Raw genomic sequence first — 57,671 nt, forward strand, 5'->3', positions numbered from 1 at the left:
TGAATAGGCTCTATACCGACTTCCAGACAGAATTCAATCAGGCCGATCAGCAAATCCGGATCACCAACTAAAGCCACTCGTTTGCCATGCAGATAAGGGTGGCTATCGAGCAAAGCATCTACTACCCGGCCACGTTCTTCCACAAGCTCAGGCGGAATGGGCAATCCCGTTAATTCACTAATAGACTCTATTAACCGATCTGTCGCATGAATGCCCAGCGGAGTCGACATCGCAACGGTCTGTTGTTTCCATGTGCTGCTGATGTAATCCAATGTTTTTTTGACAGAATATTTCTGAAGTGAAAGAGTGCCCAACGCATTAGCTGCCTTCGGCACATCCGCCAGCTTCGTTCCCCCATAATAATAGGAATATTCACCTGTAGCCGGGGAATCAAAATTGCCGCTGTGGTCACCAAGGAAGGTGTAGCCTGTATCAAACGCGGCAAGGATTTTTCGAATTTCCGCAAAATTCCCCGTATAAGGCTCAAACCCTAAAATGACATTCAGCTTCTCTCCAGTTCCCTCTCCACTGCCAGGGGTAGCTTCAATCCCAGAGCGGATGAACAAGGTACTAAGGATGGACTTTAACATGGAATCGTAGCCTGTAATATGTGATCCCGAAAAACTTGGCGTGTTGGCGTAGGGCACTGGAATTTCGTTCGAAATTGCACCCTTCTGGCGGGCATTTGATATAAAAGCCTGCAGATCATCCCCTATAACCTCAGCCATACATGTAGTAGAAACAGCTATCATCTCTGGCTTATAGAGCGCCACACTATTTTCAAGACCATCAATAAGATTGTTCATCCCTCCGAACACCGCACCATCTTCTGTCATAGAGGAAGAAACCGCGGGGGTCGGCTCTTTGAAATGACGGCTTAAATGACTACGAAAATACGCAGTGCAGCCTTGAGAGCCATGTATAAACGGCAGAGTTTTCTCGAATCCCAGCGCAGCCATCAAGGCTCCTAGAGGCTGGCATGCTTTATGAGGATTAACTACCAGTGAGGTGCGGGCAAAATTCTTATCCTTATATTCAGACGACTTCGAGTAGGCTAATGCTTCTGCTGTCTCTTGCTCACTGCAGGGTGCCTCGAATGCTTTTTTTCCTTCGCGTTGCTTCACATAGGGTTCAGTTTGAAATAATGTATTGTAATCTGGAATCTCCAGTTTATCCTTCATACGCCCGCCTCCTTTTTAGGGAGTGATCCTGTTTTCCCTGAATTAATCAAGCTCCACACTGGGCTGTTAATGGTCATGTCCATGTCCTTAGCAAAAATCTTAAACCCATCATAGCCATGGTAAGGACCACTATAATCCCAGGAGTGCATTTGCCGGAAAGGAATACCCATCTTGTGATACACATATTTCTCCTTCACACCCGAGCCCATCAGATCAATATCAAGTCTTTGCGCAAGCTCTTCCAGCTCGTAAGCGGTTGGATCATCGTAGATAATAGTGCCTTCCGGAAGTTCAGGAAATGTCTTCTCGTAATCATCCTTGTGAGCGAACTCATAACCTGTGCCCACTACCTCCATCCCCAGATCCTCGTAAGCCCCCAGTGTATGGCGGGCACGTAATCCGCCTACCAGCAGCATGACCTTTTTACCTTCCAGCCGGGGTTTGAATTTAGAGATAATCGCCTCCATTTGTGGCGTGTATTTAGCGATGACCTTCTCGCAGTTTTCCTGAATATACTCATCAAACCTTGCGGCGATGGCTCGAAGGCTTTCAGCGGTTTTGGTCGGCCCGAAAAAGTTGTATTCCAGCCAAGGAATCCCATATGCTTTCTCCATCGTCGTTACCATATAGTTCATGGAGCGATGACAGTGAATCAAATTGAGCTTCGCCTTATGCGCGATCGCCAATTCATTGATGGTTCCATCCCCAGACCACTGCGCAATAACACGCAGACCCATTTCCTCCAGTAAAATGCGTGAAGCCCAAGCGTCTCCACCGATGTTATAATCTCCGATAATATTAATATCGTAAGGACCACATTCCGCAAGCTCCTTCTTTCCCATCAGAAAATCACGGATCGCATCGTTAGCAATATGATGACCCAAGGATTGGCTAACCCCACGGAACCCTTCACAACGAACGGGAATGATCGGGAGACCTAGCTCGATAGACATTTTTTTGGACACCGCTTCAATATCGTCTCCGATTAGCCCCACAGGACACTCTGATTGGATCGAAATTCCTTTAGCCAGTGGGAACATTTCTTTAATTTCACGGCAAATGACTTCAAGCTTCTTGTCACCGCCAAATACAATATCTGTCTCCTGAAAATCACTCGTCACTTGCATAGCCGTAAAATTATCAATCCCCAGTGTTCCGTTGGCATAATTCCGTCTTGTTCCCCAGCTATATTGCCCACAACCTACAGGACCATGGCTGATATGCACCATATCCTTGATCGGGCCCCAGACCACACCCTTCGAACCGGCATAAGCACATCCTCTTTGGGTCATAACCCCCGGACGGGACTTCATATTCGATTTGATGGCGCATTTGCCACAGTTTATTAACTCTTCATTATTGATTTCAAAATGCTTCTGACGATCCTTTCGTGCCTTTTCCGGATAAGCCTCAAGAATCTCTTCGAGCATCTTTTGGTTATCTTCGATATTAAGCCCCATTCTGAACCCTCCTCATCCCATAGAATGATCCGGTGAACAGCCTTCTCTCCACTCCTGTTCACCGGACGAACCTAATTATTGGCCAGATGCCTTCAGCTTTTTCAGCGCCGTCTCTTCATCCTCAATCACACCAAATTCCATGAGTAAATCCTCCAGCTCTTCCATAGAAATCGGAGTCGGGATTGTCATCATATTGTTATTCAGGATCTTTTCTGCCAAAATCTCATATTCTCTCGCTTGCTGATGATGAGGATTATATTGGGCTACAGTCATTCTTCGCAGCTCTGCATGCTGAACCACATTATTCCGCGGGACAAAATGGATCATTTGTGTATTCAAACGGCGTGCCAGCTCCATAATGAGCTCATCCTCACGGTCCGTATTACGACTGTTGCAGATCAGACCGCCCAATCTTACGCCACCGCTGTTGGCATACTTTAGAATTCCGCGCGCAATATTATTGGCCGCATACATAGCCATCATTTCCCCGGAGCATACGATATAAATTTCCTGTGCTTTATTCTCACGGATCGGCATTGCAAATCCACCACATACCACATCACCAAGTACGTCATAGGATACAAAATCCAATCCTTCATAAGCCCCTTGCTGCTCCAAAAAATTAATAGCTGTAATAATCCCGCGGCCGGCACAACCCACACCCGGTTCAGGTCCACCACACTCCACATTAAGAATGTCGCCATATCCCAACTGAACTACATCCTCGAGCTCCAAATCCTCAACCGTTCCTCTTTCTGCTGCCAATTGGAGCACTGAATTCTGAGCTTTCGTGTTCAAAATCAGCCGTGTGGAGTCCGCTTTAGGATCACAGCCTACGATCATTGTTTTTTGACCAAATTTAGTGGCGAGCTGCGCCAAAGTGTTCTGCGAAGTTGTGGATTTACCGATACCGCCCTTACCGTAAAAAGCTATTTGTCTCATCATTCATCATCCCTTCGAAATCGATATATTTTCAAAATAAGAGCTGATCTTCACACTTTCGAGAATCGCATCCTGTATTTCACCTTTACGCACCAGAGGCAATACTCCGGCTTTATTTAAGCTGGCGCGAGGGACATCGCCAATACCAGAGCAGAGCAATATTTGACAGTCCTGTAATATAGAAATAATTTCTTGTAGCGTGGTATTCTTATCCCCATTACAATCCGCTTTACCGTGGCAATAGGCCTGAATCTTTCGGACACCTAGCAGCTTCACGCTTACTCCATCTGTTTCATAAACCATGAACTCTGTCACGTGGCCAAAATGTTGATTGACCTTATCCCCACCACGCGTAGCAACAGCGACTTTGGTGGTGTGCTGCCCTTGCTGGAAAGAGTTTTGCCTTAGCTCTTTGGCTTTGACACGCTGACGGATTTTGGCATCAAGTTCACGTTGAAAAAGCGCTCTAGCTTGCTCATTTATAACTGGATTTGCATCCATCTTTTCTAATATAAAATCCTGATTACGATCCTGACCCAGCAGCCCAATGGCATCAGCACGGCATTGCCGACAATGGCGCATGACCTTCATCCCTTCGCGCCCAAGCACTTCCTGCAGGTTGTGCAGTTCTTTAGGACGCGGCGCCTTGCGCCCATCCCGTTCATACTGACTTCCCGGTGCGATAATTAAAGGCGTCACATTATGCAGAGTTGCCCCAAGCGCTTTAACTGTTCGCGATACTTCAGGGAGATGATGATCATTGACCCCTGGAATCATAACGGAATTAACTTTAACAAGAACGCCTTGCTGTGCCAGCAGCTCCAAACCTTGAAGCTGGCGGCTGATCAGCAGCTCCGCTGCTTCTTGTCCTTCGTACCGGATCCCTTCGTCAACAACCCATGGATAAATTTCACGGCCCACATTGGGATCAATGGCATTGATGGTGATCGTGACATGACGGATACCTAGCGCTAGTATGGCATCTACATGCCTGTAAAGGGTCAATCCATTAGTACTCAGGCAAAGAGTAACATCAGGGACCTGCCGCTTGACTCGTTCGAACGTGTCAAAGGTTCGTTCTGGATTCGCCAGCGGATCACCCGGACCTGCAATCCCAACTACCGACAATTGCATCAGCTGTGCGGCTACACCTTTCACTTTTCTTTCAGCTTGCTCTGGAGTTAGCACTTCACTAACTACACCAGGCCTGCTTTCATTCACACAATCGAATTTTCGGTTGCAGTAATTACATTGGATGTTACAGGCGGGAGCAACCGGGATGTGCATCCTAGCAAAAAAACGATGAGCTTCCTCGCTGTAGCAGGGATGGCGGCTGAGCTCCTCCTCTGCTTCAATGGATAACCTCGATGACGTCTGCGGCATTTCCCCACCTCCTAAAAGTTTTATGCAGCATGAACTTCTAGTACTTCTTCGCAGTAAAACTCACTTTAATAGAACAGATAATGTAACTTTAGTTAACACAAATCTTGCTTGATTGCTTTGATTAGTTTCATCATATTTTCATCAACCAACCTCGTCAATTGAGTTTTTCCTTTTTAAGTCCTGTTTTTCCTTATGTTTGCAGTTTCGTCATATTAAATGTTAGTTTATATGACCTATATGTATCATGTTTCCGTTTCCATTTTTATTCAATCTCTGTTGATTCCCGTCATCATGTCATGTTTCTGGCCATTTTAATGATTCTTAAAAGATAGAATCCATTTATTTCTGCAACTTTTATTGACAATGACTTTCATCTCGTATATGATCTCTTTAGGCAAGAACACATTGAATAATCTTAAAAATTTAATATATCCCGTAAAGGGGAGTAGCTGTTAAATAAAGTCGTCAATACGAGAATATGAGGATATTCTCCGGCTTTATTGGCAATTCACATTGTTAGCGAGACCTTTACCAATCAGGTTAGACCTTTATTCCAAAGGCTAATCTGTTTGGTAAAGGTCTTTTTTATATAAATTTGGTTAAAATGGTAGGGTAGATATCTTTTGGTAGATATTTGCATTCAAAAAGGGAGGACAACAGTAATGGATTGGGGATTATTATTAGAGTACGGTTGGGTATTGCTTGTTCTGGTAGCACTAGAGGGACTACTCGCCGCAGATAACGCATTGGTATTGGCAATTATGGTTAAGCACCTTCCTGATGAGGAAAGAAAAAAAGCGTTGTTTTACGGATTAGCGGGGGCGTTCGTGTTCCGATTCGGTTCGCTATTTGTCATCTCCTATCTGGTCGATATCTGGCAAGTACAAGCCATCGGCGCGATTTATTTATTATTTATCGCGGGTAATCATATTTTCCGAAAACTGTTGTTTAAGAAGCCCGTCACAGATGAAGCTGCTGAAAGCGGCACTGACGGTGCGGTCAATAAAAAGAAATCCAGCTTTTGGTTTACTGTTCTGAAGGTAGAAGTCGCTGACATCGCCTTCGCGGTCGATTCCATCCTAGCCGCAGTTGCACTCGCGGTTGCTCTTCCTGCAAGTGGTCTTCCAAAAATCGGGGGTCTCGATGGCGGACAATTCCTCGTCATCTTTGCCGGTGGATTTATCGGTCTGGTCATTATGCGTTTCGCAGCTTCCTTCTTCGTTAAGCTGCTGCATTCCCGTCCAGGGCTTGAAATTGCAGCCTTCTTTATCGTAGGTTGGGTGGGTGTTAAGCTCTCAGTCATTACATTGGCGCACCCTTCACTTGGTGTTCTGTCCGAAGATTTCGCCCATAGTACCTGGTGGAAAGCCACCTTCTACGTTGTGCTCGTACTCATCGCTGTAATCGGCTGGTTTATGAGTAGCCACAAGGTTGAAGAGAATGTTGGCGAGAATCCGGTTAGAGAAGTAGACAAACAACTCGGTAAATAATCGTTAAAATACAGCCACAAACAATACCCCGAAAGATGCACCTTCTGAACAGGTGTCCGTCTTTCGGGGTATTGTTATTTATCCTCGTTTTTGCTCTCGATATTCCTGCGGCGTACAGCCAACGGTTTTTTTGAAGAATCGAAAAAAATAGTGCTGATCACTAAACCCGAGCTGGCCGGAGATCTCGTGCATTTTTAGAGCAGTTCCAAGCAGCAGCTCCTTACTCAGCTCCACTTTTTTCTCCAGAATATAATCAGAAATCCCCTTCCCTGTCGTTCTTTTATACCAGCGTGACAGATAGGACGGATTAAGTGAGACTTCCTGCGCAATCCGGGTTAAGGACAAATCATCGGCCAAATGGGATTTAATATATTGGTGGATCATGGACAGGATATTCGATTCATCATGTTTATAGGTTGCGCTTCTGTTCGAGATAATCCATTCAAAAAACGTGTGATAAAAAGAGATGACATCCGACCAGTGTGTGTTGATATTAAAATATAACATACGTGATAAATTCATACCGCTATGGGCTTTTTCCGTTAAACCTAACTCTTGTAAAGTCTGCAGCAGGGTATTACTGATCCCCGACATTAATCTTAATCTCAAAAAAGGATCCTCCGGCCCACCTTCCCCCGAGATCTCCACCCATTTGCGAAAAGATGTGCCCCAATCGAGATCACCCTCAAGCAGCCGTTGTTTTAAATAGTCGAGCAGCAGTTCCGCTGTTGCATTTCGGTTATGCATAGAACCTGGACTTGGGCTCACTTCCTTGGTATTTATCCTCAGCAGCTTTTCCATCCCAAGTCCGGGGCTATCAAAAATGGCTAATCGTAAACGGTTCAAGGCATAGTTCAGCTCATGCCAATGCACTTCCTGATCACTGGCGATGATAGACACAGATAGTTGCAGACATTTGCCACAGGCTTGCTGAACGGATTCCATTGTTCCGTGGACGAAGCGGAGCGTTTTTAACCAAAGCTCTTCTTCCCTGATTGAGGGCACACTTTCACTTTTAGGCTGAACAAAACAAGCTATCGTTCCCGGATCCAGATCCACAGCCTTAACTTCAACCTTGTCGCTGAGCAGCTCCTCCGCAATATTGGCTACCGCATAACGAATTAAACTCCGGTCTGAAGCCGTTTCATAATTCCGCCAAGCCTCCATCCGCAGAATAATAGGCAGGACGGGTCCATCCGCTTTGAACGGGAGCTGAATGGCGTCAAATTCAACCTGTAAGCTCTGCCGGTCTATCCGTTCGGTGCGTCTTAGAATATCGTGTAATAACTGCTGCTGTAACTGGGGCAGAGCACGCGGGAGCTTATCGCGAAGCCACTGGCTTTTATAGAAATAATCCTCTTCTGAAGATATTTTCTCCAAAGTCAGCTCCACAGTGGCACGAATTTTATCCATCCCCTCTGTCTTCAATAAATAGTCGACTACACAAGGATTTCGGATCGCCTGATGGGCAAAATCGAATTCATTATGTCCTGTCAGCAGAATTACTTTACAACGCGGCCAGCGGTCGACAATTTCCTGAATCAACGCCATCCCATCCATACCTGGCATACAGATGTCACTAAGCACAATATCTATTTTTACGGTATTAAGCCAGTCTATGGCATGATCCGCTGAATGAACCTTTATGATCTCCAAATCTTTAAAATCTGCCTTTACAAAAAATTCGTACAGCCCATCCAAAATATTAGGCTCATCATCAACTATCATCATTCGTTGCATCCTGCACGTCCCCTTTAAGCGGTAAATTGACTCTTACACAAAGTCCGCCCAAACAACTTCTCTCTGCCTGCAAGCCATAAGGGGAACCAAATTTGATCCTCAATCTCTGATTCACATTTAATAAACCCGTGATTTCCCCCTGAATGGCATTCTGCTCGGAGAACTGGCGCTGCAAGAGATTTAACTTGTCCTCACTAAGTGAGTCACCGTTATCTTCTATTATAATAGTCAGCGTATGCTCAACTTTTTCATAACTCATTTTTAATAGGCCATTGCTGCTTTTTTGCTTAAGCCCATGCTCGAATACATTTTCAATGATGGGCTGCAGGAGAACCCGCGGGACTTTGATGTTCCGGCAATCCGCTGCAATCTCATCCACTTCAGCTCTAATTCTCGCGCCAAAACGAATCCGCTGTATAGCCAGATAGACCAAAGCATGCTCCTGCTCTTGCTGCAAAGTAACCTCCTGGGCGGAATCCCGGGTCATGTACCGAAAATATTGCCCTAAATAATCGGAGAACTCCTTGATCAACTCAACATTTTCCACCTCAGCCATCTGTTTTATGCTAAATAGGCTGTTATAGAGAAAATGAGGGGTGATCTGCGATTGTAAATGTTTAAGCTCCGCTTCCCCTGTCCGGATACGCTGCACGTAGTTCTCATCAATTAACGTATTCAGATGCTTAAGCATCTCATTGAAACGAGAATACAGATACCCAAACTCATCCCTGCGGGAGTGAGTAATAAAGATCCCCGTCTGCCCTTGCTCCGCTTTCTTAAATCCTCTGATAAGAATAGACATCGGGCGATGAATCATCCTGTACGTCCATAAAGAGAACAAGATAATGATCACTATCGAGACAACGAACAACAACCATAGCAGCAATGAGTAGACATGAATCGGCTTCATGAGCACCGTGTTGGGAATATTTGCGGTCAGCCTAAAGTTATTGCTGTGATCGTAGAGCGAATAGTAAAAAGAATTATCAAAACGATACCGCTGCACACTTACAGTCTCTTCACTATTTAGCGGTTTTTCTATGGGGAACAACCTGGGCTCTTGGTCAGAAGTTGATATCACATAATCGTTATTGCCGAAGGCTAACGTAATATCGCTCCCCCCTGATACCGCAAATTCTTTCAAACGCAACTCAAGCTCAGGTGAGGAAAGCTTCACTCCCAGCAAAAAATTAGGTGAAAGATTGCGATCCAGATTATAGGGATTACTGCGCAGTAAATATAACTCGTCTTCGTATTTAGATAAAGCACCCTTTAGATTGCCCATAGTGGCCAGCAGACTTTGCCATTCCTCGTTGGTGACATCCCTAACCCCCACCGCAGCGCTAACCCGCTTATTAATTTCCGGTACATAATACACAACATCACTAATATAAGGACTGGTTTCTTTGATTTGTTTTAGCTTGGTGTATATATTGTTCAGATTAGAATCCACTTCGTACCGGCTCATAATTGGAATACGGGTACTGAAGGTAGCCAGCGTTTCATCCTGAGAGTACTCCGTGACTAAGCCCGTTATCCGTTGCAGCTCAAATTCAAGATGGCTATAGTAAAAATGAACCTTCGATTCGTTCGCCCTCTCCACTTCAGCTTGCATTTGGTTGGAGCTATAATAGGTAATAGATATACTCAGCGCACAGAGCGGAAGCATGACCAATAGGAAAGCTCCGATCAGCTTGATCACAATGGAATCGGGGTTCCACCCGATGGAGAATGATTTCATTGGAATTTTGTCCCTCTTTTATCGAATAATAATAAAGAAGGAGCCATGTTCAGGCTCCTTCTTATATTTAGGTCCAGTCCAGTTTAACCCTTTACACTACCCACGACTAGTCCATGCACAAAATATCTTTGCAGGAACGGATAAATCGCCAGGATCGGAATGATAGACAAGAAGATCTGTGAGGCTTGCGTTGTACGGTCTGAGATTTGATTTAATAACGCAGCTTGTTCAAAAGTAATATTTTCAGTCTGGATCGATACCTGCTGAAGTATGGATTGTAAATAGGTGGCCAGCGGATAATGTTCCGGGCTTCTCATATAAATCATACCATCGAACCATGCATTCCAGTGACCCACCAAAGCAAACAACGTAATGGTCGCAATACTTGGCATAGATACCGGCAGATACACACTCCATAACGTGCGTAAGTGTCCCGCGCCATCCATCCATGCGGCTTCCTCCAATTCTTTTGGCAAACCTCTGAAGAAATTGAGCATAAGCAGAACATTAAAGATCGGCACCGCGCCCGGTATAACAAGCGCCCAGATGCTATCCAGCAGCCCCATTTCTTTTACAATTAAATAGCCAGGAATCAGACCCCCACTGAAGAGCATCGTGAACACAAAAATCCAGGCGTACACGGTCCGTGAGCGGAAGGACTTTGCCTCTTTAGACAGCGGATAAGCTACTAGAATCGTAAACAACAGGTTAACGGATACGCCAAGCACTACCCGGAGCAGACTAGTTCCGAAGGAATGAATGAACTGGTTGTTCTGAAGGATATATTTATAGGAAGAAAGTGTGAAGTCCACAGGCCAGAAGGTTACGCTACCCGCGTTAACAGCTGCGCTGGAGCTAAAGGAGATCGCCAGAATGTTCACGATCGGAAAAAGACAAAGCACTGCGAGCAAAGTCAGAAATACATAATTGCAGCGGAGAAACCAACGATAAGCAGTTGAAGTATGGTGCATTTAGTCCACTCCTTTCTCTCTAAAAAATCCGATATTTAGCAAAACGATACGCCAGATAATAACCCAGCCCGATAAATACGAAGGAAACTACAGATTTTATCAATCCTAATGCGGTCGATACAGAGTACTGAGCATCCTGTAGACCAATTCGGTAAATCATCGTGTCCAAAATATCACCTGATTCATACACTAGCGGATTGTACAGGTTGAACACTTGGTCAAATCCCCCGTTCAGGACGTTGCCAAGACTGAGTGTAAGCATCAGGATCATAATCGGGCGAATGCCCGGAAGCGTAATATGCCACGTCTGCTTCCATCTTCCGGCACCATCGATTACAGCAGCTTCATAAAGGGAGGAGTCAATGCTGGTTAAAGCCGCCAAATAAATGATCGTCCCGAATCCAAACTCCTTCCATTGATCTGTGATCACTAGTACGTATGGGAACCAGCTATTGTCGGCTAGAAATTGAATAGGCTGCATGCCTAGTGCTTTTAAAAGCATGTTAACAATCCCGCTGCTCGGAGACAGTACATCTACGATAATCCCCCCCAAGATAACCCATGAGAAAAAGTGCGGCATATAAATAATCGTCTGAATCGAACGTTTGAAGCCGTTTACACGAACCTCATTAAGCAATAAAGCCGCTATAACTGGCAAGGTCAGCCCAGCAATAATTTTCATGACGGAGATAAATACAGTATTCCATACGACCTGACCAAAACCGGGAAGCTCAAACAAATAACGAAAGTTTTCGAGCCCTGTCCAGTTCATATTCTTAAACCCTGAAATCGGGGAAAAATTCTGGAAGGCAATTACAAGGCCAGCCATCGGAATATAACTAAAAATAATGATCACTATTAAGGCAGGTAAAATCATCAAATGGAGCGGAATATTACGTAGAAATTGCTTAGTATTAAAGTGCATATGCTTTCTCCTCCTTGTATCTCAATTATAGAGCAGCCCCAAATTGCCTTAATAGTGTAGCGTATTGACTTTAAGTATCTTTTGTTGACCTGGTTATCGAACCGAATAGCTGCTCAGCCAAAAAAAGAACTGCCCGTTTGTCATTATCATGACTAGGGGCAGTCCTCTTCTGCGTCGTTTTTACTAGTTTGCTTTTACGATATCATTTACTTCTTTCGTAATTTGATCTCCACCGAGCTTTTTCCAGTTGGCTACGAATTTGTCGAATTCATCGATAGGAAGACTTCCGTAAATGATTTTGACAAAGGTCTCTGCACGCAGTTTATCCAAGGTAGCCGCTTTGCTGTTCATCGTTTTGGTTGGGGCATAAATGAACTCATTCATCAACACCAAGTCATTATCGCGGTAGTGTTTGATAACCGATTGTGAGCTAAGCGGTCCAAAGATCCTTTCCATATGCCATTTATCAAGATCTCCACCGCGGTAGCTTTGAATATCATCATAGAATAATTTAGCTTCAAGGCCCATGTTTGAGGTATCCCCCGATTCAAGGGCTTTTTCCACTTCATCCTGTGCCTTTACATTTTTGTTCGGTGGCAGGTTGGATACAACCGCATTTTGGAAGCCCAGACCTGTGTCCCCGTTCAAATATTTTGCCCGTTCCGTTTTAGCGGACTCCCCAAACATTTTCTCTGCTTGGAAGTTAAGCAGCTTGATCAATGCCTCTGGATGTTCGTAGCCCTTACGGACCGCGAATACGCCGCCAATTGTAAGATGGTTTTGGGTTTTGGCAGGTTGGTCATCAATAGATTGTACTGGATAAGGCACCCAGTTAACATTTTGATCCTTTTTAATCATGTCCTTTACTTGGAAAGGGGCCCATTGCGGCAAAAATAACATACCGGATTTACCAGCATTCACATCCTCCATCGCTTTGGCAAAGTCTTTTACCCCAAACTCTGGATCAATGACTCCTTCTTTATACAATCTTTGCAGCTCCGCAAGTCCAGCCTTTACCTCCGGTTGAATCGTACCATTCACAACCTCGCCATCGGCGTTTTTGATCCAAGTTTCCAGGTAAGCATGATACCCGAGTAGAAACGCATTGATTGGCAAGTCCTTGTTCAACGAAATGCCGTAAGTATCCTGTTTGCCATTTCCGTCTGGATCTTTAAATGTAAAGTCTTCTGCAATCTTAATAATATCCTGCATGGATGTGGGCTCTGCCAGATTCAGCTTGTCCATCCAGTCTTTTCGAATCCATATCATATCAGAGGAATCCAGCGAACCCGGGAAGCTTACCATCGCCATCAGTTTTCCATCTTTCGTAACCGGCTTTAGCCCTGCTCCGTCCTCTTCTGCGTAATATTCTTTGACAAGATCCGAAGCATATTTATCAAATACCCCGGTCAAATCCTCCAACATGCCAGCTTCATAAAGCTGCTCGAATTGCACCGTGGACACCTTTAACAAATCAGGTAAATCCCCGCTCGCCAAAGTAACGTTCATTTTATCGTTATAGTTGGCATCAGCCACAATCCAGTCATAGGACACTTTAATCCCAAGTTCTTCCTCGTATCCTCTGGTCCAGATGTTATTGGAATGTGTATCGCCCTGCGCCAACGTCTCTTTGCCTGTTTCGTTCATCGTGGAGCGAAGTTTGATCGGCGGATCATATTTGGTTAAAGGGCCGCCTTCCATTTCCGTTTGCGCACTAGTGTTTCCCTCTGCGGAACTACTACTGTTTCCACTATTATTGCTGGAGCAACCACTGAAAACTAATGATAAAACTATGGCCGATGCCATTAAAGGCAAGCCTTTAATCTTTCTTTTCATCTATTGAACCTCCCTTATTTTCTATATCCTAATTGTAAGAAGAAAGCGTTAACACAGCGAGTGTGAACCGTTTACATTCGGTATCTTTTCTTTACCTATTCATGTTCGCCTAACAAAGCTCCGTTTTAGGGTCACTCTGATTATCATAATACTGTGAGTTTGTAAGTGTCTATGTATTGGTAATTAATTACACAAAAAAGAGGCTGATCCTTATGCTACCCCTTAAGAATCTTAGCCATCAAGATTACCTATATAGTGAGCCGTCGGTACATAGTGTAGGAGGTATGGACTGAGGATTGCGTTGAGGATTGCGTTGAGGATTGCCCTGAGGATAAATTCAGCGTTGAATTCAGCATTGAATTACGCGGCATTACGCGTTTAATTGTATTTAGTACACTTATAATGCATCAAATCACTCAGCCAAAGGATATAAGTGTATTTCGTACACTTATATTCTTGCTTTTCTCGCCGATAGGTGAATTCTCTAGTTTTTAGTTGCAGAGAATGCAATTAAAGATACACATTCACCTTTTGCATAAGAAATAACTGTATAGAATGCAGTTATTTCGCGGATTCCAGCAAGAATCGGCGCACAAAAAAAATGCTGGGTGGAGACCGAAAACTGCATCTGCCAGATAGAGATGCTTTAGTCAATCCGCCGCGCTGCAAACTAAAAAACCAGGCAGCGATTCTCCAATCGTCGGAGAATCGCTGCCTGGCTGTCTTTTTAACACTTATTGACCTATGATCTGATCAGTCTTTCCTTGCAGCTCCACTAGCTTCATAATCACCGAAGCCGCCAGCGCTTTTGTTACATTCTGCTGCGGATTAAACTTGCCGTTGTCATCCTTTAAGAGTCCCAATTTCACAACAAGAGCCACGGCCCCCTTGTTGTTTATAGCTGAGCTATCACTAAACTGACTTACAGTCACATCTTTATCAAGATAAGCTGTTAGTTTATTGTATTTCAAGAAATTAGCCAGATGAACAGCAAGCTGTTCCCGGGTTAACTTACTCTCTACTTGCAGGCTTTCATCCTTATTGATCCATTTACGATCCGCTGCAAAAATAACTGCATCATAATATGAATTCTCTGGCTTCACGCCTGCCACCGTTTTTCGTTCATTATTATTATAATAATTGCTGAACATCGGACTAGAAGCTTTAGCAATATAGGTTAACCAATCACCGACAGTTATTTCTTGATCCGGGTTCACTTTGCCATCGGCATCCGGTGTAATCACATGGTGGTTTACCAATTCTGATAATTCCCGCTCTGCTGCATGGCCTTTGATATCCGTTGCAGATAGTTGAGCATCCTGCTGACCGAGGTAATCATACACCGCAACCCATTTTCCAGTAGCTGCATCCAAAACCTGATTCAATCCATTAGATTCATCAAAGGTTGTTTCATATACCAGCTTCACCTTCGGTGCGACATAGTTACTATAAGTATTGTATCCGCCAACCTGAGTATACTTCAGTTTAGTCTGATATTTAGGTTTATAACTTTCGAGCGCTTCTTTCTTGGAAATTGTTGCATCAGGCGATAATGTGATTCCATCGATACCGCTTATCCGATTCCCCATGTAAGAAGTCAGTCTGCCGTAAAGATCCAAGCTTACCGTAATGGTGCTGTCACTCACAGGAATTCCTTGATGATATCTAATAAACTGGTATCCATATCCTGATCCGTCTGAAGTCAAACTCGAATTATCCCCGTATTCTACCAGCTTTAGCTTCTGGCTCGCCTGAGGATATAGACTATTAATTATACTAAGCGCTTTCACCTTCGCCTCAGCCTCACTAAGCTTCTTACCTCCAGCAGGTGCCGGCTCTTCCTTTTTCTTATCCTGAATAGCACCATAAGCTTGAACCTGGTACTGCAATACTTCACCGGTTTTTGCATCGATCTCGGCAGAGGATTGTTCTGGAAAGCCAGCACCAATGTAACGATCATTTCCATTACTGCCCCAGTATAGCTGCCAGATTTTTCGATCTGAATCCTGATAGTCATTTCTCAAGGTTTGCGAGATCAATTTACGATCTGCTGGGATATAGGCAACCTTCTCTACAAGCTGTGCTGCTTCTTTTGCAGAAAGCTCTGTACTAGAACTTCTTGCCTGAAAAACATCCTTGCTCTTCACTACTTCTGAATACACAACTGAGGTGGATACGGATTCTTTTCCTTCATAATCTATCCGCTTGCCCGTTAATGCATCGATAGGATATAGAGACTGATCTATTGGACGCCAGCCTAGAATCCAGTTGTTAGGTTTTCCGTTCTTATAAATAGGAATGTAAAATAGGCCCACATCGAACTGTTCCGCAAATTGCTTCTGTGCTTGCTCCAAGGTAATCTTGGGCTGTGCAGACGGGTACTCAAGCCCTTGAGAAGACTTAGAGAATTGCGTTACATTTCCGTTACCATCCACAACTATATTAATGCTGTCCGAACCAGAAGGAATACCATTCTTCAGAATACTGAAGTTATATCCATATTGAACAGGACCGAATAATGATTCCGAAAAATAACTATAACCAACATTCTCATTTAATTGCAGCTCACTGCTCTTAACCGATGAGGCTGCCTTAGCCACAAAAGTCTTGGCGATCTCCAATGCCTGAGTCTGCGATACTTTCGGTGGATAATACGATTCGTTCTTCTCCTGGGAGAAAGAGAGATAGGTGTTGATGATATCACCATTAATGGCGTCTACCTCACTGCTAAAACCATATCCTATATTCCCTTCTTGAACCTGCCACTGAATATGCCAGATCATTTGATTTGCTGGAGCTGGGTAGCTTTGGTTAGATCCCAGTTGAACATTGTTTACAGTTGCATCCTTTAGGGGTGGGAATAGTTCTTTTAACTTTGCAATGGCTTGCTCCTGCGTGAATTTTACTTTTGCAGGATCAGCCTCAGAGTTCGTAGTCGTAGCTGGAGCCGCTGATTGCGTACTAACCTGCGTTACGGAAGTGTTGCTGCTAACAGATATAGAATCGGCTGCGGCTAAGCCAGGGGGTAAGAGTAACGCGAGTGCAACGGAAGTGATTAATACCGTTTTAGCTGTTTGATGAACAAAAAGAGTACTATTGCTTTTCAAAAGAATTCATCCTCCTCTAACACGTGATTCATATTATTATACAGATTTTTTCTTGTATTTTCCATAATTATTTAACGACAGGAAATTACGACATTTTTGTGATGTGAGCTATAATGGTAAACAGTTGCAGCTATAATTCATCTAGAAAGGGGGTCACCGACATTACTGACTGGAACCTTCAGCCGCTTATTGACGGTATTACTAACTTAGACATTCGCAGTTGTCTAATCGTTCAACATGGAGAACCCATACTGGAGCATTACCGCGATCCACAAATCTCTGAAGAGCTTGGCAAAATCAACTCGTGCACCAAAAGCGTACTCTCCGCCTTAGTTTGCATAGCCATAGAAAAACAAATTATTCCACCTCCAGACACACCTATTTCTTTATTTTTCCCTTCATTAAAAGAAGATCATGACCCACGTAAAAGAGAGATCACTATCGAACACTTATTAACGATGACCGGTGGCTTTAACTGGACAGAGTTCGGCGGGCAGAATTCTTTTCCGGCCATGACTAAAACCGCAGACTGGATAAAATTTGTGCTTGCACAGCCATTAGCTCATACACCAGGAACCGTGATGACTTATAACTCAGGCTCCTCTCAGCTCTTGTCCGCAATCCTGCGTGATTGTTCTGGACAGGCGGTTGCGGAATTTGCCGAAGATCAGCTGTTTCAACCGCTTGGCATTCAAAGCTATCACTGGGAGAGCGATCCGCAAGGCATACATACCGGTGGGTTCGGACTTCATCTGAAGCCGGAGGATATGCTGAAATTCGGCTTACTTTATTTGCAGGAGGGACGCTGGAAGGATCAGCAGATCCTTTTTTCAGATACAATTCAGCAATCTACTCGCCCTTACGTTGAAGCCAATCATCCGCAAAAAGGATTCTATGGCTGGCATTGGTGGGTATCCCAATTCAATGCAGGTTCAGAGCAACAGCCGAACGAGATCCCTTATTATTTTGCACTCGGCTTTAAAGGGCAGCATATCATTGTAGTTCCTGCTTACGAGCTGGTTGCCGTTATCACCGCGGATAAGTACAAAAAAGGCTCTCCTGCAAATGTTTTCGGCCGATTTATTGTGCCAGCTCTTCTAGGGCAGTAAGAACCAGAAATCACATGCAGTTCTATGTGTGGGTACCACACAATCCATAAAGCAGCCGCAGCCATAGACTGATAAAGTCTTGGCTGTCGCTGTTAGATTTGTACAAATGATCGCTCTTAATTTTTCTTCAACTCGTTTGCTGCAAGCTTAAATGACACCAAATTTCTTTAATGCGTAGGCTATCCCGCCTTCACTTGCTTTTTTTGTAACAAAATCGGCTTTTTGTTTTAACTGTTCCGCACCGTTTCCCATCGCAATGCCCAATCCCACATACTCCAACATGTCGATATCATTTCCACCGTCACCAAACGCGATAGCTTCTGACTTGCATATATTCAGATAATCCAGCACTTGTTTAATCGCCGTTGATTTAGAAACTTTTGTTTCTTCAAGCACATTCATAACGTATCCGTGAAAACGTTCGAACCGTAATTCAGAAAATCTATCTTGGAATTTTTGCGCTTCATTTTCGTCCGCATACAAGCATATACAGTAAACCTCCTCTGGCAGAGCGCTCATTTTTTCGGGATATTGTGTAAGACTCAAAGTCTCCTTTAATGCCTTCATAACGCGCTCATCCTCGGAACCCATTCCGTTCATGGTTATAAGTTCGGTGAAATAGGACATGCCATGTCCGTTCAACTCAGCAAAAGCCGAGAGTTCCCGCACGGTTTCTGTTGAAAGCGTTGATTTATAGATAACGTTATCCTTACATTTGACAAGCGCACCGTTAGCAGAAATAAAGGTATCAATGCCCATAGACTTGAACTCTTCACATAAGTTATGCGGTCTCCCTGTTGCAACTACGACTTTAATTCCTCTCTCTAACAACTTCTCAATTGCTTCTAGCGTGCTAAGCGGAATGCTTCTATCAATTTCACTTACTAGAGTACCGTCCACATCAAAAAATACAATCTTATACATGTTATGAAATAAGCCTCCCCGTTCGATCGTAACCAGATAAATTATATTTCATGGGATCTAAAACAAGAAGGAAGCCGATCACATGGATCGCCTTCCTTCTTGTTTTCTTATTCAGCTTTGGCACAACAAGCTTACGTCGTTACTTTTGCATATACCACAAAAAATAACATTATTTCACCAATGATCAGGTAATTAGGTATAAGGAACAACAAATCTACTGCGAAAAAAACACCAAGTAAACCTAATAATAACGCCAAATGAAATATTCCTAACCGTTGCTGTATATGTCTATATTTATGGAAGACCAGTGAGGTAGAGAAGAAGTAGAGCAGGACCGATCCAAAAACAAAACACACCATAAATGTATAATTTAATTGATCTAAAAATAACAGTTGGATCGAAGCTGCAATCATACTCAAGGATACATAAATAAATAAATGCCCGTAAATTATGGTTTGTCCGGCAGTCTCTATAGTCTTGTCCACTTTCTTTTCAACATTATCAAAATATTGCCACCACATAGCTATGATTAATAGAAAAGTTAATAATGCAAATACAATAGATTGCCACGTCCAGTGGCTAGACTGTAAGACCGCAAGGATACTGACCACTGATTCGCCAAGCAGAATAAGCGTAAACAACGAGAAGCGTTCCAATAAATGATGAGTATTGATCGGACTTTTCACCAAGTATTTCCGGCCTACTAATGGAAGCAGAATGTCTACAGTAATTCCCGCATACAAAACTACATAACGCATCCAAGAGTCAAAGAAAAGTGATAAAGAAGAAATCACTAATCCAATCCAAAATCTGCTTCCCAAATACCGGGCAGTGCCCTTTCTATCAGCCGCTTCATTCTTATTTATCGTAAGATATTGAATGGCTGTCATAGCTCTCAAACCAACATAACCAATTAAGAATGGCATATAATATTGATCAAAGTTAACCGACAAGCTCGCCGTCATTATTAATACAAAAAATAATTGTAGAATCAAGAATATCCGATGTAAAAAGATGTCTTGACCAAACCGATTTACAAAAAGCGACTGCCCTACCCAAGCCCACCAGATCGGAATAAATATTAAGATGAATTTGGATAAGTATTCAAGTGGGATTGTACCCGCCTCTACATGCAATAGGACATGGCTCGCTTTTGAAACTGCTGCTACAAAAAGCAGATCATAAAATAGCTCCAGCCAAGTAACTTTCTTCTCAGTAATGGATGCTGTACTGTGCTCAAATCCCGATGTGCGTTTATTCATCGTTTGACTCCCTTGGTTTGGATGTGTATTTCTAATACAGTTTATCGAATACTTATCCATCTTAACCGAATTGATATACTAATTTGAAGACCCTTTACCTAAAAATAAAACCAGCAAGCCTCCACACAGGGAGCTTGCTGGTTTTTTAGTAGATAAAGTTATTCCCCGGCAATACCGGAGCGTTCCACACTTTCTACGAAATGACGCTGTACGAACAAATACAGAATCAGAATTGGCAGAATAGTTAGAATACACGCCGCCATAACCTGATTCAGTCCAGTTGGGGCCATCCCAATAGAACCCGAAGTCATTTGCGACATCGTCTCCGCTGCCTGATTATTGGAACCATAAAACATCGCTAATCGCTGCGACAGATTATAGAAATCCGGTGTTGTTAAATACGTATTCGGTTCAAAGCTGTCATTCCAGTGCCATACCACAGAGAACAAGAATACGATCAGCATTGCCGGCTTGGCGATTGGAAACATGATTTTCCAGTACGTTCTGAATGCACCTGCACCGTCGATACGTGCTGCTTCCTCCAACACTTTAGGCATTCCGCGGTAGAACTGAATAAAGATCAGTACGAATAATGCCCCCTTCAACCCGTGCCCAAACATAGAAGGAACCACAAACGGCAAATGTGTATTAATCCACCCCAAGTCACTAAAGAACAAATAAAGCGGCACAACAATCGTCTGCGGTGGAACTAGAAAAGTAAACAGCAGCAGAACGAAACATACTGCGTAGCCTGGAAAACGGTATCTGGCAAAGCCATACCCGATTAAGGAACAGCTTAAGATTTGCAGAACCGCACTCCCGAAGGAAATAATCGCACTATTCGCAAACCCGGCCCAGAATTTTAGCGAATCCCATGCCAGAAAATAGTTGCCAAAACTTATCTTTTTCGGAAGCCATTGCACTGTGGCATCGGCTACGTCTGTTACTTGCATCATGGATTTGGACACCATGTATAACAAGGGATATAGGAATACGAACGTTAAGCTGAGAATAACCAAGTAATAAAAAGCGATATTCAGCACCTGAAGCGAACGTTTCACGACTCTGTCCAGCTTGCCGCTTGCTTTTAGACGAGTTGTCAGATGTTCCATGTTCGTCGTCCGAACCTGCTTTACGGATTCCTTCAACATCTTCTACTTCCTCCCTTCGGTGGCACCGAGCGACTTGCTGAATAACAGGAAGACCAAACCCAGAACCAAGAAAATAAACACAAAATAAATCCAGCCCATCGCTGAGCCATATCCAAAATCATTATTCTTAAAGACGACATTCAAAATATGACTCATGATTTGATTATCTGCCTTCGTGAATGAGCTGACGATACTAAACAACGTGTTTACGAGCATCATCGGCATAATCATCGGGAAGGTGATTTTCCAAAAGCTTTCCCACGCGGTTGCTCCATCACATTTGGCCGCTTCATACAGTGAAACAGAAATCGTCTGTAACCCCGCTAGAAAAATCAGAATTTGCACGCCAGAATCCCACATCACCAGTGTTAAAGATTCTGCATATTTCAGCAACGACTTCAAAATGTCGCCGGGGATAAAGTTATGGAGCTTATCATATAAATCCTGATTATAAAAAATCGGTAAATTTGCGGCACCCTGATCCATCAATTTGCCCAGGATCGCCCCTGAAGCAATGATGACCGGCAAAAAGAACACGCCACGGAAAAAGGTTTTTCCTACGAGTCCGCGATTTAGCAGAATCGCACAAAAGAGCGAAAAGATAAGAATTAACGGAACCTGAGTCACCGTCGACACCATCGTCGATTTGAGCAGAGGCAAGAAATTAACATCTGTAGTAAACGCGGCACGATAATGCTCCAGCCCAACAAAAGTGGCCAGTAAGCCGCCTTTGCTCACTTGGAGATCCTGAAAGGAATAATACAAGGAACGGCCCAGCGGAACAGCCATAAACACCAGAAATCCGACCAGCCACAGGCCGATGAAGGAATATCCTTCAACGAAATAACGCGCTCGCATCGATAGCTTTGATTTTTTCACTTCATCATCCTCCTGTTACCGCATAGCTGAATGCCTCGACGGTCTGACCAGACACGTCAATAGACCGCTCATTATAGTTGACTATAATGCTCACACCGTTTGCATAAGTCGTCCGAAAGACTTTACTTTGCAGCTGCTCATGATTCGTCATTTGCTGGTTGCTAATGCTGTCATAGACCTCTTTCAATGCGAGATAATTCTGCACAGAAGGTACCAGCCAGTTCTCAAGACTAGAGCTGAACAGCCGGTCTGCCATGGTTCTCTGAAGATCGCTAGTCGGAGCATAAGTTAATTCATAACTTGGAAGGGCTCCATATTCCAGCGCCCGTAAGGTTTGGTTACGGGAATCATCGTACAGATTAACCGGGCTTGCTGTATAAGGCACTAAGCCGTGTAACACTAGTTGATAAAAAGGAATCGCCCGATCTGTATAGACAAATTGACTGGAGTCGAGCGGCACTTGATCAATCCGGTTCACATGTCCTAATGTATAGGCAAAACCATAATCTACTGCCGTGTTAAGCTCACCCTTACGGAAGTTATCCAATGCATTAACATAAGTATCTTCTGTAAGCTGGCGGTCTGTATTGGATTTATTATCCTCATCGGAGTATAGCAAGCTTCCAAAGTGTTCAAACTGCACACCCTTCACACCCAGATCCTGAAACTTGCTCAGCTCAGCATTACTGCGTTTTGCGATAACACTAGGTTTCATTAAATAGAAATAATCATCCGTATTCCACCGGGTAGAGAGATAATAGACGTACTGCTTCAAGACTTCACGATTAATGCCGCGCACAGCATCTCTACTTGCCTTCACGCCGTTGCTATCTTGGTAAGGTTTCACGTAGTTAGCTTTCAAATAAAGATTTACGCCCCTGCCTGCGGCATATTCCTGAAGCTCTTTAAGTCCCTTATTGCCTCCCAGCTTCTTCTCAACAGGGAATTGTTCTGGCTGGTTTCCGTATAAACCATTTTTGGACCATCCCTCGATCGTAATCTCTAGCTGAGTAACACCCTCTGCCTGATATTGATCAATCATGTCCTTGATTTGTTTAAACGTAGCTGCTTCTATAAAAGTTGAACCGATGACTTCATCACGCGAAATCCCGCCGAGCACTTGCAGATACAATGGCGTGTTCTCAAGAACTACTTCCTTGACCTTTTTCTCTTCCATTAAGTAATTACGGTATTCCTTCGCCATCCCAACGTAGTTGGCTTCCTCGCCTTGGAGCAGAACATAACGTACGCTACGATCGGTTTTGATCATCTCACCCTGATAATAAGGAATTTGGCCGGAATTGCCGACAAAAATAACATCATCCTTGCGCAGGGTGAATTCACTTGATGCTCTATAAAGCGAAATAGCGCGAATGCCTGATGGAACACCGTTGATTTTAGCGTCGGTATCTCCCTTAGTAACAATTGCTAAATATCCGGTGTCTCCCTGATAGATCCCAAACACTGGCAAAGCGATAGCTTTTTTAAGAGGTGCCGCCTTTTGCCAAGAGTTATCCGTAATTTCATGATTTTGTTTCACGAAGGTTTCGTCCCCGCCGTAAATGTATTCAGAATAACCTTTCAAATAAGCGGGATGATCTTTCCGAAACTCCAGCAATGCCCCTGAACCATCCGGAAGCATCATTGCCCCCTCTGCATCTTCTCTAGCCGCATGAAAAAATGGCAGAACCTCCAGACTCGTGAATTTCGCATTCCCCTCTTCCTTCAAGTACTCCTGTGGAATGGAAACCTCAAATCCATTAGCAGTCAGTCTGTACTCCAGAGCAAAAGAAAGCTTCAGGCTAATAAAAGCAAACTCCGCACGGACGACATCTTGCTCAATCGTTACGGTAACCGTGGAGTCTTCATCTTTAAGTGGGTAGACCTGTGTAATATCAGCCCCCTGTGTGTATCTGGCATAAATCGGTGCGGTCGTGTATTTCTTAATATTTGGCATGGCTGTTCGCTCCAGCTGTGGAGATCCAAGCCACTCCTTGTTTGTGATTTTGTCTGTGATGCGAAGATTTCCCGATTTCTCATCTACATATAAAATATAGCGTTCGTTCTCCAATGCTTTTGTTCCAGGCGTGACCGGCTGCAGCTCAACCTTCTGTACAGGTGCTGCTACAGCGGCTGGAGCCTGCTCTTCTACGGGAGTCGTGGTCTCCTTTTCTTGCACAGAAGTGGCCTGCCCTTCAGCTGGTTCAGTCACCACCGATGTTTGCTCTTGCCCAACCTCTTTGCTTTCTTCAGTCTGAACAGACTGCGCAGCGGTGGACGGATCGGCGGAACTGTGTAGGGGTTGAACATTTATCACTGCGAACAGCATCATCACAACAATACAGAGAATGCCCCGCACTTTAACTTTTTTTCTCATCGTGTTACCTTTCCCTCCTTACGCGCGCAATCTCAATTCTTTGAGCAGATCGACAATAAATGAAACAAATTGATTGGAAATACCAAACAGCAAAATGCCTACAAACCAGATAATGGCGATGCCTATTACACTGATTATGGTGATAAAAATAACCTTGCGAATCTCAAAGTCATGCAGGATCTTCACCTTCATTAAAATCAACCAAGCCACCCAAAGAATCACAAACTTGTGCAGCAGATTGAAGGTTGAAGCCTCATCCAGCGAAAGGACCAACGTTAGCAGTGTGACTGGGATGATAAAGAGCATGTATGGAACAAGCGCAAAGGCACTGCCCACAAAAATCTCTTTAAATTTCCCCTCACCATCCATAATCGTACTGACACCCCAGTTCGAGACACACCAGGTCAACCAAGGAACGATAAGCCAAATAAACTCATGAAACATGGAGATTTCATGCGGCTCTCTTGTTTGAAAAGCATACCCTGTAATCAGAATCGAGATCATTCGTGCCACAAAGGTCAGTAGAACGATCGCAATCCCCTGTATCCAGCGGATACGCTGCTTTCCTTGAATATCGTTATAGAACTGATAAGGATGAACTACAACCTGATGAATCATTCGCAAAGTGTTCATCCAATCTCCCCCTTTGCCGGGTCCAATACTGCCTTGTTTCCTCTATACAGCCAGGCATGGAATCTCCGGTATAATCTCGGCGCACTCCAGAGCAGTACTAAGAACAGCCCGATTCCGCCGGCAAAGAAATAAGTAAAATGCTCCCGGATAAACAATTTACGATATTCGCGGAAAGCGGATGAATAGTCAGCTTTGGAATTTGAAAGCTTGAAATAGCTCATAGATTCCTTATATTGCTCTGCTTTATAAAGCGCTTTGCCGATAGCCTGATAAGCCATATCATAATTGGCGTTCAATCGCAGCACCTCTTGCCATAAGGATTGCGCTTCGTCATAGCTGCCATCTACATATAGCAAAGATGCCTGATGAACCAAATCCGCAAACGGCGTGGTCCGGAAGCGATCGATTCTGCCCCGTCCTTTATCCACTACATAGATCAGGCCATCAGCGGTTTGATCTACGGCGGAAGGAGTCACGAAGAGTCCATTCTGATCCCCAATCCCGCCAAAGCTGAATAACAAATTCCCCAGCTTGTCATATTGGAAGACTTTACTGGACTGCAAATCCAGCGCAGTTATAAATCCGTTCTTATCAATACTGATCCCCATAAAGGAAGCCATACTGAATGGACCCTCAGAGTAATAATCACCGTACCAGCGTTTACCAATGTTCAGCGTATCTACGCCTACCGGAGATAACCGTTTGATCTGGTTATACTCTTCGCCCAGGGTTGTGCTGTAGATAAATCCTTCTTCATCCAGATCCACGTTGGAGAACTCAGAAGGTTTAACGGTCGCCAGCTGGTTCTGCTGCTCTTTGGTGGCCACCAGCTTAATTAAGAGTCGTGTCCAGGAGAAGCCTACATGGTTCGCTCCATAAAACCCCTTGAACTTACCGCCCGAGTCAATTTGCAGCAACCCCTGTGTGTTACCATCGCTCACCACATACATATAATCACGCTTATCTACGACTAATTTAGAAGGAGAATAAGAGAAATTAGCACCCAGTAATGGGCTATCCGGTTTTAGAAACTCTTTTACGAACTTGCCATTTTTATCAAAAATAGCAATACGCGCGTTTTTTGTATCTGCTACATATACCGTTCCATCCTCTTTCACGAATACACCCTTCGGCTCCTGCAGCTTGCCGCTGCCCTCCGCATCACCGATCAGATTTAGCAGACGACCGTCCTTATCCATATGAACAATACGGCTGTTGCCCGTGTCTACTACGTAGAGTGAATCGTCATCACTAATAAAAAGAGATTCCGGATTTTTGAAGGACCCCATATCTGTTCCTGTTGGATCGATAGAAGAATCGTAGAGATAACCATTAATCGAGCGGACCTCATTGCCGGACTGATTCCACGTATACCCCTCATATGGGGCTTCACCAGCTAGCGCCTGCCCTGGAAGCAGCAGCACTGGCAGTGTCAGCGTCACCAGTAGCCCTGTTAGCAGCATTTTTATCATATTACGTCCTATCATCATGACTCCCCCTATTCCTTCAGCCCCGAATGGGCCATTGTCTGAAGCACCATCCGCTGCGTTAATATAAAGACAAGAATAGTCGGGAGAATCATCAAGAAGCTTGCTGCTGCCAAAGTACCTACCCTAGCAACGACTCCAGCTCCTCCACTGATAGTTTGGATGGCAAGCGGCAATGTCTTCATTTCCTGAACAGTCGTATAGACCATTGAAGGATACGGATCATTCCAAGCAGAAATGAAGCTGAATAAAGCAAAAGTCGAAATCGCCGGCTTAAGCATTGGCATCACAACCACCCAGAATACCTTCCATTCGGAAGCCCCGTCTATGCGGGCCGCCTCTAATAAAGCGTCTGGAAGCTGCCGCAGGAACTGGGTCATAAGAAACATTCCCATCGGTGCAGCCAGATAAGGTAAGATCATTGCAAAATACGAATTCATTAATCCGCTGCGGCTAATCAGCAGATATTGCGGTATTTGCAATACTAAGGGTGAAAACATCAGCGCCGCCACAATCATACTAAAGATAGCGCTTTTAAATGGCATATTGTGCTTGGCAAGCGGATAAGCCGCCATTGCTGAAATTAAGACACCCCCGACCACAATCCCCGATGTAACGACCACGCTATTGAAAATAAACCGTGAGAACGGCACCGCCGAAGTTCCGGTAATTAACAGCAAATCACGAAAGTTCACCAACGTCGGATTCACTACGAAAAACCGTGGTGGGAACAGGAATAGTTCGCTTGTTGGTTTTAAAGCAGTCACTGCCATATAGACAAGTGGCAGCAGCATAATTAGGCCAAACACCGTTAAGAACAGATATAAAAAGATGCCGCCATAGTCAATACGCCGTAAATTTATTTTGTGCATCCTAATCCCTCCCCAGCACTTTGAAGATGAGACGGTTGAGCCCAAGCATCAAAGCGAACAGTAATACAGCAATCGCTGACGCATATCCCATCTCAAAGCGGATAAATGCGTAGTCGAACAGATGCGCCATAATCGTATGGCCTGCATAAAGGGGACTCGGAAATCCAACAAGCCGCATACTGACGTCAAATACGGTAAGCGAACCGACCACCTGCATCACCGCACCGAATAACAGCTGCGGTTTGACGCATGGAATCGTAATGTACCAAAGCTCCTGCCAGCGGTACTTGACCCCATCAATTGAGCCAGCTTCATATAAATCTGTCGGTACATTTTGAAGTCCGGCCAGAAAAGCAAGGAAACCTACCCCCATACTCATCCATAAGGAAACTATGATGATCACCGGTACGATCGAATCTACATTTTGTAGAAATAAATAAGGTTCATTGATAATCCCCAGCTGAATGAGCCAGTGATTGAGCAACCCCTTGCGGTCGCCGGCGAACAAATACAACCAAACCACGGACATTGCTACTGCACTTGTAATCGATGGCACATAGTAGCATAGGGTATAGAAAAAGCGGAACTTCTGCGGAATCTGGCTAATCAGCCAGGCCAGCAAGAAGGCCATAATATAACCTATTGGACCTGTAATAATGGCAAATTTCAGCGTAATCCCAACAGCTTTAAGAAAGATATCATCGTCTACAAACAACAGCTTATAGTTAGAGAAGCCAATGAATCTCGGTGTCTCAATAATGTTGTAATAGCTGAAGCTTAGAACGACGGACATGATAATAGGAACAATAGTAAAAACAGTGAACAGAATCAGGAAAGGGGCCAAGAAATAATAGGAAACTTTATTTTTTTTGATATCTAACCAAAGCTGAGTCCATTTCCCGGGAGTTTTCGTCGGCTGCATCTGTACGGCTTCGTTCTGTACCGGTGTAATTATTTCACTACTCATTTCTGACCTCCTTTCTCTTTGGCGATTGAAGTCTGGGAAGTTTCAATTCCGAACTCTTCGCGTTTCTTACTAAGCTCTTTATTGATTTCACGCACACCTTGCTCCATCGCCTCCCGCGGGAATTTACCGTTGAGCACAATTTCATTCCAGATGTTGGCGATATGCCGGGTCGTGTAATATCCTCCAAGCACCACTTCGCGCTCTTTAAACCACTCCCACTGTTCCATAATGGCGTCGATATCATCTTGCTGCCACGGCAGACGTTTGAGTGCTTCAACATTGGCTGTATTCCAACGAGCTTCAACACCCAGCAAAGACTCAAGCTCTGAGCCGAAGTTCTCCTGTGCATCCGCACTGGTCCACCATTTCAGGAACTCCCAAGATTCTTCTTTCATATCCGTATCCTTAAAAATAATTCCTGTCTGTGCAAGCCCGCCTGTAGAACGGTTAATCTGTCCATCTGCTTGTTCAATACCCGGCATTGGTTTCATGCCCCACCAGCCTGTCAATTCAGGTGCGGCAGTAGATAACAGAATGTATGTGGAATAATCAGCAACGCCGATTGGCATCTCTCCAGAACGGAAACGGTTATAGAAATCCGCTTGTTTCTGCAGCTTGTAGTTCGTAAAGAGTCCCGTCCACATTTTCATAGCTGTCAGTGCTTCTGGTGAATCCAGATCAGACAACATCCCATTATTCTTATAGAAATCCCCGCCATACTGGAATAAGAACGGCGCAAACTCATTAATGGCTAGACTTGGATTGTTCGGGGCATGTGGATAATAGAAGTCCATCCCGTTTTGTTGCAGCACAGGAATCAGTTCCATAACCTCTTGCCACGTATTCGGAATATCCTTCTCGCTAATGCCCAGCTGTGCCATAATATCTTTCCGGTAAAAGAGCATCGTGAAGTTCTGATTCTCCGGCAATGCGAAGTCTCCGTTATCATACTTATAAGGAATCAGTGCACCCGCTCTGAAACGTTCAGCAACCTCTTGATAATCTGAGAATTCATTCAGATTCACGAGTGAATTCCGCACCGCGAAGTCAATCGGCACTTCACCCTCAACCCCCAGTGCCACATCGGGAGCAAGTCCGGCAGTATTGGCTAATAACAGAATCTGCTTCTGATCCGCTGCAAGCGTAGGAATAATATTGACGTTCACCTTGATGCCCGTGTTTGGTGTAAAGTCCTCATCCACCATTTGCTTAATGATCTCCGCCCAATCACGTCCACGAGAGATCCAGACATCCAGCACCTTTTCATTTTTGTACGTATTCCCTATGCCGCTGTAATCCTTTGTAAAAGAACTAAAGAAGTCATACGTCATCGTCCCTACACGGGTATACCAAGGAGCCGCGTCTTTAGGCCATGGCTGATCTTCCGACTTCACTTCAATATAGTCCATTACAATACTCTGCTTCATTAATCCGTTGACCCATAGGCCAAGCGATGACTGCAGATCCGTAAATTGCTGAAGACGACCTGGAATACTTGAGGTATCCTTCGCCATTTCCAGGAACCGGTCACGTGCTTCATAAAGCGTACTCAGCTCAGAGCTTCCATCAGCAACGCCAAAAGCATACATATCCTGCACAGCATCATCCAACGTCCGCGCCATCAAATGTAAACGTGGCACAAGATTAGGAATGTTCTGCTCCAGCTGCCAATCCCCGTTTGGATCAGGGTTCGTTCCCGTTACCTGCGTGATTTCACGTCCCAAAAGAGACATTTTATGTGTAGTGTTCAGCACAGCTTCAATCATTCCGCCAACGCCCGATACTTGAACTTCCATCCGCAACGTATGCTTACCTTGTTCTAGATAAAAGAAGTACTCTCCATCCTCATTCCCTAGCTTGTTTACTTGCCATTCCGCTTTGTAAGGGAATTTCAAGGCATTCAGCTCTTGGAACGGTACCTCGCCATCAATCATAATCCGGCGTTCCACCGGTATCCCGTTTAGGAACCACTGGCCGTAACGAATTGCGATATTGTAGAGCCCTGACTCAGGAATCTCGAAATCCCATTCCGCCCATTGTCCACCCGTACGCCACCCGACACCCCCAAAACTATTAAGCACAATAGCATCTTTGTTAAAAGGTTCGGTGAGTGGCTCCCGATCCTCGATCCGCTTCAGCGTTGGATCTGAACGAAGGGAGGATTCTTCTGCCTGAATTTTGATCACTTGATTCTGAACAGGCTTGTAACCCTTATTCTCATACTCCTGCTTCACTTCCGCATAAGTCGGGAGCGGTTCTGGAGAAAATATTCTCAGTTCACTAAGTGCAGCCGGTTCCCGGATGGCTTCCAGCTTCACCGTATGCTCCCCTTTGCTCAGATAAAAGCGAAAGGGATCCGCAGTTCTGGCCTCGGCATCTCGAAACTCCCGATATTGCCAGCCTGTTACCTCTTCCCGCTTGGGATTAAATTCATTCCCTTGATTGTCCAGCCATGGCTCTGCACTTTCCTTCCACATCCGCTGGAATTCCATTTTTTTTACTTGAGAGAATAAATACTCCCCATCAATCTTTACGCTTCGAATGATCGAGGATCGTTTACCAGGAAGGGCATAATACTCCATCCCCATCTGATATAACCCATCTGCCGGAACCGTAAATTTATATTCCACCCAGCTATCCTCTGCTTTAAGCGCTAGTACCTTGCCGGGTCTCCCACCAAGATCCGTCATTACCTCTGTACCTTCAGAACTAATGGCCTTATAATCCGCCGAAGGAATAGCAAGCGTAAAATCCGATGAGTCCTTTGCTCCATCCTGCTGTTTTTCCTCGTAATAGCTTAAGTAAGAGGCTTCGAGTTTTGAATTCACACTATCGCTTTCTAAAATAGAGCTTTCATCAACATCCGCATAAACGGGGATGCCATCCATCGCTGAATTATCAAACCCTCGTGATTGATTCCACCACACTAGGGAGACTCCTAAAAGTACCAGTAACAACAAACTAATCTTATATTTTCGCAGTATGCGTAACACGCATCGGTCTCCTCCCATCTTTACGGGCCTCTCGGACTTAAGTGAATACAAGCAGGGCAGCTCTGGCAATTGCAGGCTGCCCCTCCTGTTATTAGATTTCCTTACGGCTGCATTCCCATTGCCTTTTTAAAGGCAGCAATTTCTTTAGACGCTTGCTTCAAGACATCATCACCAATTTTTTGAATAGCCGTCTTGGAATCTGTGTTCTTAGCCAGTGCATCACCGATCGCTGCTATAAAGATTTCCCAGCCCTTGTTATCCACTGGGGTAAGGTGTTTGACTGGAATATCGTTACTTAATTGCTCATATAGTTTAAATTCCTCTTGCCCACCCAGATATTCATTTTTAGTGTTTGCGTACCAATCAAGACTGGAAATATCCTTGTAACCCGGCTGAATGGAATGTTTTGTCCAAATTTTCCAAGCATTTTCACTTCTCATGCTCCACTGAATGTAAGCCCATGCCGCTTCTTTATTTTTGCTTTGCGAAGGGATAACAAAGCTTGATCCGCCCATTCCCACGTTAATTCCTATTGGCAAACGGGTTACCTTCCATTTTCCGGCAAGCTCAGGGAATGTTTCCTGAAGTCCGCGCGCTCCGAATGAACCCGATACGACACCAACCAAATCACCTTTTAGAACTAGCTGTTTACCTTCGTCTGAGCCATAACCGATATGAGGTGCCCAGCCCAGCTGTTGTCCACGTTTTGTAATATCAAGAACCTTCACCATTTTGTCCGTATTACGTGTCCAGTTCATATCCTTATCGAAGTAGCCGACTTCATCTCCTGCCCATACGATCGGGCCATCGCTCCACTCCATGAAATATTTACCGTTAGCTTTCAAAATTTGAGCCAGGTTCAAGAGATTCTCTTCATCTTGCATGTATTCGCCAAGCTCAGCAGGATCACTTGGCAATCCAAGCTCTTCAAAAATGTCTGCACGGTAGTAATAAACCCCCGGTGTCATATCCCAAGGCATACCAAGCAGCTGTGAGCTGTCTGGTGTCATCCAACGTTCCCAGTTATAAGGAGCAACCAGATCTTTATATTTTCCAGCGTTATAAGGCTCTTCCAAAAGATTCTCCAGCACATTGCCCGCCATATAGCGATTCAACTGATACATCTCTACTTCTGCTACGTCGGGCGCCCCGCTACCTGCGGCGATTGTCGTTTGCAGCTTGTCATGCAGGTCGCCAAAGGGCATAACTACTGTCTTCAGCTTAATTCCAGGATATTCAGCCATAAAAGCAGCGCCGACTTCCTCGAACACTTTTTCATTAAAGGCCCAAACGGTAACCTCACCTTGAATATCTTTGCTTGGCAGGTCGTTGGCAGGATCTGTTGCTTCCGTGCCCTCAGTAGCTGTTGCATTGGTTGGCTCACTAGCATTATTGGTTTTTTCAGTGTTCGTTTTTACGTTGTTAGCTGCATTTTTATTCGTCGTTGAGCTTCCAGCGCTGCTACAGGCTGACAGAATAAGCACAAAAACCATTAACATACATACGACTAAACTGCTCGTTTTTCTTTGCGAAATCATAACCTAACCTCCCTCTTAAATTGAACAAATAAATGCCTGTTTATAGTGAAGGAGTGAACTCCCTCCGTGACCAGCTATTTGCCCCCTTCCTTTAGTCTTAACACGGTCACGGAATATTTCGGGAATTCAAACTCCAGACTACCTTTGTCTACACTTATCTTTTGAGTTACAGGTGCCACCTTGTCAGGTTCAGCAAAGCTATTCTCAGCATTTAAATCGTCCGACTGAAGTACGGTAGCTGTTCCTCCCAGGCTTGATGTGGCAAGTCCGGCAAAAGAAACATCCGTGCGCTGAGCAGTGTCACCCGCATTAACGACTTTAACGATCAGCTCACCTGTGGCAAGATCACGACTCGCAGTTTGGAACAGCAGCCCTGCCGGACTTTCATCGTTCACCTCTTGTATAAGCTCATCGTCGAGATAGAGCCGGATATTAGCACCTGATAATTCAATGCGGATATCGTACAATTTCCCAGGCTCAATCCTTACAGGAACCGTTCTTCCGATGACTGCTCTTGTTCCACCTACTGATTTTTCAATCGCGCTCTGCGTATTTCCCCAGCCGCCAAGATTCCACCAATAGAAGTTGCCCTCATCTTTAGAGCCGAACATAATGAGCATGCCTTCTGCTCCGCCAGTCTTTTTCGCCTTAAGAGAAAGTGTATAATCACTCCATGAAGCCTCACCGGCAACTGCACGAATATCAATATCATTAGAAGTCTGCTTAAAAGTACCCTTGGATTGTTCCCAGTCCCCATTGTTTAGAGTCCAGGCTCCGGAATCCTTCTTGAAATGATCTTCAAAAAGAACGTCATCACCTTTCGCTACTCGTACATCGCTGTACTCTACCTGGGTGGCCCAAGTCCCCAAACCAATTCCACCTTGAATGGATTGCTTACCGGAGGTTTCTTCTTGACCTAGAGCCACAAGTGAGGTTGGAAGAACTACATCCCCCTTATTGCTTCCGAACATCTGCTGCACATGATAAGAAGGTGTTCCGTAGCTAGTCGATGAATCAAACACAATAGCATCCGGGTTCCAAGTACGATCCTTCGTATTCACAAACAATGGAGCATAGGAGGACATTTTCACGATATCAGAATTCCGTTCCATGCCCATCATAAAAGCGGCCTCGCCGATTGCAGCGTTCAGATTGCCTTCTCCGGCACCCTTGGTCACCGCATACTCACCAACATAAATCTCAGGACCACTCCGGTCATAAGTATCGTATCTGTTCGAGTTGCTGAGGAACCATTCAGAGGTTTCATAGTAATGCTCATCAACCATTTCGATAGGCTCACCTTCAACTGCCGCATTGGCAATGAGATGAATCTCTGGATACTTCTCTTTAATTGCCTTATAAAACAAGCCATAACGCTTAATATATTCACTCATCTGGAAATTGTTTTCGTTACCAATCTCTACATATTTCATATTAAAAGGCTCCGGATGACCATTGGCGGCTCTTTGTGCCCCCCATTTGCTAGTAACCGGTCCGTTTGCATATTCAATGGCGTCCAGTGCATCTTGTATCCATGGCTGAATTTCACTGACTGGAACGGTATTCTGCTTGGCTATAGGATCTCCGTTATGTGAAATTCCGATATAAGCTACATATAATGGTTCCGCTTTCAGATCTTCGGCCCATTGCAGATATTCGTGGAAGCCCAGCCCATCTGAGGAGCGGTAATCCCAATATCCCTTATGACCGGGACGCGTTTCAATCGGACCAATGGTGTTCTTCCATTGATAAGCATCCGTTGGCGTTTTCCCTTCCACAAAACATCCCCCCGGAAAACGAACAAATGCGGGTTTCATCGCAGCTACCTTTTCAGCCAAATCGATGCGAAGCCCATTCTCCCTGTTGTTCCAAGTCTCAGGAAACAAAGACACCATATCGAGATAAACAGTCCCTACATTGGCAGTAGAGATTACAATTCGTGCGTTTGCTACAGTACCTGTAGAAGTCAGTGTGTATGTATATGGATTCCATCCTTCTTTTAACTTATCAACGGTCTGTTCCGCATATAGCTCTTTGCCATCTGGGCTCTCTAACGTTATACGCAGTGGCATATTGTCCCCTGGCTCTGGCCGCGCATAGAAAGACAACTTGTAACTGGCATCCTTCGTCAAAGCAATCCCCCAGTAACCATTATTCACAGCAGATACCGAACCACCCTCGGCAGCTGATGATACTGTTAAAGCCATTGCCTGGGTCTGAGCCTCGTTCAAAAGCTTAGTGCTGGTCAGAGCAAGCTTCCCTTTACTCCCTCCTTTTTCATCAATCCACCAATTGAACAGTGTGACCGAACTATCCTCAAAGGAACGATTGGAAATCAGCTCTGCATATAGCCCTCCATCTCCCGCATGATTAATCTCTTCGAAAAAGGCTCCATACAACATCGGGCTGATCTTAGCTCCCGGATTGGCCGTATCCACAGTCAACGTATATGCGGTTCCACTACTTGTGTTAGCTGCTGTCGCCGTTGGAAGAATTTCCTTTCCCGATTCACCCGTTGCTTCTTTGGCAGACTCCTGAGACAGTGTTGCTGGATTTTCGTCCTTAGAAGCCCAATAATACGTCAGCCCGCCAATCACAATCACGAAAATCAGCACCGTAAGCCATAGCTTCCGTCCATATTTATTCAAAAATAATTACCCCCAACCTTTTATTAGCGTTTTCATTTTTATGAAGTGAATAGTCCCTTCCATTCGCAATAACTTAAAATCATTCCACAAAATCTAAATGAATCCGTTTCCATTGATAAAATACCATACTAAAATCTGGTTGTAAATAAATTAAACTAAACCTTTTTATACTTTTATGAATATAATTTCCAATAGATTTGCAAGAAATTAAGAGATTTATTAGTTTTTTTAAAACAAATTCCCTCTTTTCATCTCACCATCTTTATGTTTCTCTAAAATAAACGGGGGTTTACAGCCCTAAGTATGTTTAATTTTCATTTTTTCCTCCATTTATTTTACTGTTTTATTTTTCCATTCAAATAATAATGAAACTAAAATTAATTTTGTTGCCCCCAAAAAATCATATAAAAAAAGCTCCCCCTTGCCTAAACTCAGACAAAGGAAAGCTATAGTTTAATCTCCAACTAAATTTAGTTCCGCCACTTCATAAACTTGTAATCAAGAAAATCAACAAGCAAGAAGAGAATAAAACCGACCAAGCTGAACAACATAATTCCCGCATACATCTCCGGATAATCTAATCTTAACCACGCATCCATGATGAAAAAGCCCATACCGTGCTCTGTTCCATAAATCTCCGTAAAAAACAGTACGGATATCGCTGTCCCTAGCGAAATACGAATCGTACTCAGAATTACTGACAATGCCCCCGGCAGTGTCACATGCCAGAATTTCTGCACAGCGCTGGCACCTATACTAGTTAAGACATCATAGGTATTGTCCGGAATAGCCTTAACCCCATCCCTTACCGAAATGATGATCTGAAACAATAGAATCAGCATGATCATTAGGATTTTGGACGTTTCCCCCAGCCCGAAGAACAGCATCACTACTGGAAGCAGGGCAATTTTGGGAACCGGATAGGTCAAGTAAACCACAGGGTCCAGCAGTTTGTTCCAGGTCAACGAACGTCCCATTAGAAGACCTATAAGCAGTCCAATAATTAAAGCCAGTACCACACCTGCAAAAATTCTGAACAAGCTATACCCTACATTTATAGCAATATCCTGCGCCCCTAACTGAAACATCGCCTTATATACAGCAAAGGGACTTGGCAAAATCGAATGGTTCATAAGTAAAAATGCGATATACCAGACTACATTCATACAGACAAATACAAATAGAAGCCTTACTAGATGATGAAGTCGACGTTTGTTTACCATATCTCCTGCATTACCTTTCTAATCCGCTTAGTCTGCTCAAAGAAATCCACACTGTCCCGCTTATTCTCATGCTTCATATGAAACACCAAATGATTATCAATAATTCCAGGTGTAGTTTCTTTGTTGGACGGCATGACGATAATCTTTTGCCCCAGCAGAATCGCTTCTTCCACATCATGAGTGACAAATAACGTAGTCGTAGGGTTAGCCAGCCAATTATCTAAAAAGAGAACCTGTAGTGTTTCCCTTGTTATTGCATCGAGTGCAGAGAATGGCTCGTCCAGCAACAGAATAGTAGGCAAAATGGCAAAAGCTCTGGCAATCGCTACTCTTTGCTGCTGGCCTCCACTGAGGGATAAAGGATAACGTTCTGCTAAATCAGAGATCCCCATCGACGAAAGCCACTGCTTAATCTGCGTCTCCCGTTCTTGCTTGGATGCACTTGCCGTATGCGTAATCTTCATCGCTATCTGAATATTATCATGTACAGTCTTCCAAGGAAGAAGCCCGTAGTTCTGCGGCACCAGCCCGATTAACGTTTCTTTCTCATGCACAGATTTCTCATTAAAAAGAATTTGTCCCTGATAGCTAGGCAGCAAGCCCGCAATCGCCCGTAATAAAGTTGATTTCCCGCTGCCGGAGGGTCCGATAATGGTGTAAATCCCGTGCTCCGGCAAAGTTAAATCTACCTGACCCAAGGCCAATTGTCCGCTCTTATATTCTACTTTCAGATCCTTTATAACGAGTCCTTTATTTCTTGAATTGGACATCAGAAATCACATCTTCAGCCGAGATATTTTTGCTGAGCAAACCTTTTTCCCGTGCCCAAGCAAATGCGGCCTCTACTTCCTTCACATCCACTTGATAAGCTGGTACATAATCCGGTACCTTGATCTCATCTTTTAATGTTTCCGGATATCCTACTTCTTTGATTACAAGATCGATATATTCAGATTGTTCATGGGATTTCATATAAGCTACTGCTTCATCATATGCAGCATACATACTGCGGATAGCTTCTGCTTTGGCATCAATTGCAGTTTGCGGGAAAGCTAATACGAACGGATTTACTCCCGCAGTTATCGTTGAGCTCAGTACACGCAGGCCTGAGGTTTTGCCCATCGTTACAAAAGGCTCTGGCAAAATAGCCGCATCCGCCTTATTATTTTTAAGCAATTCTAAACGGGTCGGAATCTGTGGAACCTCTGTCACTGTAATATCATCTTCGGTCAGACCTGCTTGTTTCAGCATCATTGCTACTGTATATTGTGTGGAGGTATTTTTGGACAAAATCACGGTTTTCCCCTTCAAATCCTTCACATCCTGGATCGATTCATTTCCAGTCAGCAAATCAAATTCCCCAAAAGTTGTACTGGTGATCTTCACATCCAGTCCAGCCTCATTGTAAATGGAGATCGCAACCAGGTCAGCACTTAGACCATCCAGCTTGCCTGCTTGAAAAGCTACATCCCGATCTTTGGCGCTTTTAAACGTCTGGATATCCAGATCCACACCGTGGTTTTTATCGAAACCTTGTTCATGTGCGATGATAAAAGGAATAGCATCAATCGAGGGCAATAAACCTAGCGACAAGGAGGTAACTTCTTTTGCAGCCTCTGGAGCAGCTCCCTCTGACGATTCTGTATTTGTATTATTTTTCGAACCACAACCCACTGCAAGTGCAGCGATGACAACAACCATCATAGATAACAACAACATTTTCTTTAGACCTTTATTCTTCATTTAACTCTCCTGCCTCCATTATTCCTTCTATAGTGTAATTCTCTGTAATATTCTTTGCTCACTCATAAATGTGCATGCAAAAAAATCCTTAAGCTCTACAAAAAAAGCTTTAGGCATGTTAAGTTTACCACCAATCTTTATATTTTGTATATTTATAAATTTAGATATAAGTAAATAGAAGCGATGCAAAAAAAGCTGACAGCGGAATGGTTCCGCTACCAGCCTCAATCTCAATGTTATCGAGTTAGTAGATTTGTGTGGATTTTAATGACAGCTTTTTTAATCGGCTGCCCCGGTTGACCCATACCCGGTCTGTGAACATCATGAGGGAAAAAGACCGCGAACATTCCAGGCTTCAAAGATAACAATATTTCATCTGCTGATGGGGGATAAAGCGCATATTCTCCTTCGGCATCGTAAGGCTTAATGGGTTCGATCCCTTCTTGCAGGGGTGCCCAGCCAATCGTTTCTTCACCTTCGATCAGATAATGCACATCAATATAAGTCTCATGCTTCTCTGCGACTTGTTCCTCCAGCGATTTTGCCTCAAGAGCCATAATGGAAGCATACATTTCGTTCCCGCGGATTTCGATTCGCCCAAGATCAGGATCATGTTGTAAGATCACTTTCAATTCCTCAATAGCCTCAACAATGACTGGATTCTCATACTTGATATGCTCTTCCCAAGATGACAAAGAACCTAAGATCATAACTTCCCATTCCCCTCACATCTTAATGTACTAAACCAGTTTCTCACTGACTGCTGAAGCTGTAGTTTCTTTATTGATTATGGATTGCTCACTAGTCTTCTTGAAATATTCTACATATAAAATATCAAGCAGATAGAGCTGCGATATCTTTGCAGATAATGAACCCCCTTGCAACGGTCCTTCATTAGCACCACATAGCAGGGTCAGATCGGAGTACGAGGTTAACGGTGACTTTTCAAACCTAGTAATGGATATTACTTTGGCTCCTCTTTCCTTTGCTTTTCTCGCAACCTCAATGCTATCCTTGGTCGAGCCGGAATAAGAAATCACAACAGCGACATCCCGGTTAGACATCAGCGCTGCCGACATCATCTGCAGATGTGAATCCATTAAACATTCCGTTTTGTTCGTAATGCGCATAAATTTAATCTTGGCTTCCATAGCTGTGACTAGAGAAGAGCCCACACCGAAAAACAATACACGTTCTGCATTAATCAAATACTCAATGGCCTCACTGATCTTCTGTATATCAATTAAATTATAGGTCTCGTTGAGTGCACTTACATTCGTGGTCAGTACTTTAGAAGCAACAGCTTCAATTGTATCATCCATCAGAATTTGATCGGTAAGCTGCGGGATCTCATTCTCCACAGTGATGCTATGTGCTAATGCGATCTTGAACTCTTGATACCCTTTATAACTTAAAGATTTGCAAAATCGAAATATACTTGATTCCCCAACATCACATGCATCTGCAAGATCAGTAATCGACATGTAGACTACGCTTCTCGTATTCTCCAGTACGTAGTCCGCTACCTTCTTCTCCGTATTCGTCAAATTATTGTATTTAGAATGAATTGAAGAAAAAATACTGATTGTCCGCAAAAAAGCCCCTCCTTTTCAATAAGTTAATGTACGAATAAGGAGGAAGCTCCCAGCAGACCTGCCTTATTCCCTAATGAGGCTTTAACAATTCTCACTCCCGCAAAGCTTTCCATAATCAAAGACTTCGTGCGCTCTTCTACCCTTCGAACCAAATCTTCTTGTTCCATTACGCCGCCACCAATAATAATCGCGGATGGATTGAAGATATGTGTGATAGAAGCTAAACCAACAGCCACTTCAGTAATCCATAGATCTAAAATACGTTCAAGCTGCTCATTTCCACTCTGTATTTTATCAAATAAGGCTTTTCCGTCCGTGCATTCGGGATCTGCGAGCTGAGCCATCTTCACTAAAGCTGTAGTTGAAGCGTATTTCTCATAATACGGCAGTCCTTCTACTCCGGATGTGGCCGACAATGGGTGAGTAAAGATATGGCCAAATTCAGCCGCTACCCCATTAGCCCCTTTATAGATTTGGCGATTAATGACGATCGCACCGCCAATGCCTGTGCCAAAGGTTAGACATAAGAAATTGTTAAAGCTCTGAGCAGCCCCAAAATAAGCCTCGCCTAATGCTGCTGAATTCACATCGTTCTCTACCATAACAGGTTTATGAAAATGATGGGTGACAATATCCTTAATTTTCATTCCAGTATATCTAGGTATATTTTCGTTAGCATAGACAATAAATCCTTCTTCTGCATTAACTTGGCCCGCGGTGCTTATGGCAATGGCATCAAAATGCTCATATTCTGCAATTTTTTCCAGCATTCTCGAGATTACATGGGGTCCCCCCAAGTAGCTTTCTGTTGCATACTCCTTGAAGTCATGTACATTCCCCTGTTTATCGCATATACACATCTTGGTATTGGTACCGCCAATATCTACGGCTACAATCCTCATTCCCATCTACCCTCTCTGGCGTTCTACTGAATAGCGTTCACAAACCGTTTCGTAATCTCCATCGGTCTCGTGATCGCAGAGCCAACCACTGCTGAATACACACCTAAATCAAACATGATCTTTAATTCTTCAGGAGTGGAGACCCCACCTTCAGCTATAACGGGAACAGAGAAATTGTTGACGATTTGTTGAACCAATTCAAAATCTGGCAAGTTGCGGCCTTTAGTAGCCTCTGTATAACCGCTTAAGGTAGTTCCTATCAGATCAAATCCCAGCTCAACAGCCTTCGCAGCTTCCGCAAATGTAGAACAATCCGCCATAAACAGTTGATCTTTATAGGTCTCTTTTAAAAGTGGAAAAAGTTCAGAAATAGTAGATCCGTCCGGGCGAATACGGTCTGTAGCATCCATAGCAATGATATCTACCCCTTCGCGGTAAAGCTCATCGACTTCCTTCTGAGTGGGTGTAATAAAGACTTCAGAGCCTTCATACACCTTTTTGATTATCCCAATGATCGGCAGATTCACTTGCTTTTTGATTTCTTGAATATCCGCTACGCTGTTTGCCCGAATTCCAGAAGCCCCGCCTAAGTAAGCAGCATAAGCCATTCTCCCCATAATAAACGGGCTATGCAGCGGTTCTTCTGGTAAGGCTTGACTGGAGACGACTAATTTATGTTTTATTTTTTTAAGTACATTATTTTCAGTATTCATCAGTAACCCACTCCACATTTTTATTTATTCTTTAACTGCTCCTGCTGTAATCCCATTGGTGAAGAACCGTTGGAATAACATGAACACTAGCAACATCGGAATTGCAGCGATGGTAGCTCCGGCCATTTTATAAGCGAAATTAGGATTCAAATCCTGCATTAAGGTCGCAGTACCAACCATTAATGTTTTCATTTTGTTCTCTTGGCCTATAACCAGCTGCCACAAGTAATCATTCCAGACTTGCACGAAATTCAGAATAAATAAGGCTCCAATACCAGGTTTGACAATAGGCAACATGATGCGTGTGAAGATTCTCCATTCATTTGCACCATCTATTCTCCCGGCTTCTCTTAAGGCATTAGGGGTTAAATCGAAGAATCCCTTTAATAGGAACACTCCAAATGCACCCGCCACGTTCGGCCAAATCATACCGTTATAACTATTTACCATTCCAAATTGTTGGGTGATCCGGAATAAGGGTACAATCATAATTTCTTTAGGAATCATCAAGCTTGAAATAAAGATAATGAAGATTATATTTTTACCTTTAAAATTAATCTTTGAGAACGCATAGGCGGCCATAGAGCCTACAACGATAACCAAAATAGTAGAAATACCAGATACATAAATACTATTAAACGTCCATCTTAAAGCTGGCTGGTTCTGAAATACATCCACATAGTTGGAGAATGTAATCGATTTGGGCCACCAGTCTGGAGGCATTTTCACAACATCCGAGCTGTTCTTGAGTGAACTTGTGAATAACCAATATAGTGGAAAAAGATTAAGGAGCGCGAAGAGGATAATGATTACATTCGATATCACATCAAACTTCTCTCTCTTTTTCTTGTTTTTAATCTTCGACATGTTGTATTCCCCCTCACTTCACCTTAATCATGCTTCGTAGCTGTGGCACAGACAATATCAATGTAATCACGAACATGATAACCCCTACCGCAGAAGCTACGCCGAGTTGGTTATATTTAAAGGCATTATTATAAAGGTAGTACATCAGTGTTACGGAGGAATTGTTCGGTCCGCCACCGGTCAGTAACTGAATGACTACAAAGATTTTTAATACGGCAATAATATTGATAATCGTAATATATGTTGTTGTAGGTCCTACCGAAGGAATCAGGATCTTTGATATCACTTGCCATCTGCTAGCACCGTCGATTTCGGCTGCTTCAAAAAGCTCTTTCGAGACACCAATCATCGCAGCTATATACAGAATAATTGCCTGGCCCACGTTAGTTGCGAAGGTTACAAATATCACGACTGGCAGAACCGTCTTTGGATTTCCCAGCAGATTAATCGTCCCTAGTCCCATGTCTTTATATAGATAAGAGATAAGTCCATTAGCCGGATTCAGCAAAAAGCTCCAGACCATACTCATAACCACCATGGACACCATTACCGGGATATAATAACTTCCTCTAATAAAGGAAACGTACTTAGCATTTTTATCAAATACCGCGGAGGCTACGAACAATGCAAACCCCACTGTAAGTAGAACGATAAATATTACGAACACAACGGTGTTGATGGTAGCCTTAAAAAATACCGGATCATTAAACAATGTGGTGTAATTGGCAAAACCCACAAATTTCTCACTGTCATAATTAATCTGGTATAGACTCAGCCGCATCCCTTCTAAGATCGGATAGACAAGAAAGGCTAAGAATACTATCATCTGAGGTAAAATAAACAGATAACCTGTAATATTCTCTTTTAGGTAATTACTACGTAGTTTCATATCGTTTACCTTTCTAATTAACAGCCCCAGAGTCTCTTCAGACCCTAAAGGCTGTCAATCGTGTATTGTTTATCTGGTCTTAGATTATTGGAAAATTACAGAGCCAGCTTTATTGGTCTCAATCACCTTGTTGCCACTTGCCTGATAATCTTGTACAAACTGTTCCGGTGTCTTAGCTCCCATGTAAAGTGCTTGTAGCTCTGGATATAAAACCTCTCTTAATTGGCTGTATCCTGGAACGTTGCCTGTGAAGTTGAACAAATATTTAGAATTGGCATCGTAAGCTGCAAACAGTGGATTCTCCGCTTTAAGTGCTTCGGCTACAGAACTTCTTACAGGAATACCATTCTTAGAGGATTTAACTAACTCAGGATCGCTTGAGAAGAACTTCACGAAATCCTTAGCTACTTCAGTCTTCTTAGCATCTTTGGACTTGAATACACTAGCGCCTACTACATAAGTAAAGGATAGAGGATCGCCGCTTTCCGACGGAATATTAGCAAGTCTCATATCGAATTTCGCTGCCGTACCATCCGCCATATTAGCTTTCGTACCATTAAACAGAATCGGGTTAGTGAAACTGATCGCTAATTGCTGATTTTGGAACATAGCATTGGCATCATTAGAAGAAACGGATTCTGCGCCTGGATTTGTATATCCGCCGTCATATAGGTTTTTCAGCCAAGTTGCAGCTTTAACTCCGTTCTCATCGTTCAGTACAATGTTGCCTTGATCATCAAAGAACTTATTGCCGAACATTCTCATATAGGCAAGGTTCCATGTATCGCCCTGATTATTTACAGCGAATAATGCCATTGGATATGCATTGGAATACTTATCCTTCGGCAGATTGTTTTTCAGACCCTCAAGAATTTGTTGATATTCATCCAAGTTCCAAGTTTTGATTTCGGATTCTTCACCCACAAACTTCTCTAAGCCTGCTGCTTTAAACATGTCCGCGTTGTAAACCAAGGTGCCTGGGTTGTGCTGGAATGGATAGAAGTAAATATCTTCTCCGAACGTAACAGCGTCCCAGTAGTTTTGAGCAATATCGCTTTTCGCGTCTTCATCAATGATGTCGGTCAAAGGAACCAATGCTCCACGGTGAACGTAATCCCCCATCGGGAATACACTCTCAAAGAACACATCTGGTGGTGTTCCCCCGCTTAAGTTAACGTTAAGCAATTGATCGCGCTGATCTCCAGCAATGACCTCTATTTGAATATCCGCATCGTATTTATCATATTGTGCTTTGAATTTCTCAGCGGCGTGCTTTAGGAAGCTATCATAGTCCGCGCCTGCCTCCGTGGCATCCACAACACCCTTCCACTGTGGAGTCAGCCATACTCTGATCGCCACTTTTTCCTTCCCAGATGCAGAAGAATTATCGGATGTATTAGAGCTTGCAGCATTGTTACCTGAGCAACCTGAAATTAAAGAAATAATCACCATTAGCGCAACCATTGTCGAGAGTAAACGTTTTTTCTTCATTTATAAACCTCCCTAAAAGTTTTGTGAGCATTATCTTCTGTGAACCTTTAATTTAAAATCCGTCTGGCATGGTATTGCACTAAATCGGCCATGTTGCGATGTCCTCGCGGATCAAGATGCATATAATCAATTTCATTCATCGATACATGTTCTCTGGAATCTACAAAGTGGATGCCGGTTCCCGTTAGCAAAGCTACAAGATGCTCAGCGAGCTCCGTAGACTTCTCACTACATCCGCTACCCATTGGTTTGCCAATAGGGGTATGAATATACTCTGCTCCAATCGGAGGGGGCGCGATTACTAGAACCTCTGGAGCCTTCCCCTCGGGTCCAGCACCGCTACCTTTAGCTTTAAGAGCCAACCTAACAATACCTTGTGCGATGTTATAAGAAGTTAGTCCAAACCTTTCTTTTGTATCATTGGTCCCAAGCATGATCACAACCAAGTCTAATGGCGAATGTGACATCAGGCAGGGATAAATATAGGAGATTCCAGAAAGTCCTTCAAATAGAGGGTCCTCACTGACACTTGTTCTGCCGGGAAGCCCTTCTTCGATCATTCGGTAGGCGTCACCCAATTCTGTATGAAGAATTCCCGTCCAACGAATATCATCCTTAAATCTGCGGTCTGTCTCTGCGTCGTAGCCCCAAGTATTAGAATCGCCAAAGCATACGATGGATTTCTTCATTATCCTAACCGCAATATCTTTCAATAGCTTGATCAATCAATTTCATAATGTCTGCGATCGGACTAGCATCCTCAGCGGCTACTGCCTCAAGCGGTGCTCTTACGCTGCCAATGTTTACGCCTCTTAATTTTAGAATCTCTTTTATTCCGGCATACATGGCACCTTTGAGTGAACAAAGGGCGATGATAATATCGTTGATATCGCTTTGGATTTGTCCAGCTTCTTCGAACTTACCAGCCTTAACAAATTCATTTGCTTGGAGGAACAGCTCAGGCATAACCGCATAGGTTCCACCGATTCCCGCATCCGCTCCCATGATTCTTCCCGCAACATATTGTTCATCTGGTCCATTAAATACCACTACATCTTTTCCACCCACTCTTTTGAATCTTTCAATATCCATAGTCGGCATGGAGGAGTTCTTCACACCAATCACCTTTTTGTTCGCAAGCAGCTTCTCAAATAGGGAAGGAGTCAGTGTATATCCAGTAGTCTGAGGAATGTTGTAGATAATGAAGCTAAGAGGGGTTGCCTCCATAATCTCGCTCCAATATTTATAGACTGCACTATCAGGTAATTTGAAATATATAGGCGGGATTGCGGATAATGCATCATACCCTAAGGTTGCAGCATGTTTCGCTAACTCAATACTATCTCTAGTGGAAGGGGCACCCACGTGGGCAATCAGTGTCATTTTACCTTTCAGGTTACTAGCTACGTAGCTTAGTACCGCTTTGCGTTCGTCGAGACTCTGGTAAATACATTCTCCTGAGCTGCCTCCCACATATACACCTTGAACTCCTTTTTCAAATAAGTAATCACATAAAGCATGCGTCCGGGATTCCGAAATGTTTCCTTGATCGTCATAGCAGGCATAAAAGGCAGGTATAATTCCGTGGAACTTTGTGAGTGTCATTGTTAATCCCCCTTAAGTTGTGAGCGGTTTCTTTTCTACATAAACAAAATATCATTATATTTTGGTTTTGTAAATTATTTTCTCTATTTTTAGAAAAATAAAATTTATTTCCACCAATCTCATTTATGATTAACAAAATAATGGTTTTCAGTATAACTCGCAGCTAATAATCATTTATTTTTCCATATTCATTAGAAAATAATCCTGCAAATATTCCACCCTAAATTTATTTCTTCCGGGCAGTATTTGTTGGATATACGGATGTAAAATAATATAAAAAAGGGGTACTAATGAGTATCCTTTCAGCTTCACTAAAAATGTCTCCTACAGGGAGACACTTCTCTCCAGATGAAGCACAAAACCTAAATAACACACAATGTTCACTGAATAATCTGTGTTTTTCAGACGGACACACCTTTTAAAAAATGGAGTTTAGGATTATAATGAAAGCGTAAACAAAGAACTACAAAATCTATTTTGTTTCTTCGCCAAAGGAGGCTGGAGGAAATGCTAGCAGGACTTAAGGAACTTAAAAATTGGGTGACAGAAAACTGGAATCCAACATTGAATACAGGTAATGAGGACTACCGGAAAATGGAGTACTCCGTGGAGCGTCATCTGCACACTCCGCAATCTCCGAAACCACTTAGCTATGAAGAAGAGGCTCGCATCAAGACCGTTAAATTTCATTAACTAACCCTTTCAGATAAAGATTGATTCATAACGAAGACATCAGACCGCCAGATCCGGAAGCAATTCCAGTGGATGCGGTCTTTTATTATGCCTTGTAGTTGTATAACGAAAAAACCTCCCCCACCCTAAAGGGTGAAGAAGGCTAATAGGTTACTTTCGAGGACATGGCAGTAGGTTATCAATCCAAACGCCTTGTTTAGTTCATCCTTCGATAAACCTCAGCGCGCGTTCCGATTGATAATCAGCTAGGCCTTGGGCGAATTGTTGGTCAGGAAATCCTCTATGCAGCAGCTTTAATCCACCTGAAGTTAAGGAGACATGATGGTGGAATTGATAAAATAACAGCCTATCATGATCCAGAGCATCGTTCTTTAAGTACCGATAGAAATCCCCAAATCTCATCTGTAAAAAACTATGTTCATGCTCAATGTCATAGTACATTGCCCCTTCAATATCTATCAGAAAGGGCTCCAGTTTATCATTAACCATAACATGGTCAGGTCCCAGTTCCCCGTGAATAAACCCATATTGCTGTCTGGGTTGAATTTTTGATTCAAGCTCGTACAACTTATCGAGCAGTTTGCTTTGATTAGACCTGATCTTCTCAATATGTTGGGAGGCATAGGCTAGCTGCACTTTCGCATTTTCCATTTGTAATAAATGACATTCGCTCATGCTGCTCTCGTTAGCATTTGCTTTCCCAAAAACATGCCTCTCGTTGGTATGCATAGCAGTAAGCATTTCCCCCACACGCTGAAAAACTTTATCTTGAACACGTGAATCGGGATGATGAAAATAGGTTTCTGCCATTCTTCCATCTATATATTCAACCAGAGCATAATCGAAAGAGTAACGATCTTTTGCCTTATTCAGATCATAAAGAGCAGGGGTCTGAATTCCATGTTGTGTTAAGTACCTGTTATTTAATTCGAATAAATGACTTCCATAGGATTGTTCATTTATATCTTCATTTGCTTTTTCTTCTTTAAAATAATTCATCGAAAGATCCCACACATACAAAACGCAGGAAAATCCATTACTGCACTCAATCTTGTAGACCACCTTTTGTGCGCCGCCATGCATGCGCGAAACACGAGCAACGAAATAACTGCTGCCAAAAACCCTACTAATATAATCCTGTAAGTCAGCCTTATCGAGATGACAAGTAACGTCCATTAACAACACTCCATTTATTAGGTTTTGCCGGCTTCACAATAGTAAATAAAATCCAGCCGAAAGTATAGACTTATTCTTTCCGATCAATTATGATGTTGAATAAGGTCTTGAAAAAAACAAGCATACAAAAAGCCGTTGGAATCAATTTCAACGGCTTTTTTTTATGAAATATCTAAACAAATATAGAGGAGTACTTTCACAACATGTTCAAACGACTAGCTGCACTATTTTCGATTCCCTCTTATGGCTTACTCTTTTTATGCATGTTACTGCAGGGGATGGGGATTTCACTCAGCGCACCCTTTTTATCCATTTATTTTACGGAACAGCTTGGAGTATCTGTCGGGCTGTTTGGTGTTTTTCTGGCCACCACGTTAATTGCCGGAATATGGATCAGTACACTAATCGGGAGACGCTCTGACCTTGGCTTAAATCGAAGAAACATTTACCTTGTCTCCACGCTCTGTAATGCCCTTGCTTATAGCGGATACTTGCTCATTGGGGATTTTACGATCTTATTCATTTACATGATTGTGTTCACCGCACTCGGTGCACCAGGGATGCCTCAATTGTTCGCCATAGCTAGAGAAGCAGTGAATAAGAGCGATTTTACGGATACTGCGTTTGCAAATTCTACCTTGCGTTCTGCTTTCTCTCTCGGCTTTATTACAGGTCCTTTAATCGGTACTCTGCTAATCGCTGCTGTTGGATTTAAGGGGATTTTTTCGGGCACCATCGGGGTATTCCTGCTTGTTGCCTTACTTATTTCACTATTCCTGAAATCAAATACAGAAGTGAAAAGCAGTACTGCAGAAGTAAAAGTAAAAAGTTTCCGGTTGGGTCAGAACCGTAATGTCCTGCTTCCTTTTCTGATTATGATACTCATGTATGTAGCCCACTGGACGAGTAGCATCAATACTGCCCTCTTTATTACCAACAATCTAGGGGGAACAACAAGCGATGTCGGTTTAGTCAGCAGTATTTGTGCTGCGCTGGAAATTCCATTTATGATCATGCTGGGACTGCTCAGTGCGAAATACAGTAACAGAATCCTGATGATGTGTGGAGCCATTTTCGGAGGAGCTTATTATCTCGTTGTTATTACTTCAGGCGCGATGTGGCAGATGCTTGCAGCCCAAATTTTGCTTGCCTTTTTTGTTGCTGTTATTTCAGCCATTGGCATTAGCTACATTCAGGATCTGCTTCCAAACATGCCTGGGTATGCATCCACCCTCTACTCTAATTCATCCACGATCGGCAGACTGATTGGCAGTCTTGTTGGCGGGTTATTAGCTAGTGTTGTTGGGTACCGGTATTCATTTGTGCTCTGTTTCATACTCGTCATTATTTCTACAATCATGCTTGCGGTAAGCGGACGTGACCCTGTAGATACACAAAAACTAACGGTTTAATCTGCTTTTTTGGGGCTTCATTCAGCCCTTGTAACTTCTCCATATTTTCTCGCGACTAACTAACATATCCTCAAAAAGGTTGGGTTAGATGTTAAAAACTATTGCAAGAATGCTCATGTTGATGTCTTTAATCTTTCTGGCAGCATGTGCAGGGGACGTTAAACCAAACCAGGAGCCGAGCACAGGAGCAAATACGCCAACCCAAAGTCCAGCGATTAATACGCAGAAGCCGCAAATCACAGAACCCAAGCAGCCAAATGAAACCAGCTTTAAGGCAGAATTGTTGATAAATCTGAAATCATATGCAGATCAATTGACAGAGAATGATCTCCCCGCACTTGAAGTGCTGGAAAAAAACCTAACTGCTTTAGTTGAGCATGACCACACAATTTATCAATCCGGGTTCGTAAACAAAAAACTAGCAGAGGCTATGGAGCCTTATTATGACGAACAATATCAGTACAAATTCACAGACATCGAAAGCATTGATTCCATGTTACCCAACGAACATCAGGTGAATATAACGGTAATCGGACAACGCTTGGATATAGCAGAAGAGACAGTTGAAAATGTAAAAATGCTATACGCGATTCGGCCAAACGATCAAGGGAAATGGGTCATTTATATCATTGATTGATGGATTGATTGATTAATTAGCTTATGAAAATCGCCGTCCGATTCCCGACAGGGAATTCGAACGGCGATTTTTTTGTGAAAAAAACCAATTTCTCACCTTGCTAGCTTTGCGAGATGAGGAGAATAGAATCATGTTTGTGGTAACCTTCTAGCTACCTACCCGATCTAATATTTAAGTAACGTTACGAACATCCTAAGACTTCTAGTCAAGAAAGCAGGTAAATCTTTGCATATAGATCCTATTGTCGTCAAAGCCAAAGCTGGGGACTCTGAAGCATTCGTGCAGTTGATGCAGGAGATAGAGTTACCTTTATACAGAACTGCAAGGTCCATCGTCAACAAAGAAGAAGATTGTGCAGATGCCCTGCAGGAGACGATGCTTAAAGCCTTTAAGAACATCCATACACTCAGAGAGCCCGCTTTTTTCAAAACGTGGATCTTCCGGATTCTGATTAATGAATGCAATAAAATGCTCAAAAACAACGCAAGAGCCCTCCCTTATGGAGAGCTTCCCGAAGTCCCTTCCACTTCCAAGGATTATGAGAAAATCGAATTATGGGATGCCGTTCAACATCTTGAGGAGAACCTTCGGATTGTCATTCACCTTCATTACCTACAGGACATGCCGATCCGTCAAATTTCCGACATTCTCGAAATTTCTACGGTTGCCGTGAAGACCCGGCTGCATCGCGCCCGCAAAAAGCTAAAGCATTCATCTCAATTCAATCAAGAAATGGAGTTGCGACATGGTAAACACTAAGTTAGAAGAACAATTAAAGAACTGCCAAAGCCTACTTCCCGCTCAGTTATCGGATATTGCCCGCTCCAAGCTGAATGAGACTTACCAAATCATCAGGGATACCGATAATTCCATTTCCCCCGTTCAGAGAAAGATAGATGTATCCAAAACTTTTAATAAATGGTGGGTTTCCACTGCAGCCGCTGCAATCCTTGGAGTTACAGTCCTTGCTTCCGGCTTTGTATCGCCCGCAATGGCTGATGCACTCAAGCAAATTCCGGTTTTGGGACAAATCTATTCATTATGGGGCGAAAAAAACTTAGATCCCGGTGTTCAACAAGCCGAGGATTTCATCACAAACGTAAACCAAAGCGTGACCCATGGCGATGTGACTATGAATATTCCAACGTTGTTATTTGACGGAACCCGAATTCTTATGAATATAACCACTCCTGGAAACCGTCTGGCTTCGGAGCCCAATTCGCCGCCTTCAGATGCCAATAAAGGGGCGGTGGATAATTTTGAGGTGCTCTATAAAGGCCAACCTCTGCTCTGGAGTTACGAACACATGGATGGTGAGGCTGCTTCCAGCATAATGGTTCAGGTTTTGAACACTTATTATGAGCCGAGCACAACAACACAGACGGTCCAGTTCCCTGATCAGTTTGACTTGACTGTAAATGTGTCGTTAAAGGGTTACGATGTCCCGTTCGAATTCGTTCTGCCCGTTACAAAATCAACGCCTTTTACAACTCTAACTTCAGAGGAGACCAAGCATCACGATAACATTAACTTGCAGATCAGTAAGGTGGAAATCACCCCAATTACAACCCAGGTCTCCGTTGAGTACAAAACCAAACCTGGCCAGAGCGTAGAAGAAATGCTCGCTTCTATCCCTTCGAAATATAAGGGTGCTAACGGGGGGATCGCTCTTCAGTTTGATATTGTGGATGAACGTGGCGTTCAACTGAAGCCCGTTGGTGCTCACCCCTTAAGCGAATCTTATAATATTCGTTTTGAACCCTTCAAGACTATACCGAGTACCGTAACCATCAAACCGTATTTAGTCGTTTCCGAAGGTCAAGCCCCAGCTGGGACTAGAGGACTGTGGGAAGACAACAATATGGTCAAGGAATATATACCTGAGCTCGAGACTGTACTTTCGGTCCAATAGTTCATTTGTAAAAGGGAATGCAAAACTACAAAAGACGAAGCCATAATAGGCTTCGTCTTTTTATTTAAATGACTTCAGGTAGATTCAATCTAATAAGATTATTTCGATGAAGCCAGCTTCGATAATTTGTCGGCAATATCTTCAGCTTGTAACAAGGAGGAGTATGAATCTGCTGCAAAATATTTTTCCATATCAATCTCAATAATTCGATTGTTTTTGACCGCATCCAGCATCTTCCATGTTGCTGGCAACTTAGGCGGTTCTTTGTCCTTTACGGTAAGGACAATAACGTAGTCACCTACATAATCATTTACCGTTTCCCAAGAAACTTCAACCCGGCTCATTTCCTTATCAATAATTTCACTTTGAACTTTTGGAGCGGGATTCAGACCTAAAATATCGTAAGTAGCTCTGCCGCCTCTCTCACCCTGATTACCAATGACCATTAAAAATTTCTCTACGGTGATATAATCTACGATAGAAATAGTTGCATCTTTTGCAATTACATTATTAATTTTTTCGCGGGCAGCTATTTTACGTTTTTCGAAATCTGCCACAAACTGTTTAGCCTCTTCTTCTCGATCAAGGATTTCTCCCATAGCTGTAATCTCTTCTTGAATCGTTGCGTATTTACTTGTATCAAATAATACGGTCGGTGCGATCTTAGAGTAGTTACTATAAGCATCTTTATTCCAGGTTATGATGACGTCTGGCGCTAGCTCTAATACTTTCTCAAAAGAAATACTTCCTTCTGCCCCTATATCTTGTACCGTCTCATCTAAGAAAGGTTTGAGAAACTGAGAATACTCCAGTTGGGTATTTGATGCTCCAACCGGTACTACCCCAACTGCTAAGACTGGTCCCAAATCCCAGTCAACTACAACACGTTGGGGATTGGCTGGAACATTAACATCCCCCATGACCGTTGTTATTTTCCGTAAACCCGTATTTTCAATGGCCTGATTGGAAGGTTTACTTTGTGTTGGTTCTGCTCCCGCATTGCTATTACGGCTAGTGTTCCCATTTCCGCAAGCTGTAAGTAACAGTGTAAGCACAAGCATTAGCATTAATCCTCTTTTCGTTTCGATCCCCTTTAACATCTGTTTATCCCCTTCAAGTTTATATTGATAATGATTATCATCATCAATATAACAAGCAGAAGAATATTTGCCCATGGAGGATAAGAACTCTTGCCATGGACTATCTGAAACGATCAAACCTGACTTCACCTTATTTTTGTATTGAACTGGCGTCGTCCCAACCTGCTTCTTAAACAGACGGGTAAAATAAAAGACATCACTATAACCTACGTTTACAGCAATCTCCTGTACGGTGGCATCGGTTTGAATCAGTAACTCCTTCGCTTTAGCCATCCTGGTCTGAATTACATATTCAATGGGACTTCTCCCTGTCCGGCGTTTGAACTGCCTCGATAAATATTGAATGCTATAATTCCAAACTTCTGCCATAGATTCAAGTGAGATAGGTTCATAATAATGTTTGTGAATGTATTGAATGATCTGTTCCACTAAATCTATTTCTTTGGGGGCAACGCCTTGAAGCCGTAACTGCTGTACAAGTGTATATACGAACTGATAGAAATGGATTTTCGCTTGGAACCGTTCCATAGCCGGTCTGCGATTCCATTCCTCATACATCGATTCCGCATGACGATATAAAACAACCGGAGAATTTGGTTTACATGCATATTGCAGATGAAAAGGGTTATTTATATGATAGGATTTCAATATTGTTTTACTAGCTTTAGTAGAAATACTACCTCTATATAAAATGTAATAGTATGTAACATCCTCATGTCCAACCTCGAATTTGATGTTACTTCCTTTTCCTGCATGTAAGACAAAGAATCGTTCTAAGGAATGCCGATTACCATCCAACCAGATCGCACCTTGCCCCCGCACGACAAATATAAAACAACTAGCTGGGAGTGTATGTTGCTGTTTACTCTGTCTAGGTATCACATGTTGGCGAATATCCACCGGTTGAATCCATGAAGCATCCCATATCTGGATGTATTCTTCCCAATCCACTGTTAATCCTCCCAAGTCCAAAAGCATGCTAATCCTTTGCAGCTGCAAATCCCTATACAAACCAAAATCGTAAACGATAACCATTATCATTGTCAAATGATAGGTGGCTTGTCGGACACATTTGAATGGATCAAATCTGATGCCCCGGAGAGTCTCCAACAAAGTCGATATAGCCATAGCTACCTCAGCTCTTATCTGCGGGATTTATACCGTACATCTCACCGTCTCAGCTACTTCAGCTCTTATCTGCGGGATTTATACCGTACATTCCACCGTCTCAGCTACTTCAGCTCTTATCTGCGGGATTTATACCGTACATTTCACCGTCTCAGCTACTTCAGCTCTTATCTGCGGGATTTATCCCATACATTTCACCTTCTTAGCTACTCATACAAAAAAATGGTGAAGCGCACGCTACTCCAGTTTTCGTTGCTCTATATAATAAATCGGCCTCTTAAATGGGAGTCCATTCCCATAGATAACCTACGCAAATTATCTATACTGGCAAGGTTTAGGGCCATCCTTTTACAGGATGGCCCTCTCATTGATTATGTTGCAATTTTGCTTACTTTAGTATTCTTTTTTAATTACAAAAAACGAACCCCGAATTGTTCCGGCTAGCTTGGACTTCTGCCTTGCAAACTTAAACTTCTCTTCTAGCTCCTTTGGGATCTCCATCCCCTCAGAAAGCTTAAAACCAACGGCCCGCTTCTTAGGGTCATCCACCGTATACATAACGTTGACCGCAAGGCCATCCTCATAAAAGACATAAGCAAATTTAATATTTTCCACTTGAAAACGCGACGTTTCTAAAGGCTTGGCCGCAAACTCAATATCACGTTCTTCTTTTAAAATTCGGTTCACATAATCAAGGGTCTCCTGACTTTCGCTGGCTTGTACAACCGTAAATTCATGTTTGTATTTGTTCATAAAGTAACGGGCCTCATTAGCACGCAGACCAGCAAGCGCATCTACTACAGGTGAAGATTCTAACCCAACCGTAGACACATTTTTAAAATCAACGATATAGGACATTTTCATCTCTCCTTTTCTCTCATTATTACCAAAAAAACTTATCGTTACTTAGGATACGGTTCGCGTGTTGTCTGTAACGGCAAGTTTCTATGTTAACTGCTGTGCTCTTTTTCTATTAAAGTGACCATCTCACGCTTCCACTTTTCTCGCTCCTCTGGCGGGATCGGCTCCCCTTTGGCATACAGAAATCTAATCATATAGAACCCATCCTTCGTAAGCAGGCTGGTAACAAGTTCATGCTCTAATACATTATTGTTCATCAACTGCGTCTCCACTATAGAGCTATTATCAGTCTGATGCAGTACTTGAGCGGTCAACAAGGTCTCTTGGGAGATATAATCCGCTGTATGCTTCTCTACAGAAGTTGCCTCTATCTTATCAAAATAATTAATCGTGAACGTATGCGAAGGTTCGTACCGATGATATTCTCCCAGCGGATAATATCCGATAAATTGACTGTTACTGTAGACATGGAAGGTTGCAGGTACATAGCTATCAAGCTGAAAATACGGGATGAATCGCGCAATGCCTGAATTGATCTCTTCTCCAGGAGGAATGACCGCATCCACACCACTAAGGAAATCACCCTTCTTATCTACAAAAATCGTGCTATAAGGGCTGTACCTCGTAATCCAAATTGAACCATTCTCCTTCACAGCCTCAACGTAATAACTGATAATTTGATTTCTTTTTTCCTCGCGTTCATCGGCGGGGTTAACACAGGTATGAATGTGCTTCCGAGTGTATGTAAAGACTGCTTTAGTGGCATCCATCGACAGTAATTCAAATTCGAGGATTTCAGATTTTATATTATAGATTTGAAATGTCATCATTAATTGAAAGTGATTTAAAAAGGACATTCCCCTCTTATCTGGATGAAATCTTTTGCTCAAACCTTCTTCATCCTTATCCATATAAGCCTGCTCCAAGCCTTCAACCAGGGCCTGCAGCGCCTCTTCTGTGATGCCTTTATTTTTCTTAAAGAAAAACATGTCTTCTCTCCCCTCATCATCAGTCTACTGCCAGATACTTGCTCCTATTTATTATAAGGGCACACCTGTGTACTTTTCTAGTTATGAAGAAACCATCCCTGACAAAGGAATGGTTTCTTTGAGCAGGTATACCTCTCGGTCATCCCTACATTTTAAAATGTTTACGAACTAACCTAAATTGTTCTTCTACGCTCATGTTTGGTGTTCTTTCTATAGTTTTGATGTCCACCTGTCCACCTTAGTGCAAGCGTTCTTTATTTCATTGGAGAACTTAATCATAGATTTATTACTGTGTTTCTCAATCTCCGTATCGGATGTATAAAAACATATCATTCTCTCTTCCGGGATAAAAGGTAATATAAATTCAGGCATTATTCCCAAATCTATTAGGATTGGTTGGTCATCAGGTAAACTTCAGCAAGTCAATAATAAAGAATTCCATCATCTCTTCGACCACTTGAAATACCCATTGGCAGTGTTCATCTACAGGTTTATTAAATCACTTATTCCAATCTAAACTAGGATTAGGGAATTGAAAGAAAGGATATTCCATAGGACTAGAGAATGGTCTATATTTTAAGAGATCATCCTCTAATGTTTGAAAAACCTAATTCCTCTACAAACTTCTTGGTCATAGTATATAATTATTATTTATCTTCATCCAACACACCCCATTTACATTTCAAAAAGCTTACTCTGACACGTTGGTTGTAAGGGGTTGGCGGATTCTTATCTTTCTAGATAAAAAAAGCCTTCCCCACCCAAAAGGGTGAAAAAAGCTTAAATGTGTATCTCCAAAATACGGGCAGCTATATTAGCTTTTCGTACCCGAGGGTGCCTTAGCCAATTGCTCCTCCAGCCACCTTATCGCCTCAGCCTCTTCGGAGAAGGCGCCTCCGGGGCAGCCATAGGTTCTTTTAGTGGACAACGCTGTAACTGGCTTGTAGACAGCAAGCAACTTTGCATTCTGCATTACGACCGCGATGCCTGAACAATATTGGGCGATTTCCCGCTTGTTCATCTTGCACCAGTTCATATACAGCTGTGTGACCGCACGCTCTGGACGTGTGTTTTTCTCAGCAGAATGCACCATCAGCAGGCCGAAGCCAGATCGGCGCG

General features: G+C 43.2%; 46 protein-coding genes (2 of these 46 running past the window's edge). 7 read left to right on the plus strand and 39 right to left on the minus strand.

The features are described from left to right. The 4 genes from nifK to nifB all read right to left on the minus strand — a co-directional run. Positions 1 to 1,181, minus strand: the 5' portion of a protein-coding gene (gene nifK / locus MHH60_RS16280; protein WP_076138139.1) for a nitrogenase molybdenum-iron protein subunit beta. The gene continues 361 nt to the left of window position 1, outside the view; only the first 1,181 of its 1,542 coding nucleotides appear in the window; the start codon lies at positions 1,179 to 1,181; its stop codon lies off the left edge, out of view. Further along, a complete protein-coding gene (gene nifD / locus MHH60_RS16285) occupies positions 1,178 to 2,641 on the minus strand; it encodes a nitrogenase molybdenum-iron protein alpha chain (RefSeq protein ID WP_076138138.1) in 1,464 nt (487 codons plus the stop codon). Before nifD ends, nifK begins: the two co-directional genes overlap by 4 nt. Before the next feature lie 75 nt (positions 2,642 to 2,716). Further along, the gene (gene nifH / locus MHH60_RS16290) at positions 2,717 to 3,586 is read right to left on the minus strand and encodes a nitrogenase iron protein (protein WP_235219430.1); all 870 of its coding nucleotides are present in this window, start codon (positions 3,584 to 3,586) and stop codon (positions 2,717 to 2,719) included. A 3-nt stretch (positions 3,587 to 3,589) separates the two neighbouring features. Then, the gene (gene nifB, locus MHH60_RS16295) at positions 3,590 to 4,966 is read right to left on the minus strand and encodes a nitrogenase cofactor biosynthesis protein NifB (RefSeq protein ID WP_076138135.1); all 1,377 of its coding nucleotides are present in this window, start codon (positions 4,964 to 4,966) and stop codon (positions 3,590 to 3,592) included. Between the two features lie 662 nt (positions 4,967 to 5,628). Between nifB and MHH60_RS16300 the strand changes: the two genes are divergently transcribed. After that, complete coding sequence (locus MHH60_RS16300) at positions 5,629 to 6,456, plus strand: TerC family protein (protein WP_036679597.1); 828 nt, start codon at positions 5,629 to 5,631, stop codon at positions 6,454 to 6,456. 78 nt (positions 6,457 to 6,534) lie between these two features. Here the strand turns inward: MHH60_RS16300 and MHH60_RS16305 are convergent, their stop codons facing one another. The 6 genes from MHH60_RS16305 to MHH60_RS16330 all read right to left on the minus strand — a co-directional run bounded on the left by MHH60_RS16305 (position 6,535) and on the right by MHH60_RS16330 (position 16,776). Then, positions 6,535 to 8,196 carry a response regulator transcription factor gene (locus tag MHH60_RS16305; protein WP_076138133.1) on the minus strand — a complete coding sequence of 554 codons (1,662 nt, stop codon included), beginning with the start codon at positions 8,194 to 8,196 and terminating at the stop codon, positions 6,535 to 6,537. Beyond that, the gene (locus MHH60_RS16310; RefSeq protein ID WP_076138132.1) at positions 8,174 to 9,937 is read right to left on the minus strand and encodes a sensor histidine kinase; all 1,764 of its coding nucleotides are present in this window, start codon (positions 9,935 to 9,937) and stop codon (positions 8,174 to 8,176) included. The genes MHH60_RS16305 and MHH60_RS16310 overlap by 23 nt, the downstream gene beginning before the upstream one ends. A gap of 83 nt (positions 9,938 to 10,020) precedes the next feature. Further along, on the minus strand, positions 10,021 to 10,908 hold the full coding sequence (locus MHH60_RS16315) for a carbohydrate ABC transporter permease (protein ID WP_076138130.1): 888 nt from the start codon (positions 10,906 to 10,908) through the stop codon (positions 10,021 to 10,023). A 19-nt stretch (positions 10,909 to 10,927) separates the two neighbouring features. Continuing rightward, positions 10,928 to 11,833 (minus strand): ABC transporter permease, encoded by a 906-nt coding sequence (locus MHH60_RS16320; RefSeq protein WP_076138128.1) that lies wholly within the window; start codon positions 11,831 to 11,833, stop codon positions 10,928 to 10,930. Positions 11,834 to 12,016: 183 nt separating this feature from the next. Then, on the minus strand, positions 12,017 to 13,669 hold the full coding sequence (locus tag MHH60_RS16325) for an extracellular solute-binding protein (RefSeq protein ID WP_076138126.1): 1,653 nt from the start codon (positions 13,667 to 13,669) through the stop codon (positions 12,017 to 12,019). A gap of 734 nt (positions 13,670 to 14,403) precedes the next feature. Beyond that, positions 14,404 to 16,776, minus strand: a complete 2,373-nt coding sequence (locus MHH60_RS16330) for a YcdB/YcdC domain-containing protein (protein WP_076138106.1) — start codon at positions 16,774 to 16,776, stop codon at positions 14,404 to 14,406. Positions 16,777 to 16,889: 113 nt separating this feature from the next. On the opposite strand from MHH60_RS16330, the gene MHH60_RS16335 reads away from it, so the two are divergent. Further along, on the plus strand, positions 16,890 to 17,885 hold the full coding sequence (locus tag MHH60_RS16335) for a serine hydrolase domain-containing protein (RefSeq protein WP_081389151.1): 996 nt from the start codon (positions 16,890 to 16,892) through the stop codon (positions 17,883 to 17,885). 147 nt (positions 17,886 to 18,032) lie between these two features. On the opposite strand, the gene MHH60_RS16340 is transcribed toward MHH60_RS16335, so the two are convergent. From MHH60_RS16340 to MHH60_RS16455, 24 genes are all read right to left on the minus strand, one after another. Then, complete coding sequence (locus tag MHH60_RS16340; RefSeq protein WP_076138104.1) at positions 18,033 to 18,809, minus strand: Cof-type HAD-IIB family hydrolase; 777 nt, start codon at positions 18,807 to 18,809, stop codon at positions 18,033 to 18,035. 131 nt (positions 18,810 to 18,940) lie between these two features. Next, complete coding sequence (locus MHH60_RS16345; RefSeq protein ID WP_076138183.1) at positions 18,941 to 20,029, minus strand: low temperature requirement protein A; 1,089 nt, start codon at positions 20,027 to 20,029, stop codon at positions 18,941 to 18,943. 200 nt (positions 20,030 to 20,229) lie between these two features. Beyond that, complete coding sequence (locus tag MHH60_RS16350; RefSeq protein ID WP_051491074.1) at positions 20,230 to 21,222, minus strand: carbohydrate ABC transporter permease; 993 nt, start codon at positions 21,220 to 21,222, stop codon at positions 20,230 to 20,232. Positions 21,223 to 21,225: 3 nt separating this feature from the next. Further along, entirely contained in the window at positions 21,226 to 22,101 is an 876-nt protein-coding gene (locus MHH60_RS16355; protein ID WP_081389150.1) for a carbohydrate ABC transporter permease, read from the minus strand. A gap of 4 nt (positions 22,102 to 22,105) precedes the next feature. Beyond that, positions 22,106 to 24,478, minus strand: a complete 2,373-nt coding sequence (locus tag MHH60_RS16360) for a DUF5696 domain-containing protein (RefSeq protein ID WP_076138102.1) — start codon at positions 24,476 to 24,478, stop codon at positions 22,106 to 22,108. 18 nt (positions 24,479 to 24,496) lie between these two features. Further along, positions 24,497 to 25,111 (minus strand): YIP1 family protein, encoded by a 615-nt coding sequence (locus tag MHH60_RS16365; protein ID WP_076129177.1) that lies wholly within the window; start codon positions 25,109 to 25,111, stop codon positions 24,497 to 24,499. Beyond that, positions 25,108 to 26,598, minus strand: a complete 1,491-nt coding sequence (locus MHH60_RS16370; RefSeq protein WP_076138100.1) for an NHL repeat-containing protein — start codon at positions 26,596 to 26,598, stop codon at positions 25,108 to 25,110. The genes MHH60_RS16365 and MHH60_RS16370 overlap by 4 nt, the downstream gene beginning before the upstream one ends. 11 nt (positions 26,599 to 26,609) lie before the next feature. Next, complete coding sequence (locus MHH60_RS16375; RefSeq protein WP_036679629.1) at positions 26,610 to 27,470, minus strand: carbohydrate ABC transporter permease; 861 nt, start codon at positions 27,468 to 27,470, stop codon at positions 26,610 to 26,612. Between the two features lies 1 nt (position 27,471). After that, positions 27,472 to 28,437, minus strand: a complete 966-nt coding sequence (locus MHH60_RS16380; protein WP_051491076.1) for a carbohydrate ABC transporter permease — start codon at positions 28,435 to 28,437, stop codon at positions 27,472 to 27,474. Then, positions 28,434 to 31,364, minus strand: a complete 2,931-nt coding sequence (locus MHH60_RS16385) for an extracellular solute-binding protein (RefSeq protein ID WP_076138098.1) — start codon at positions 31,362 to 31,364, stop codon at positions 28,434 to 28,436. Before MHH60_RS16385 ends, MHH60_RS16380 begins: the two co-directional genes overlap by 4 nt. Before the next feature lie 167 nt (positions 31,365 to 31,531). Then, complete coding sequence (locus MHH60_RS16390) at positions 31,532 to 32,968, minus strand: ABC transporter substrate-binding protein (protein ID WP_038573104.1); 1,437 nt, start codon at positions 32,966 to 32,968, stop codon at positions 31,532 to 31,534. A 74-nt stretch (positions 32,969 to 33,042) separates the two neighbouring features. Further along, positions 33,043 to 35,616: an alpha-L-arabinofuranosidase C-terminal domain-containing protein gene (locus tag MHH60_RS16395; RefSeq protein ID WP_081389148.1), complete on the minus strand. Its 2,574-nt coding sequence runs from the start codon at positions 35,614 to 35,616 to the stop codon at positions 33,043 to 33,045. Between the two features lie 470 nt (positions 35,617 to 36,086). Then, positions 36,087 to 36,839 carry an ABC transporter permease gene (locus tag MHH60_RS16400; RefSeq protein ID WP_081383954.1) on the minus strand — a complete coding sequence of 251 codons (753 nt, stop codon included), beginning with the start codon at positions 36,837 to 36,839 and terminating at the stop codon, positions 36,087 to 36,089. Next, the gene (locus tag MHH60_RS16405; RefSeq protein ID WP_076138095.1) at positions 36,833 to 37,609 is read right to left on the minus strand and encodes an ABC transporter ATP-binding protein; all 777 of its coding nucleotides are present in this window, start codon (positions 37,607 to 37,609) and stop codon (positions 36,833 to 36,835) included. Before MHH60_RS16405 ends, MHH60_RS16400 begins: the two co-directional genes overlap by 7 nt. Further along, positions 37,590 to 38,582 carry an ABC transporter substrate-binding protein gene (locus tag MHH60_RS16410; protein WP_076138093.1) on the minus strand — a complete coding sequence of 331 codons (993 nt, stop codon included), beginning with the start codon at positions 38,580 to 38,582 and terminating at the stop codon, positions 37,590 to 37,592. Before MHH60_RS16410 ends, MHH60_RS16405 begins: the two co-directional genes overlap by 20 nt. A 236-nt stretch (positions 38,583 to 38,818) precedes the next feature. Continuing rightward, positions 38,819 to 39,292: a YhcH/YjgK/YiaL family protein gene (locus tag MHH60_RS16415; RefSeq protein WP_076138091.1), complete on the minus strand. Its 474-nt coding sequence runs from the start codon at positions 39,290 to 39,292 to the stop codon at positions 38,819 to 38,821. A 30-nt stretch (positions 39,293 to 39,322) separates the two neighbouring features. Then, entirely contained in the window at positions 39,323 to 40,177 is an 855-nt protein-coding gene (locus MHH60_RS16420) for a MurR/RpiR family transcriptional regulator (RefSeq protein ID WP_051491079.1), read from the minus strand. Positions 40,178 to 40,200: 23 nt separating this feature from the next. Beyond that, positions 40,201 to 41,079, minus strand: a complete 879-nt coding sequence (locus MHH60_RS16425) for an ROK family protein (RefSeq protein ID WP_076138089.1) — start codon at positions 41,077 to 41,079, stop codon at positions 40,201 to 40,203. 23 nt (positions 41,080 to 41,102) lie between these two features. Further along, complete coding sequence (locus MHH60_RS16430; protein ID WP_076138087.1) at positions 41,103 to 41,792, minus strand: N-acetylmannosamine-6-phosphate 2-epimerase; 690 nt, start codon at positions 41,790 to 41,792, stop codon at positions 41,103 to 41,105. Positions 41,793 to 41,816: 24 nt separating this feature from the next. After that, positions 41,817 to 42,659 (minus strand): carbohydrate ABC transporter permease, encoded by an 843-nt coding sequence (locus tag MHH60_RS16435; RefSeq protein WP_081382492.1) that lies wholly within the window; start codon positions 42,657 to 42,659, stop codon positions 41,817 to 41,819. Between the two features lie 13 nt (positions 42,660 to 42,672). After that, a complete protein-coding gene (locus MHH60_RS16440) occupies positions 42,673 to 43,548 on the minus strand; it encodes a carbohydrate ABC transporter permease (protein ID WP_036679648.1) in 876 nt (291 codons plus the stop codon). Between the two features lie 84 nt (positions 43,549 to 43,632). Continuing rightward, positions 43,633 to 45,039: an ABC transporter substrate-binding protein gene (locus MHH60_RS16445; RefSeq protein ID WP_076138085.1), complete on the minus strand. Its 1,407-nt coding sequence runs from the start codon at positions 45,037 to 45,039 to the stop codon at positions 43,633 to 43,635. Between the two features lie 47 nt (positions 45,040 to 45,086). Then, on the minus strand, positions 45,087 to 45,764 hold the full coding sequence (locus tag MHH60_RS16450; RefSeq protein ID WP_204359564.1) for a GDSL-type esterase/lipase family protein: 678 nt from the start codon (positions 45,762 to 45,764) through the stop codon (positions 45,087 to 45,089). Continuing rightward, positions 45,733 to 46,644 carry a dihydrodipicolinate synthase family protein gene (locus MHH60_RS16455; protein WP_076138083.1) on the minus strand — a complete coding sequence of 304 codons (912 nt, stop codon included), beginning with the start codon at positions 46,642 to 46,644 and terminating at the stop codon, positions 45,733 to 45,735. The genes MHH60_RS16450 and MHH60_RS16455 overlap by 32 nt, the downstream gene beginning before the upstream one ends. 507 nt (positions 46,645 to 47,151) lie before the next feature. Between MHH60_RS16455 and MHH60_RS16460 the strand changes: the two genes are divergently transcribed. Next, the gene (locus tag MHH60_RS16460; protein ID WP_036679656.1) at positions 47,152 to 47,337 is read left to right on the plus strand and encodes a hypothetical protein; all 186 of its coding nucleotides are present in this window, start codon (positions 47,152 to 47,154) and stop codon (positions 47,335 to 47,337) included. 201 nt (positions 47,338 to 47,538) lie between these two features. Here the strand turns inward: MHH60_RS16460 and MHH60_RS16465 are convergent, their stop codons facing one another. Beyond that, positions 47,539 to 48,468 (minus strand): phosphotransferase, encoded by a 930-nt coding sequence (locus tag MHH60_RS16465; protein WP_076138175.1) that lies wholly within the window; start codon positions 48,466 to 48,468, stop codon positions 47,539 to 47,541. Positions 48,469 to 48,716: 248 nt separating this feature from the next. On the opposite strand from MHH60_RS16465, the gene MHH60_RS16470 reads away from it, so the two are divergent. The 4 genes from MHH60_RS16470 to MHH60_RS16485 all read left to right on the plus strand — a co-directional run bounded on the left by MHH60_RS16470 (position 48,717) and on the right by MHH60_RS16485 (position 52,474). Next, entirely contained in the window at positions 48,717 to 49,925 is a 1,209-nt protein-coding gene (locus tag MHH60_RS16470) for a sugar efflux transporter (RefSeq protein ID WP_076138081.1), read from the plus strand. An 88-nt stretch (positions 49,926 to 50,013) separates the two neighbouring features. Beyond that, positions 50,014 to 50,562, plus strand: coding sequence for a hypothetical protein (locus MHH60_RS16475; RefSeq protein ID WP_076138079.1), 549 nt, complete (start codon positions 50,014 to 50,016; stop codon positions 50,560 to 50,562). 225 nt (positions 50,563 to 50,787) lie between these two features. After that, the gene (locus tag MHH60_RS16480; protein WP_076099490.1) at positions 50,788 to 51,321 is read left to right on the plus strand and encodes an RNA polymerase sigma factor; all 534 of its coding nucleotides are present in this window, start codon (positions 50,788 to 50,790) and stop codon (positions 51,319 to 51,321) included. After that, a complete protein-coding gene (locus MHH60_RS16485) occupies positions 51,308 to 52,474 on the plus strand; it encodes a DUF4179 domain-containing protein (RefSeq protein ID WP_076138077.1) in 1,167 nt (388 codons plus the stop codon). The genes MHH60_RS16480 and MHH60_RS16485 overlap by 14 nt, the downstream gene beginning before the upstream one ends. A 98-nt stretch (positions 52,475 to 52,572) precedes the next feature. On the opposite strand, the gene MHH60_RS16490 is transcribed toward MHH60_RS16485, so the two are convergent. From MHH60_RS16490 to MHH60_RS16505, 4 genes are all read right to left on the minus strand, one after another. Beyond that, positions 52,573 to 54,525, minus strand: a complete 1,953-nt coding sequence (locus MHH60_RS16490) for an AraC family transcriptional regulator (protein WP_179088946.1) — start codon at positions 54,523 to 54,525, stop codon at positions 52,573 to 52,575. 570 nt (positions 54,526 to 55,095) lie between these two features. After that, on the minus strand, positions 55,096 to 55,560 hold the full coding sequence (locus MHH60_RS16495; protein WP_076138073.1) for a phage tail protein: 465 nt from the start codon (positions 55,558 to 55,560) through the stop codon (positions 55,096 to 55,098). A 92-nt stretch (positions 55,561 to 55,652) separates the two neighbouring features. Then, positions 55,653 to 56,552 carry a hypothetical protein gene (locus tag MHH60_RS16500; protein WP_076138071.1) on the minus strand — a complete coding sequence of 300 codons (900 nt, stop codon included), beginning with the start codon at positions 56,550 to 56,552 and terminating at the stop codon, positions 55,653 to 55,655. A gap of 814 nt (positions 56,553 to 57,366) precedes the next feature. Continuing rightward, positions 57,367 to 57,671: the 3' portion of a hypothetical protein gene (locus tag MHH60_RS16505; protein ID WP_081389147.1), read on the minus strand. Its footprint extends 112 nt past the window's final position; the window shows 305 of its 417 coding nt (coding positions 113-417); its start codon lies beyond the right edge, outside the window; its stop codon occupies positions 57,367 to 57,369.

Origin of the sequence: Paenibacillus sp. FSL H7-0716 (assembly GCF_038002705.1) — a bacterium.
GTDB lineage: Bacteria > Bacillota > Bacilli > Paenibacillales > Paenibacillaceae > Paenibacillus_AQ > Paenibacillus_AQ odorifer.

Excerpts from the sequence above, each read along its gene's own strand:
- nifD (WP_076138138.1), bottom strand. The coding sequence starts at position 2,641 with ATGGGGCTTAATATCGAAGATAACCAAAAGATGCTCGAAGAGATTCTT.
- nifH (WP_235219430.1), bottom strand. The coding sequence starts at position 3,586 with ATGATGAGACAAATAGCTTTTTACGGTAAGGGCGGTATCGGTAAATCC.
- nifB (WP_076138135.1), bottom strand. The coding sequence starts at position 4,966 with ATGCCGCAGACGTCATCGAGGTTATCCATTGAAGCAGAGGAGGAGCTC.
- MHH60_RS16300 (WP_036679597.1), top strand. The coding sequence starts at position 5,629 with ATGGATTGGGGATTATTATTAGAGTACGGTTGGGTATTGCTTGTTCTG.
- MHH60_RS16305 (WP_076138133.1), bottom strand. The coding sequence starts at position 8,196 with ATGCAACGAATGATGATAGTTGATGATGAGCCTAATATTTTGGATGGG.
- MHH60_RS16310 (WP_076138132.1), bottom strand. The coding sequence starts at position 9,937 with ATGAAATCATTCTCCATCGGGTGGAACCCCGATTCCATTGTGATCAAG.
- MHH60_RS16315 (WP_076138130.1), bottom strand. The coding sequence starts at position 10,908 with ATGCACCATACTTCAACTGCTTATCGTTGGTTTCTCCGCTGCAATTAT.
- MHH60_RS16320 (WP_076138128.1), bottom strand. The coding sequence starts at position 11,833 with ATGCACTTTAATACTAAGCAATTTCTACGTAATATTCCGCTCCATTTG.
- MHH60_RS16325 (WP_076138126.1), bottom strand. The coding sequence starts at position 13,669 with ATGAAAAGAAAGATTAAAGGCTTGCCTTTAATGGCATCGGCCATAGTT.
- MHH60_RS16335 (WP_081389151.1), top strand. The coding sequence starts at position 16,890 with ATGGTAAACAGTTGCAGCTATAATTCATCTAGAAAGGGGGTCACCGAC.
- MHH60_RS16340 (WP_076138104.1), bottom strand. The coding sequence starts at position 18,809 with ATGTATAAGATTGTATTTTTTGATGTGGACGGTACTCTAGTAAGTGAA.
- MHH60_RS16350 (WP_051491074.1), bottom strand. The coding sequence starts at position 21,222 with ATGTTGAAGGAATCCGTAAAGCAGGTTCGGACGACGAACATGGAACAT.
- MHH60_RS16360 (WP_076138102.1), bottom strand. The coding sequence starts at position 24,478 with ATGAGAAAAAAAGTTAAAGTGCGGGGCATTCTCTGTATTGTTGTGATG.
- MHH60_RS16365 (WP_076129177.1), bottom strand. The coding sequence starts at position 25,111 with ATGAACACTTTGCGAATGATTCATCAGGTTGTAGTTCATCCTTATCAG.
- MHH60_RS16370 (WP_076138100.1), bottom strand. The coding sequence starts at position 26,598 with ATGATAGGACGTAATATGATAAAAATGCTGCTAACAGGGCTACTGGTG.
- MHH60_RS16375 (WP_036679629.1), bottom strand. The coding sequence starts at position 27,470 with ATGCACAAAATAAATTTACGGCGTATTGACTATGGCGGCATCTTTTTA.
- MHH60_RS16380 (WP_051491076.1), bottom strand. The coding sequence starts at position 28,437 with ATGAGTAGTGAAATAATTACACCGGTACAGAACGAAGCCGTACAGATG.
- MHH60_RS16390 (WP_038573104.1), bottom strand. The coding sequence starts at position 32,968 with ATGATTTCGCAAAGAAAAACGAGCAGTTTAGTCGTATGTATGTTAATG.
- MHH60_RS16400 (WP_081383954.1), bottom strand. The coding sequence starts at position 36,839 with ATGGTAAACAAACGTCGACTTCATCATCTAGTAAGGCTTCTATTTGTA.
- MHH60_RS16405 (WP_076138095.1), bottom strand. The coding sequence starts at position 37,609 with ATGTCCAATTCAAGAAATAAAGGACTCGTTATAAAGGATCTGAAAGTA.
- MHH60_RS16410 (WP_076138093.1), bottom strand. The coding sequence starts at position 38,582 with ATGAAGAATAAAGGTCTAAAGAAAATGTTGTTGTTATCTATGATGGTT.
- MHH60_RS16415 (WP_076138091.1), bottom strand. The coding sequence starts at position 39,292 with ATGATCTTAGGTTCTTTGTCATCTTGGGAAGAGCATATCAAGTATGAG.
- MHH60_RS16425 (WP_076138089.1), bottom strand. The coding sequence starts at position 41,079 with ATGAGGATTGTAGCCGTAGATATTGGCGGTACCAATACCAAGATGTGT.
- MHH60_RS16430 (WP_076138087.1), bottom strand. The coding sequence starts at position 41,792 with ATGAATACTGAAAATAATGTACTTAAAAAAATAAAACATAAATTAGTC.
- MHH60_RS16435 (WP_081382492.1), bottom strand. The coding sequence starts at position 42,659 with ATGTCGAAGATTAAAAACAAGAAAAAGAGAGAGAAGTTTGATGTGATA.
- MHH60_RS16440 (WP_036679648.1), bottom strand. The coding sequence starts at position 43,548 with ATGAAACTACGTAGTAATTACCTAAAAGAGAATATTACAGGTTATCTG.
- MHH60_RS16445 (WP_076138085.1), bottom strand. The coding sequence starts at position 45,039 with ATGAAGAAAAAACGTTTACTCTCGACAATGGTTGCGCTAATGGTGATT.
- MHH60_RS16455 (WP_076138083.1), bottom strand. The coding sequence starts at position 46,644 with ATGACACTCACAAAGTTCCACGGAATTATACCTGCCTTTTATGCCTGC.
- MHH60_RS16460 (WP_036679656.1), top strand. The coding sequence starts at position 47,152 with ATGCTAGCAGGACTTAAGGAACTTAAAAATTGGGTGACAGAAAACTGG.
- MHH60_RS16470 (WP_076138081.1), top strand. The coding sequence starts at position 48,717 with ATGTTCAAACGACTAGCTGCACTATTTTCGATTCCCTCTTATGGCTTA.
- MHH60_RS16475 (WP_076138079.1), top strand. The coding sequence starts at position 50,014 with ATGTTAAAAACTATTGCAAGAATGCTCATGTTGATGTCTTTAATCTTT.
- MHH60_RS16485 (WP_076138077.1), top strand. The coding sequence starts at position 51,308 with ATGGTAAACACTAAGTTAGAAGAACAATTAAAGAACTGCCAAAGCCTA.
- MHH60_RS16495 (WP_076138073.1), bottom strand. The coding sequence starts at position 55,560 with ATGTCCTATATCGTTGATTTTAAAAATGTGTCTACGGTTGGGTTAGAA.
- MHH60_RS16500 (WP_076138071.1), bottom strand. The coding sequence starts at position 56,552 with ATGTTTTTCTTTAAGAAAAATAAAGGCATCACAGAAGAGGCGCTGCAG.